A 56,803-nucleotide genomic window follows, 5' to 3' on the forward strand; every position below is an offset into this window, starting at 1 on the left:
GGTGGGCGCCGTAGAACGGCACCGCCCCGTCGTCGGCGGGCTGCTCGACGGCCTGGGCGACGCTGACCAGGCCGGCGCCGGCCGCGGCGCCCGCGGCCAGCGTCGCACCCGAGTAGGCGAACAGCCGTCGTCTGGAGACCTCGGTCACTTGGCGACCACCCCCGCGAGCTTGGACAGCGGCTCGGCCAGGGCGTTCACCTCGTCCGACAGCTCCTTGCGCTGGTCCTTGCCGACGGTGTCGTAGGAGACGTACCCGTCGCCCTTCTCGTACTTGGTCAGCAGCTTCTGCACCTTGGCGAACTCGTCGGTCAGGTCGGAGGCCAGCCCGGCGTCCCGCTCCTGCACGACCGGCTTGAGCAGCTCGAAGGCCTTCTGCGCCCCGTCGACGTTGGCCTTGAAGTCGCTCAGGTCGGTGTGGGAGAAGGTGTCCTCCTCACCCGTGATCTTGCCGGTGGCCACCTCATCGAGCAGCTCCTTGGCGCCGTTGGCCATCGACGTGGCGGTGATCGACGCGGTGCCGACGCGGGTCTTCAGCGTCTCCAGGTCCTTGACGAGCTGGTCGGCGTACGGGCCCTCGCCCTTGAGCGACTTGGTCTTCCAGAGCGCCTTTTCGATCTGGTGCCAGCCGGTCCACTTGTCGCCCTGCTTGAGATCGGCCTCGCGAGTGTCGACCTTCGGGTCGATGTCGCCGAAGGACTCGGCCACCGGCTCGATGCGCTCCCAGCCGACGCGCGAGGGCGCGAACTCCGCCTTGGCGCCGGCGATGTCGCCCTTGGACACCGACGCGGCGAACTTCTTGGCCTTGGCGAGGGTGTCGTCGACCTGCTCTCCGACGTAGGTGCGGTACGAGGCGACGGCGGCGTCCAGGCGCGGGTCGCCCGCCTTGCCCTTGCCGGTGACGGTGAAGGTCTGGGAGGGCCCCTTGCCGGTCATCCCGGCGCTGCACAGGACCTTGTACGTGCCCGCGGTGAGCGTGACGGTGATCTCCGCGCCGGTGCCCGGGCCGATGTTCTCCCGCTCGGAGACGATCTTGCCGTCGGGCGCGAGGATCTCCAGCTCGTTGACCTGGGAGCCCTTGTTGGTGACCTTGAAGGTGGTGGCCCCGGCCGCGCCGCTCTTGGCGCCGACCTCGCACGAGGAGTCGGTGGCGGTGACCTCGATCGCGCCGCTCTTGCCGCCCGACGCGTCGTCCTTCCCGCACGCCGACAGCAGGGACAGCGAGGCGATGACCGCCCCCGCGGTGGCGATCAGGTGGGCAGGGCGCATGGGGTCTCCAGCGTGAGAAAAGGGGTTAGGTCTGCCTAACTTAGCCTCACCTAACCTCGGTTCGTCAAGCCGTGCGGCTGAAGACCGGGTGCGAGCTTGCTCACCATTTCCCCGGAAACCGGACCCATGAAAGAGGATAAGCACCCCACGACCTCGCGAAACACCCCCGGCCGCCCTCGGAGGAAGGGCGGCCGGGGGTGTCGTTCGGCCGCGCACGGCCGCAGGACGAACCCGCGCGTTACTCCAGGTACTCGCGGAGCATCTGCGCGCGCGTCGGATGACGCAGCTTCGCCAGCGTCTTGGACTCGATCTGCCGGATGCGTTCCCGCGTCACCCCGAACTCCCGGCCGACCTCCTCCAGCGTCCGCGGGTGACCGTCCGTCAGGCCGAAACGCAGCTGGATGATCCGCTGCTCACGGTCCGACAGCGACCCGAGGATGCCGTCGAGCTGGTCCTGGAGCAGGATGAACGCCGCGGCCTCGATGGGCACCACGGCGTCCGCGTCCTCGATGAAGTCGCCGAGATCGGAGTCTTCCTCCCCGATCGGCGACTGCAGGGACACGGGTTCCTGGGCGACGCGCTGAATCTCGATGACCCGTTCGGGGGAAAGGCCCATCTCCGTGCCGATCTCCTCGGGGGTCGGTTCGCGACCGAGGTCCTGGTGGAGCTGGCGCTGCACCCGCACCAGCTTGTTGATGGTCTCCACCATGTGGACCGGAATCCGGATGGTCCGCGCCTGGTCGGCGATCGCCCGCGTGATCGCCTGGCGGATCCACCAGGTCGCGTAGGTCGAGAACTTGTACCCCTTGGTGTAGTCGAATTTCTCGACGGCACGTATCAGGCCGAGATTTCCCTCCTGAATCAGGTCGAGGAACAGCATTCCGCGGCCGACGTAGCGCTTGGCGATGGACACCACCAGACGCAGGTTGGCCTCGATGAGTCGTTGCTTCGCCCGGACTCCGTCGCGGGCGAGCTGTTCGAGGTCGTCGCGTTCACCGGGAAGAAGGATGGCCGCACCGGCCACCTTCTCCTCGGCGAACAGCCCCGCCTCGATCGATTTCGCGAGTTCGACTTCCTCTTCTGCCGTGAGTAGCGGCACGCGGCCGATCTCTCGCAGGTAGATACGGACCAGGTCGCTCGTCGGCGCGCGACGGGAGACATCGTCTCCGTCGACGCGCGCCGAGTCCTCGTGCGCGCTGCTGGACTCGAGGACTTCGACACCCTGCTCTCCCAGAATCCGGACGACTCGGTCCACCGAGTCGGCCGGAAGGTCAGAGCGGTCGAGCGCGGCAGCCACATCGTCGACTGTGATTCCGCGCTCTCTGCCGCGTGCGACGAGGTCCGCCACCTGCTCAACCGACGGCGTCTCGCTTGGCAGCACTGAAGGGCCCACGATGACAGTGTGCGTCAAGGTGCCCGCGTAACGGGGGACCTATTTTTCGGTCACTTCCCTCACAAGGAACCGATTCCGCGCTCGCGCAACTTGTGTCTCTGCTGTTCAAGGGCCATGAGATCGCCGAACAGGCGGCGATGCTCCTCGCCGTGCTCGACCGGATTCAGCCGTCCTAGTTTGGACTGCAACTTGGCGATCTCGCGCGTTACCTGCACTTCCTGCAATCTGGACAGCTGCGATTGGGCATATCGGTCGTCCGGAAGTCCGTTGTAACGCAGCGGTTCCACGGCGAGACTCGTGACCAGGGCTCTGACCTCGTCATTCGGCGCGGCGTCCCGCAGCCGGCCGGCCCATTCCGGTCCGGTCGCGGCGGCGGTGCCCCCGAGTTCGGCGATCAGCCGGCACACCACCGCGTGGCCGGGGACGAGCATCGCGTCCGGCGCGACGGCGTCGAAGCCGGGCCCGAGCAGCGCCGGCCGCTGCACCGCGAGCTTCAGGGTCTCCCGCTCGACCCGGACGATCGGGTCGTTGGGGTCGTACGCCGGGGCGGCCGGCGGCGCGGGAGCCTCCGCGACCTCGGCGACGGCCCGGCGGCCCCGCGAGTCGCCGCGCCGGCGCGAGGCGTGCTCGCGGACCCGGCGCAGCACGAACTGCTCGTCCAGGAAGCCGGTCCACTTGTCCAGGTCGATGGCGTACCGGTCGCGCATGCCGCGGTCACGGATGCCCGCGATGATCGGCGCGGCGGCGTCGATCGCGGCCAGCCGCCCCTCGGTCGTGTCGAGGTCGTACTTCTCGATCGTCGCGCGGATGGCGAACCGGAACAGCGGCACCCGCGAGGCGACCAGGTCGCGCACGGCGGCGTCACCGTGCTTCATCCGCAGGTCGCAGGGGTCGAGCCCGTCCGGCTGCACGGCCACGAACGTCTGGGCGGCGAACTTGTGCTCGGACTCGAACGCCCGCAGCGCGGCCTTCTGCCCGGCCGCGTCGCCGTCGAAGGTGAAGATGACCTCGCCGCTCGCCTCGTCCTGGTCCATGAGGAGCCGGCGCAGGATCTTGATGTGCTCGTCGCCGAACGACGTGCCGGAGGTGGCGATCGCGGTGCCGACCCCGGCCAGGTGGCAGGCCATGACGTCGGTGTAGCCCTCGACGATGACCGCCTGCCGCCGCCGGGCGATCTCCTTTTTGGCCAGGTCGGCGCCGTACAGCACCGATCCCTTCTTGAACAGCGGCGTCTCGGGGGTGTTGAGGTACTTGGGGCCGTCGTCGCGCTCCTCGAGCCGCCGCGCGCCGAACCCGACGACGTCGCCCGTGAGGTCGCGGATCGGCCAGATCAGCCGCCCGCGGAACCGGTCGATCGGCCCGCGCCGCCCCTGGCTCGCCAGCCCGCCGGTGATCAGCTCCTTGTCGCTGAAGCCGCGCCCGCGCAGGTGGCGTACGAGCGCCTCCCATTCGTTCGGGGCGTAACCGACGCCGAACCGCTCGGCCTCCTCACGCCCGAACCCGCGCTCGGCCAGGAACCGCCGCCCGATCTCGGCCGCCGGGGTGAGCAGCCGCTCGGCGTAGAACTCGGCCGCGGCCCGGTGCGCCTCGACCAGCCGGGTCCGCTCCCCTTTCTGCCGCCCGGGGACGTATCCGCCCTCGGTGTAACGAAGCTGAACCCCCGCCTTGGCCGCGAGCCGCTCGATCGCCTCAGCGAACGACAAATGGTCGATCTTTTGAACGAAGGCGATCGCGTCACCACCTTCGCCACAGCCAAAACAATTTCCTGTCAAGATATTGTCTTCAAGGACAAAGGCATGCCCCTCGTCAACAACGGCACAGAAGACCTCTTCGACCCGGCCGGTCTCCTCAACGGACTTGACCACCCAACCCCGCCGCGCGAATTTTTTCGCTGCGGACTGGAACCGGAAGCGGTGCTCATCGATGAGGAAGAAGTCCTCGGTCAGGTCGTCGTTGACGAAGTGGATCCGGAAGATCGAACTGGGCTCCCTACCGGGGAACCCCTCTCTGACCTGCTCGGTGATGCCGTACGTACCGATCCCCAGGCGGGCACAGAGGGTACGGACATACTCTAGGATCTCCCGATCGGCGCAGTGCAACATGGCCGTACCGTCCTTGGCCACGTGCCCATCCGCGGCAACGTAGCCGGCAAGCCACCCATAGAGGTACGACTCTGACTCATCGAGCGAGGGCTTATCTTTAAAGAACGCGGGAAGATCCAAAACGCAAAGTACGCCATCCAGCCTCTGCTTGACTCGGCTATACGGAAACCATTTCAGCAGCTGGGCGTCTTTATTCCCACACAGATATGCCATGCTTCCAGCATCACGACGGGTCCCATCCCCGAACGTAATGCCGTGCGCGATCCCAAAGGGCGATGGATCGAGGCCAGAGGTACGCGCAGTCGGGAAGACGTACGCGAGGCGGTGGTCCGGTCTCAGCTCGCGGGTCGTCAGCTCGCGGTGCCGGTCGCGCTTCTTGCCCGCGCGGACGAACCAGCGGTGCTCGGCGGTGGCGTAGATCTCCTTGCGCTGACCGTTTCGTCCGAGAACGATGCGCATGAGCGGTTGGATGCCGAACGAGTAGAACGGAGCGTCGTGCCACTGGGCGTCGCGCCCGAGGATGCGGTGAGTGCCGCCCGCCAGCTCGCGGATCGGCCGCAGCCCCTGCCACGTCAGCACGCGTGTCTCGCCGGCGAGGCAGTGCCAGAGGCCGTTTGAGACGTTGAAGGACGGGGACTTCTCGTCGTGGAACGGGCAGAGGCCCTTCAGGGCCCCGCCTCCGGCGTTGCGGAGCTGGACGTACTCCCCCACGACGGCGTCGATCGGTGACCGCTCGCGTACGAGTGCGATGTCCTCATCACGGATCCGGCCTGCCACGTCGGCAGTCTAGTCGCGCGGTGCCGCACGTGAGCCCGCGCCCCACTATTCGCGACCACTGGACAAATCACGGACTTACGAGGTGTACTGGCTCAACTTCGGTGGGCCATAACGGATTCCGCCGGCTCTTGTCATCGGGTGCACGGGGACCCCGGCGGCGCAATCCCGCACGCGACGGTCGGCCATTCACGGCCGTCGCGGTGAGCATGAGGTGTCGTTAGCGATGACCGAGGTCGTTCTGGACGCGGTGAACAAGGTCTATCCGGACGGCTTCCACGCGGTCCGCGACCTGACCCTGCGCGTACCCGACGGCGAGCTGTTCGTCCTGCTCGGACCCTCCGGATGCGGGAAGTCGACGATCCTGCGGATGGTCGCCGGACTGGAAGAGATCACCTCGGGCAGTCTGTGGCTCAGCGGAGCGCTCGCCAACCATCTTCCGCCGCGCGAGCGGAACCTGGCGATGGTCTTCCAGAACGGCGCCCTTTACCCCCATCGAAACGTCCGCGGCAATATCTCGTTTCCTTTGGAGGTCGCGGGCGAGAACGACGCCGACTCCCAGGCGCGGATCGTCGAACTGTCGCGCGCGCTCGGCATCGAGGAGACCCTTCACCGGCTCCCCTCGACCCTGTCCGGCGGTCAGCGGCAGCGGGTGGCGATGGGCCGGGCGCTGATCCGCCAGCCCGGGATCTTCCTGATGGACGAGCCGCTGTCCAACCTGGACGCGGGCCTGCGCACCGAGCTCCGCATGGAGATCGGCGCGCTCGTACGCTCCCTCGGCGTGACCACGCTGTACGTCACGCACGACCAGACCGAGGCGCTCACGCTCGCCGACCGCGTCGCGATCCTGCGCCGCGGCGTCCTGGAGGACGTCGGCACGCCCCAGCAGGTGTACGACGACCCGGCGACGATGTTCACCGCGGCGTTCCTCAGCGCCCCGCCGATCAACCTCGTCCGCGCGACGGTGCGCGCCGACCAGAACGACGGCGTCGTCCTGGGCATCGGCGACCAGCGGCTGAGCCTCCCCTGGTCCGACTCGCGGGCCACCGCGCTCGTGTCACAGCACGGATCGTCCGTCACGGTCGGCATCCGCGCCGACGCGATGCGCCCGGACCCGGACGGTCTGATCTCCGGGCGGGTGCGGGCGCTGGAGTTCCACGGCCACGAGTGGCTGGCGCACGTGGAGGCGGGCGTGGTGCTCGTCGACGCGGAGGCGTTCCGCGACGACCAGCCACAACAGACTCAGGAGACGGGACGGGAGAGCGTGCTGCGCCGGCTGCTGCGGACGACAGGACTCACGTCCGAGGAGGCCCCGGTCCACCCGGTCTCCCACGGCGGCACCCACCGCCGGTCCGACCTGGTCTTCCGCCTGGAGAGCCGGTCGGGCATCGCGGCGGGCGACACCGTACGCCTGTCGGTCGACGCCGAGCGGATGCTCCTGTTCGGCGAGGACGGCCGCCGCGTCGACAAGGTCGATCGCTGACGCCCCCGGCACGACCGGCGCGCGGTCAGCTCACCGGGTCCAGGCGCAGTACGGCGGTGCGGCCGACGTGGGGCAGGATCTCCTCGACCGGCGCGTCCGGGGCGAACGGCAGCAGCGGGTCGCGGTACTCCACCTGGGGCAGGTAGGTCGCCAGGACGCGCGCGGCCTCGTGGCCCTCGACCATCACCGGCCTGCGTTCGGTGTCGGCGCCTCCCGGGCCGTCGCGTTCGACGCGGCAGCGGCCCGCGGCGACCAGGTTGCGCACCCAGTCGCGCGCCCGGGTCGCCGAGCACACGTACAGACGGCCGTCGAGGGCGGTCACGTTGACGCCGAACGGTCTGGCCGCGCCACTGCGGCGTCCCACCACATCGATCACCCGCGCCACCGGCCTGCCGTCGGCGTACGGCTCCACCGGCTGTGCGCGGAGGTGTTCGATCATCTTCCGTGCGGCCTCGTCCATGGCGACCCCCCTAACCGGTCCGTCGGACCACTTATCTGCCGCGGAGTACGATACGGTCCGCCGGACCGGTTGGGCAAGAGAGGGAGGGCCGCCGTGACGGAACGCGCCGACGCCGCCCGCAACCGCGCCGCGGTGCTCGACGCCGCCGACGCTTTGTACCGCCGCGACGACGCCGGCCGGGTGACCCTCGCGCGGATCGCCGAGGCCGCCGGCGTCGGCAAGGCCACCGTCCTGCGGCGGTTCGGCAGCGTGGAGGGGGTCGTCGAGGCCGTGCTCGCGCCTCGGGTCGCGGCGCTGCGGGACGCGGTGACGACCGGCGACCCGCCGCTCGGTCCCGGCGGAGCGGCCGGCGAGGCGCTGCACGCGTACGTGGACGCCCTGTTCGACTTCGTCCTCGCCAACCGGACGCTCATCCGCGCGCTGGAGCACAGCCGCCCCGACGCCTACTACGCGAACCCGGCGAGCCGGTTCTGGGTGGAGGAACTGACCCGCCGGATCGGTGCCGCCGAGCCCACCGCCGACGCGGGCTACCTGGCCCATGTCGTGTTCACCGCGCTGCGCGCCGACGTCGTCGACTACCTGCGCGCCGACCAGCGGATGAGCACCGGGCGCCTGCGCGCCGGGCTGCACTCTCTCGTGGGCCGCGCGGCGGGCTGACGGCGATGCCGGTCAGCGGTCTTCAGCGCACGCCCTGGGACTCCTCGAGGTAGGCCATGACGCCCGCCGGCTCCTCGGCGAAGAAGACCAGGCTCGAGAGGGGGCACGGCAGGAAACCCTCGTCCTCCATCCGCCGGAACTGCTCCTTCAGGCCGTCGTAGAAGCCCGCGCTGTTCAGCAGCACCAGCGGCTTGTCGGTCTGCCCGTGTTTCTTCAGCTCCAGGATCTCGGTCGCCTCGTCCAGCGTTCCGGTGCCGCCCACCATGATCACTACCGCGTCCGCCTTCTCCAGCAGCAGCCTCTTGCGCTCGGCCAGGTCCCGCGCGACGACCATGTCGTCCACGCCGGGCCGCACCTTGTCGACCAGGAAGCTCACCGAGACTCCCATGAGCCGTCCGCCGGACCGGTGCACCCCGTCCGCCACGACCTTCATCAGGCCCGTGTCGGAGCCGCCCCAGACCAGGGTGTGCCCGCCCTTTCCGATGAGTTCCGCCAGCTCACGGGCGGGTCGCGTGTAGGTCTCGGAAAGGTCGGCGGCGGAGAGGAAGACGCAGATGTTCATGCGGACACCGTACGGCCCACCGGGCGATCGGCCGAATGATGAGACATGTCCTCTCATGCTGTGGATATTCGCCCGGAGGGACCCGGTCCGCTCAGGGTGTGGATCCGTTCCTGCGGCGCAGCTCGTCGCCGAGGGCGCCGATGCAGTTCGCGAGTTCCTTGTTGGACAGCTGGGCCGGTGGCTTTCCGCAGCCGGACACGGTCGGGGTGGTCTTCCCGCCCGGGTTGGGCGTGCTGGAGACGTTCACCGTACGCGGGCTGGTGCGCCCGGTGATGGACAGGTCGACGTAGAACTCCGTCAGCCCGCGCCGGACCCCGTACACGCGCCACATGTCGCCGCCGAGCGGGGTGAACTCCTCCAGGCGCCCGCCGGTGTTGAGGAACGTGGGGTCGACGCCGCGTACGGCGTCGGTCGCCTTGTTCGTGAGGGCGTTGAGGTTGGCGACGTTGGGGTCGCCGTCGGGCAGGACGTACAGGTCCATGGGGTTGAGGCGGCCGTCGGCCGCGGCGTCGGCCGGGGCGACGGCATAGGCGATGAAGGCCTGGCTCTTGCTGGCGTTCGGCGTCAGCGGGGTGACGTAGTACAGGTGGTTGCCGGGACCGCGGAGCAGGTACTCGGAGGTGTTGCTGCCCTGGACGTCGTCGACGGTGGGTTTGAACCCGAAGGACGCGCGTGACCTCCACTTGCGGCCGGCGGCCCACTCGGTGGCCTCACGCTGCAGCACGGTCAGGCTCTCGGGGTACGCGGGGCCGGGCAGGTCCCCCGCTCGCACCGTACGGCGGTAGGCGGCGTGGACGCCGTGGTCACCGGTGACGATCAGCACGCCGGCGGCGGTCATGACACTGCGGTTCTTGAACGCGACCTGCCGCTTGACCGGGATGACGATGACGGGCTTGCCGTTCTGGCAGTAGCCCCAGACGTCATCGTCGTCCCACAGCAGGTCGGGGTACTTCTCACCGAGCCAGTTGGGCAGGCTGTTGCCGCGGGCGCCGTGGAAGGCGCGGTCGAAGTCGCCCGGGGCGAAGCGGCACGCGACCTTGACGGTGTTGGAGGCGCCGTCCCAGGACGCGATGCCGTAGGTCGGGGTGGCCTTGCCGGAGCCGTCGAGGACCGCGGTCCAGATGCCCGGCCCGCTGTCGCCGCCGGGTTTCGGGGGCGCCCCGTACAGGTAGGTGAGGGTGTCCTCCCAGAAGTCGACCTTCGGGGCGGGCGAGGCGGCGTGGGTCATCATCTGCTGGGCCGAGGCGTAGGAGGACGTGCGGCCCTCCCAGGCGGCGATGCCGGACAGCTTGTCGACCTGGACGCAGCCCCGTACGTCGGCGGCGCCGCGGTAGGAGCATCCGCGCTCGCCCTGCCTGGCGCCGCGCATCAGGTAGCCGAGCGAGGCGGGAGGGTTCGCGCCGTCGGTGATGTGCCAGGTGGTGGCCCGGTTGTAGTAGCGGCCCTCGTCCTTGTCGTTGTCCCAGACCACCCGCAGGAACGGCACGACCAGCACGCCGATCGCCGCGATGACGGCCACGGTGGCGACGGGCACCGAGGCGCGGAACCCGGTGGCGTAACCGTCGTCGCCGGTGACGGCGATGACGGCGGTGCCGATGAGGCCGACGGCGACCCAGAACCAGAACAGCCCGGTGGCGTGGCTCAGCGAGCCGCCGGGCAGCCACATGCGCTGCACGACGGTGAGCCGCCACCACTGCGACCACGTCCCCATTCCGGAGAGCCCGTACCGGAGGAGGATCCAGACCAGGAACGCGCCCACGGGCATCCACGCCCACCAGAGCAGGAGGACGGGGAGCCGCGCCTTCAGGAAGTTCATGCTGCAGCCTTACGGTCGAGGGGTGCGGTCCTGATTTATCACCGATCGCCCGGGAGGGTTCCCGGGGCGCGATCGGAACGGGCCGCGTCGCGGATCGACACCGGGGGCATGTCCTTGGACCGCGCGTTCGCCTCCACGGTTCCAGCGGACGTTGTTGCTCCCGTGAAATTCCGGTTACGTCGCCGGGCGGCCCGTTCTTCTGCCAGGTCGTCCGGGGTTAGCGTCGCCGTGTGCTGATCACGCCACACGAGCGGGAGCGCCTGCTGATCCACGTGGCGGCCGGGCTCGCTCGCGACCGCCGCGGCCGAGGGCTGCGGCTCAACCATCCCGAGGCGACCGCGGTCATCGCCGCGTACGTCCTGGAGGGCGCGCGTGCCGGCCGCGGGGTCGCCGACCTCATGGAGACGGGCCGCACCGTGCTCACGCGCGAGGACGTGATGGACGGCGTCCCGGAGATGCTGGAGTCGGTGCAGGTCGAGGCGACGTTCCCCGACGGCACCAAGCTCGTCACCGTCCACCGGCCCATCCCGTGAGCGAGGGAACCGAGGACACGGTCCCCGTGGTCGCTCCCGCTCGCCGCGCGCCGGGTCGTACGCGGGCCGCGCCATGACCGAGATCTCGCGTGAGCGCTACGCCCGGCTGTACGGGCCGACCGCGGGCGACCGCGTGCGCCTGGCCGACACCGACCTGTTCATCGAGGTCACCGAGGACCGGAGCCGCGGGGCGGGCGCGGGCGACGAGGTGGTGTTCGGCGGCGGCAAGGTCATCCGCGAGTCGATGGGTCAGGGGGTCGCCACCCGCGCGGAGGGCGCGCCCGACCTGGTGATCACCGGCGTCGTGGTGCTGGACCACTGGGGCGTCGTCAAGGCCGACGTGGGGGTGCGCGACGGCCGGATCGCCGCGATCGGCAAGGCCGGCAACCCGGACACGATGGACGGGGTGCACCCGGACCTGGTGATCGGGCCGTCCACCGAGATCCTGGCCGGCAACGGCAAGATCCTCACCGCCGGGGCGGTCGACTCCCACGTTCACCTGATCTGCCCGCAGCTCGTCGCGGAGGCGCTGGGCGCCGGGGTGACGACGCTCGTCGGCGGCGGCACCGGACCCGCCGAGGGCACCAAGGCGACGACCGTGACACCCGGTTCGTGGTACCTGGCCCGGATGCTGGAGGCGATGGACCCGTACCCGGTCAACGTCGCACTGCTCGGCAAGGGCAACACGGTCTCGGAGGAGGCCATGTGGGAGGCGCTGCGCGGCGGCGCGTCCGGGTTCAAGCTGCACGAGGACTGGGGGTCGACCCCGGCCGCGATCGACGCGTGCCTGCGCGTCGCCGACGCCTCCGGCGTGCAGGTGGCGCTGCACACCGACACCCTCAACGAGGCCGGGCACGTCGAGTCGACGCTGAACGCCGTCGGCGGCCGGTCGATCCACGCGTACCACACCGAGGGCGCGGGCGGCGGGCACGCCCCGGACATCATCACGGTCGCGGCGCACCCGAACGTCCTGCCGTCCTCGACCAACCCGACCCGGCCGCACACGGTGAACACGCTCGACGAGCACCTCGACATGCTCATGGTGTGCCACCACCTCGACCCGTCGGTGCCGGAGGACCTGGCGTTCGCCGAGTCGCGGATCCGCCCGACGACCATGGCGGCCGAGGACGTCCTGCACGACCTGGGCGCGATCTCGATGATCGGCTCGGACTCCCAGGCCATGGGCCGCATCGGCGAGACCGTGCTCCGCACCTGGCAGACCGCGCACGTGATGAAGGGGCGCCGCGGCGGGCTCGACGACAACCTGCGCGCCCGGCGCTATGTCGCCAAGTACACGATCTGCCCGGCGATCGCACACGGCCTCGACGCGGAGGTCGGCTCGGTGGAGGTGGGCAAGCTCGCCGACCTGGTGCTGTGGGACCCGGCCTTCTTCGGCGTACGGCCGCACGTGGTGCTGAAGGGCGGCATGATCGCCTGGGGCCGGATGGGGGACGCGAACGCCTCGATCCCGACGCCGCAGCCGGTGTTCCCGCGGCCGATGTGGGGCGCCACGGCGGCGCCCGCGACCTCGGTGCACTTCGTCGCGCCCGCCGCCCTGGACGACGGGCTGGCCGACCGGCTCGCCGTACGCCGGCGACTCGTCGCGGTCGGCGACACCCGGCGGCTGGGCAAGGCGGACATGCCGCTCAACGACGCGCTGCCCGAGATCGAGGTCGATCCGGACACGTTCACCGTGACCGTCGACGGCGACGAGATCGAGCCGGCGCCCGCGGCCGAGCTGCCGATGGCCCAGCGGTACTTCCTGTTCTGATGGACGCCGCGCTGCTCCTCCTGCCTGATCGCGGCGACGCGCAGAACCGCAGCGGCAGGCCGACCGCGCCTGTTCGAATTCCTGAGATCAGGGGGTATCGCCATGGGACTCGACCACAGCTCCGAGTCACGCCGGCCTGCGCCAGGACGACCGGACCGGGCGCTCCGGCTCGGCGTCGGCGGGCCGGTCGGCAGCGGCAAGACGGCGCTGACCGCCGCGCTGTGCCGCCTGCTCCGCGACGAGTTCGACCTGGCCGTGGTCACCAACGACATCTACACGACCGAGGACGCCGACTTCCTGCGCCGGAACGCGGTGCTGGACGACGACCGGATCGAGGCGGTCCGCACCGGTTGCTGCCCGCACACGGCGATCCGCGACGACATCTCGGCCAACCTCGACGCGGTCGAACTGCTGGAAGAACGCCACGGCCCCCTTGACCTGGTCATCATCGAGAGCGGCGGCGACAACCTGACCGCGACGTTCAGCCGCGGGCTGGCCGACCGGCAGATCTTCGTGCTGGACGTGTCCGGCGGCGACAAGGTGCCGCGCAAGGGCGGGCCCGGCGTGACAACGGCCGACCTGCTGGTGGTGAACAAGACCGACCTCGCCCCGCTGGTCGGTGCCGACCTCGGCGTGATGGCCCGCGACGCCGAGCGCGTACGCGGCGGCCTGCCGATCGCGTTCACGTCACTGCGCGAGTCGCCGGACGTTCCGGAGGTCGCCGGCTGGGTGCGGACCGTCGTACGAGAGCGGACCCCGGCGTGACCTTCACCTCGACGGGTCGAGGTGGGAGAACACGCCGAAGTCGGTGGTGTCGCGGAAGTGGAGCCCTGCCGCGCTGCGGCGTCGATCCGGCAGCCTGAACTGCACAGGCTCAACTGGACAGTCCAGACTGAAGGATCTATCGTGGGCGAAATGAGCGAGATCAACGCGGAGGTCGCGGAATCGGCCGTCCGTGCGGCGCACGAGGTTCGGACGGTGTTCAGCCGCCTGCGCCGCCGGCTGAAGGAGTCCTACGACAACGAGGGGCTCACGCCGTCGCAGACCTCGGCGCTCAGCCGGCTGAGCAAGGAGGGGCCCGCGTCGGCGAGCGACCTGGCCGCCGCCGAGCGGGTCCGCCCGCAGTCGATGGCCGCGACGCTCGCGGTGCTGGAGGAGCGCGGCCTGATCCAGCGAAGGCCCGACCCGGGCGACGGGCGTCGTCAGCTCGTCTCGCCGACCGACGGCGGACGCGCGTTCCTGGAGGACAAGCGGCGCGCGGGCGAGGAATGGCTGGCCCGGGCCCTGCAGGACGGCTGCGACGAGCGCGAGCGCGCGACCATCCTGGAGGCGATGGCGCTTCTCGACCGGCTCGTGCGTTGATGAGCACGAGAGTCACGCAGCACTTCCAGACCGGCTCACCGGAGGCGTTCGACCGCCGGCTGCTCACCCCGATGATCTTGGGTTCGATACTGAATCCGATCAACTCCTCGATCATCGCGGTCGCGCTGGTGCCGATCGGCGCCGCGCTCGGCGCACCGCCGTCGCAGACGGCGTGGCTGGTCTCCGCTCTCTACCTGGCCACGTCGATCGGCCAGCCCGTGGTGGGCCGGCTGATCGACCTGTACGGCCCACGCCTCCTCTTCCTCGCCGGCACCTCCCTCACCGGCATCGCCGGGCTGGTCGGCCTGCTGGCGCCCAATCTGGGCGTGCTGGTCGTCGCGCGGGTCCTGCTGGGGTTCGGCACGTGCTCCGGTTATCCGGCCGCGATGGCGCTCATCCGCCGCGAGGCCGAGCGGACCGGCCGGGACAGCCCGGCCGGAGTCCTGACCGCGCTCGCGGTGTCCAGCCAGACCATCGCCGTCATCGGCCCCACCCTGGGCGGCCTGCTGATCGGCCTGGGCGGGTGGCGCACGACCTTCGCCGTCAACATCCCGCTGTCCGTCGCCGGTGTGGCCATGGGTCTGCTGTGGCTGCCCAGGACGCCACGGCCGGAACGCGGGCCGCACGAGCGGTCGGGGCTGGACCTTCCGGGCATGGCGCTGTTCGCCGCGATGCTCGTCTCGCTGCTGCTCTTCCTGATGAACCCGGGGGCCACCTACTGGTACCTGCCGGCGGTGACCGTACTCGCGGCGGCCGCCTTCGCGTTCGTCGAGCTGCGTCGGGCGGAGCCGTTCATCGACCTGCGGGTGCTCGGCGGAAACCTGCCCCTGCTGGCCACCTACGCCCGCGCGCTCCTGGCCTACGTCGTCTCCTACTCCTTCCTGTACGGCTACACGCAGTGGCTGGAGCAGGGACGCGGCCTGTCGTCGTCCCAGGCCGGGCTCATGCAGCTGCCGCTGTTCCTGACCGGGATCCTCGTCTCGACCACCACCGGCCGCCGCCGGGAGATCCGCGGCAAGCTCCTCGTCGGCGCCGCCTGCCAGCTCGCCGCCTGCGCGCTCCTGACCGCGTTCGGGTCCCACAGCGCGATCTGGCTGCTCGTCGCGGTCGCGCTCGTCTTCGGCGTCCCGCAGGGGCTGAACAGCCTCGCCCTGCAGAACTCCGTCTACCACCAGGCGGACCCGGTGCGCATGGCCTCCTCCGCCGGACTGCTGCGCACCTTCATGTACCTCGGCGCGATCGTGTCGTCCGCCGCCACCGGCGCCTTCTTCCCCCGGCGCGCCGACACGACCGGTCTGCACCACCTGGCCTGGTTCATGCTCGCCGTCTCGGCCCTGTTCCTGGCCATCACCGTCGCCGACCGTTCGCTGCGCCGGATCGGCGGTGCGGCGCGGCCACACTGACCCGCCCCGCGCTCCTGCGCGAGGCGTCGATGATCACCATCCACCGGAAAGGCATCCATGAGCGACACATCCCTGCTCGTGATGGACGTTCAGCAAGGCATCATGAACCGCGTCGCGGACCCGGACTACGCGACCCGCGCGGCCCGCGCGGTCGCCGCCGCCCGTGACGCGGGCGTCCCCGTCCTGCACGTGGTCATCGGGTTCCGCGCCGGCCAGCGGAAGGCGCACGACCGCAACAAGGCCTTCGGCGCCCTTCCGCCCGACGTCTTCACCGACGACGACCCGAACAGCGCCATCCACGACGCCGTCGCACCCCGGCCGGACGAGCCCGTGATCACCAAGAAACGCGTCAGCGCGTTCGCGGGCAGCGACCTGGAACTGGTCCTGCGCACCCACGGGATCGAGCACCTCGTCCTGACCGGCGTCGCCACCAGCGGCGTCGTGCTGTCCACCCTGCGCCAGGCCGCGGACCTGGACTACCGCCTCACCGTCCTGTCCGACGCCTGCCACGACCCCGACCCGGAGGTCCACCGCCTGCTGACGGAGAAGGTCTTCCCTCGCCAGGCCGACGTCGTCACCATCGACGAGTGGGCCAAGACCCTCACCTGACCGGCGTCTCCGCCGGGGAGCCGGGTCCGGATAATGAGGTGCGGCGCGCGCGCATCCGGCCTACGGTCCGGCACATGAGCGAGTCCAGCGTCGCCTGGTGTGGGCGCGTCCCGGAGGTCGTACGGAACAAGGCGCTGGCGGCCGGGGCCACGCGGTGGCTTGGCGACCTTCCGTCTCTGGTCGCGGGCCTCTCGCGGGAGTGGTCCATCGGCGTGGGCACGGCCTATCCGGACGCGACCGAGGCGCTCGTGGCCGAGGCCACGCTTCACGACGGCACGCCCGCCGTGCTGAAGCTGTGCGTTCCACGCGTCGCCGAGGCGGCCCGGCACGAGATCACCGTGCTGCGCCTGACCGGCGGGCAAGGCTGCGTCCGCCTGCTGCGCGCGGATCCCGAGCGGGGCGCGCTGCTGCTCGAACGCCTCGGCCGCCCGCTGGTCCGGCTCGCACTCCCCCTCCGCCGCCGGCAGGAGATCCTGTCGGCGGCCGCCGCCCGGGTCTGGCGCCCGGCGCCCGACTGCGGCCTGCCCACCGGCGCCACCAAGGGCCGATGGCTGATCGACTACGTCGAGCGGACGTGGGAGGCCCTCGACCGCCCGTGCGCCGAACGCACCGTCGCCCACGCCCTCGCCTGCGCACGCCGCCGCATCGAGGCCCACGACGACGAACGCGCGGTGCTCGTCCACGGCGACGTACACCAGTGGAACGCCCTCGAAGCGGACGGCGGCTTCAAACTGGTCGACCCGGACGGCCTCCTGGCCGAGCCGGAGTACGACCTGGGCATCCTGATGCGCGAGGACCCGGTCGAACTCCTCACCGGCGACCCCCGCGAACGCGCCCGATGGCTCGCCCGCCGCCACGATCTGAACGCGGAGGCCATCTGGGAGTGGGGCACCATCGAACGCGTCGCGACGGGCCTGCTGGCCACCGCGATCGACCTCCAGCCCGCGGCCCGCCAGATGCTCACCACCGCCGACCACCTGGCCGAGTGACCTCAGGAGAACCGCATCTCATCGTGACCTCAGGAGAACCGCATCTCATCGAACTGCGGAAGCCATTCATCAAGCCCGCGGAAGGCACGGACGGCCTGCTCCACGGCGGCCGGCGAGTATGATTTCTGCCTTCTCAGCGAAGCCGCCTCATCGGAGGTCAAACGCTTACCGATCGTCCCGTCGATCTCCTGTACGTAGAAATCGCCGCCGAACTCCAACTGCGTCTTGTACACCGGGATCGGGATTTCAACCGACGGCTTCGCGTTACCGATCATCGCCCAGCTGCCGTCCCTGATGCGCAGATCCATGGTCTCGACGAGGAAGACCGGCGGCGACTCCACCAGAGCTTTCAGATCGACGGCGTCAACCGACTCCGCGTCGGACATGTAGATCGCGACCAGTATGTTCGTGCCCAGCTTCATCACGGCGCGCCCGCACACCACGATTCCCGGTCCCGCGGGAATCAAGAAGATGTCGTTCTTGCGATACCTCACCGGAACTCCCACACAGATCGCACGGCCTTCGATCCTATCCTCGACATGCGGCCACCGCATGGCCCTCGAACACGGGACATGCGGTGGCCGGGTTCAGCGCCGCCCAACCGGCCCTAGCACACGGTTCCCCCGGCGGCCTTGTAACGCTTGTCGCTCATCTGCACCCGCTTGTTGGTAAGGACGCTCCCGGGAACGGAGGCCTTTCCACCGCCGGCGCGTATCCAGCTTTCCTCCAGAACATCCAAATCCGTTCCAGGGTTCGCACGGCCGAGAACATCGAAATCAAAGGTCGTGTGCGGGAAATCCCTGGCGTGCTCCGTCTGCCTCTCCAGATAACGCGTCCAGCTCTTCGCCTGCCCGACGTACTCCTCGCCGGTGCTGAGGTCGGTGCGGAGGTAGACGACACCCGCAGGAGGGGGAACGGGTGCCGTGTTATGGACGAGAACCGGAGTGTTCCCGGCCTCCACGTAGTAGTCGTGGCTCGTCTCGACGCTGAGGTTGTTGACGCTCTGGAAGAAGCGCGTGAACTGGCGGACCGCCGAGATCTGGACATAGGTGCCGGATGAGGTCCTCAGCCACATCCCGGGACGCAACTGCCCGGCGTCCAGCCAGCGGTGCTGGTCGGCCACCCAGAAGGGGTGGTGGTCGGTGGCGACCAGGTGGCCACCCTGGCCGACCGACACCGCACGGTCCCGCCCCTGCGCCTTGGCGCCGATCGAGCTCCTCGTGGTGGTCCCGACGGTGATGTCGACGAGGTGTTTCGTACCCGTGGTGGTGATCAGGCCGGTCACCGTGCGAGACGTCGTCTTGCCGGTCGCCGGGTCGGTGGACTGGACGTGGTCACCGACCTTCACGTCCTTGATCGGCTTGGTCGTCCCGTCACCCATCAGCACACGGGTGTCGGGAGTGAAGCTGTTGGGGATCGGACAGGTCGCCTTCTGGGCGGCCTTCTCCGCCTGCTCCGCTCCCTCGGCCTCGGCCTTCTCCGCGGCGGCCGCCTCCGCGCGGGCCTCGCGCTCCGCGGCGGCTCTTTCCGCGGCCAGTTTTCGTGCCGCCGCGGCTCGTTGCGCGTCCTCGGCCGCCGTCGTTCCCTTGGCGGCCGTGCGGCCGCCCTTGACCGCGTCGCCACCGGCCTCGACGGCCTTCGCGCCGGCCTTGACGTCTTCGGCCGCGTGCACGCCGTTCTTGACCGCGCGTGCCGCCTCGACGCCCTCCTCCGCGTACTTCGCGCCCTTGATCGCGTAGCGGGCGCCCAGCGCGGCGTCGCCGATCACGGGGATCGCGCCGGCGAATGACAGGCCCGCGTCCAGGTAGTCGCCCTCGGCCGCGTACCAGGCCCCGTTGGCGACGTCGGCGACCGCGCCGACGACGGGGATCATCCCGGCCACGTCCAGGGCCGCGTGCCCGAGGTCGGACAGCCATCCGTGCCCGTCGATCTCGATGTTGGAGAACGGGTTGCCGCCGCCGAACGCGTACCGGTTGCCGGTGAACGGGTTCGACACGAGCGCCAGGTCGTCGAGCGCGCCGTTGTAAAGGTCGCGGGTGAGGAAGCGGTTCAGGCCCGGGTCGTAGGTCCGGAAGCCCATGTCGTACGTGCCGGTCGAGCCGTCGACGCGGTCGGCGTTGTAGCGGTAGGCGTTGTACGGCTCGGTCGAGGAGCCCGAGCCGGGCTTGTCCGCTCCGGTGTCCTGGCTCGAGTCGTCGGCGCCGTAAGCGGTGTAGCCGTAGGTCGACTTGGTGTCGCCGTTCGCGTCCGTGACCGCCTGGACGTCCGAGTGGGAGTTGTAGGTGTAGTACGTCGGCTCCTGCGACCCGTCGGACTTGTGGACGATCTGGGAGAGCCGTTCACCCCACGGGGAGTAGTCGTAGGACTTGGTGACCTTGCCGTCGACCTTCTCGTCGACGACGGCGTTCGAGGTCGCCAGGTAGTCGAAGACCGTGGTCTTGGCGTTGCCGGTGCCGGCGTTCTCGGTCTTGGAGACGGTCCGGTCGAACGGGTCGTAGGCGATGTCGGTGGTGACGAACCCGTTGCCGGACTTCTTGCGCTCCGAGGCGATGTGGTCGAAGCCGTCATAGGTGTAGCGCTGGACCGTGTTGCCCGCGGTCGTGATCGAGTCCAGGCGTCCGAACGGGTCGTAGTCGTAGGAGGAGGAGATCCCGCCGACGGTGGTGGACTGCAACCGGTCCCGGTCGTACTTCGACGTGGTGGTGGATCCGCCGGACTTCTGCGAGATCACGTTGCCGTTGTCGTCGTAGGTGTAGGACTCCGACGTCCCGCCGCCGGTCTTGGTCACCTCGGCGACCTGGTCGCGCGGGGTGTAGCTCGTGTCCGTGGTGCGGTTCAGGTACGACGAGTGGTCGTCGGCGTTCTGCGTCCTGGAGACGTCTTTGGTCTGGTTGCCGTTCGGGTCGTAGGTGTAGGTGTGCTCGGCGACCGTGGTCGTGCCGTCGGGCTTGGTCTCCTCCTGGTGCTGGAGCGCCCCGTCCAGGAAGTAGGAGGAGGTGACCTTGTTCCCGTTCGCCTTGGTCTCGGTGTCGACCTGGCCGCCGGGCGTCCAGGTGAACGTGGTGACCTTCGGGGAGGCGTCGTCGGCGCTCTGCTTGGCCGTCACCTTGGCGAGCAGGTCCCGCGTGTCGTACTCGAACGTGGAGACCCGGTCGCCCCGGGTGGTGCTGACCGTGTTGCCGTCGGCGTCGTAGGTGAAGGCGGTGGTGCCCACGACCGAGCCGGACTTCTTCTCCTTCAGCGTGATCAGCCGGCCCACACCGTCGTATGTGGCGGCGTAGTCGTCGACGCGGGCGCCCGGGCTGTCGTCCGTCAGGTCGGTGAGCGTCCCGTTGGCGTCGTAGGTGTAGGTGAAGGCGGTCTTCTCGTTGTCGGTGTCGCCGGAGTTGTCGCGTACGAGCTTGACCGCGTCGGCGACCACCGTGCCGCCGCCGCCCGCGGCGAGGCCGACCTTCTGCCCGTCGCCGTCCCGGGAGAAGGAGTAGGACCCCAGCGACACCCAGGTGCCGGTGTTCTTGGTCTGGTCGACGGTCTTCTTCGACGTGGCGCCGTCGTGGGTGATGGTGTACGAGGCGTCCGTCGCCGCCCCGGCGACCTCCGGGTAGGAGACGAACACCTCGTAGGTGCCGTCCTCGGGGATCGTCGGGTTCCAGGTGAAGGAGTCGGCGCTGCCGTCCGCGGCGTGGGTCTGGTAGTCGTAGCCCTGGTAGCCGGTGCCGTCGTCGGAGGCCGGCCAGTTGCCGACCGCGGCGACGTTCTGAGTGTCGGAGTCGTCGACCAGCGCGACCGCCTTGCCGACCGGCACACCGTCGTCGTTACGCGCCTTGATCTTGCCGTCGGGGTAGTAGTCCCAGCCCATGGTCCGGGACGAGGAACCACCGGCGGAGGTGATGGTCCGGGAGGTCTGCAGGCCGAGCTCGTTGTAGTCGTAGCTGGTCTGGATCGACCACGGATCCGTGCTGGTCTTCGTCCAGCCGTTGTCGTAGTAGGTGTAGCCGGTGACGTTGCGGAGCGTCTGCCCGCTGGACGGCGGCGCGCTGACCTCGGCCAGGTTGCCGACCTTGTCGTAGCCGTAATACGTCTCGGCGGGCTTGTCGTACTGCGTGTCCTTCGGGTCGTACGCGGACTTCTGCGTCTTGACCCGGTTCAGCGCGTCGTAGACGGTCTGCGTGGTGAACGCGTCGTCCCGGCCGGAGGCCACTCCGCGCGGCGAGATCTCCGACGTCTGGTTGCCGACCTGGTCATAGGTGTACTTGGTGACGTCGTAGGTGATCGAGTCGCCGGACTTCGCGTGCGGGACCTTGACCTGGGTGACCGCTCCGCGCTCGTCCAGCGTGTAGAGCGTCTTGTTGCCGTCCTCGTCGGTGGAGGAGACCCGCAGGCCGTCGTGGTCGTAGCCGGTCGTCTTGGTGTGACCCGTGGCGTCGGTCACCGAGATCGGCTGGTGGTTCAGGTCGTAGGTGTACTTGGCGGTGAAGTCGTTCGGGTCGGGAGTCGCGTTCTTACGCGGGTCGACCGTCTTGGTGGTGTTCCCGACGTCGTCGTAGTCGGTGGTGGTGCGGTGACCGGCGGCGTCGGTGCTGGCGACCACCCGGTCGAGGGCGTCGTAGGTGAAGGTCGTGGTGTAGTCGTCCGGGTCGCTCGTCAGCGTGCCGTCCGGTTCGGTCGACCGCAGGACGTTGCCGACGGCGTCGTAGGTGAACGTGCCGGTGCGGTTGGGCCCGTTCAGGCTGTCCTTGGGCGCGGTGACGGCGACGACGTTGTCGTCGGCGTCGTAGTGCGTCGTGGTGACCGCGCCGTTCGGGGCGGTGGACTGCAGCACGTTGTCATTGGCGTCGTAGCGCGGGCCGGGCGTGACGATGTACTGGTTCTTCGCCGCGTCCTTGGGCACCCTGCTGCTGAGCGGACGCTTGAACAGGTCGTAGCTGTACGTGCCGGTGTGGTTGTTCGCGTCGGTGACGAGCACCACGTTGCCGGTGACGTCGTACTGGTTGACCGTGCGGCAGCCGAACGGATCGGTGGTCGTGCGCGGGTAGCCGCTGGGGTCGTAGTCGCCGTACTTGGTGGAGTGCCCGTTGGCGTCCGTGACCGTGACGAGCTGGCCGTACCCGTCGTAGGTGTAGCGCGTGGTGTAGTCGCCCTCGGTCGGGTCGTCGGAGCCCTTGGGGTCGGTGACGGAGATCAGGTTGCCGTGGTCGTCGTAGCCGAAGACCCACTTGCGGCCCTCGGAGCTGGTCTTGCCGACCAGGTCGGCGATGTGCCCGTCCAGCCCGGTGTTGTAGGCCAGGACCGTACCGGGGTAGTCGTGCCGGTTGGCCTCGGCGTCGCGGATCTCCAGGGGGTACCCGGTCTTGGGGTCGTACCGCCAGGTGGTGGTCGCGCCGTTGTCCTCCACCATCTTCACGACGTTGTTGTCGGCGTCCCAGGACAGCTGCGTGTTCTCCGACTTCGCGTCGGTCATCCGGGTCGGGCGGCCGTAGGCGTCGATGACGTAGCGGGTCGCGTGCCCGTTCGCGTCGGTGACCGTCGACGTGGTCTGGTCGCCGTTGCCGTGGTCCGGCGCGCCGTAGGAGAAGCCGGTCGGCTTGCCACGCCGGTCGGTCAGCTGCGTCAGGCGCTCGCCGTCGCCGTACGTCAGGGTGGAGGAGTGGCCGACCGGGTCGGTGACCTTGGTCAGCCTGCCCTGGTCATAGACGAAGGCGAAGTTCTTCGGCTGGTCGCCGCCGGCGCCGTCGGTGATCTGCCGCAGCAGCCCGTCGTCGCCGTACGTGAAGGTGATCTTGCGACCGGCGATGTCGGTCATCGAGAGGAGCCGGCCGACGACGTCGGCGTCGGCGAGGTGGTCGAGGGTCTTCTCGGCTTTGCCGTGGAAGACCGTGACCCGGTCGCCGGGCTGGGCGTAGTCGAAGGTGAGCGTACGGCGGCCGGTGGCGTCCACGATGTCGGTCAGCGCCTCGACCGAGTGCCCGCCGATCACCGCCGGCTGGTACTCGAACGTCATCCGGTTGCCGTTCTTGTCGACGGTCGCGGTCTGGTAGCCGTTGCCGTCGAAGAGCGCCTGCGTGCGGTCCGGGCTCGTCATCGACCAGCCACCGTCGACCTTCCGCAGGTACAGGTGCACGCCGGCGGGCGAGTAGTACGACCACGTGCTCGTGTCACCGCTGTCGTGCCTGTCGAGGGTGAACGTGTGGTCGGTGCCGTCGCCGTCGGTGTAGGTCACCCGCTGCGGCCAGCCGGGCGCCGCCAGACCGTCGAACCGCAACGGCGTGCCCAGCCGCGAAAGCGTCGAGGTCGCGACCGACCAGCCATAGCCGGCGTAGGAATTGGACGTGTCCCGGCTGTTGTAGGTCAGCCGGACGAATGTGGCCAGGCCCCGGCTCGGGTTCGCGAAGGCGTTGTAGCCGAATACCGCGTTGCCCGAGGATTGGTTGACGACCAGGCTCGATCCGGCGCCCGCCGGTATTCCGGAGTACTGGTAGAAGCTTTCCAGGCCGAGCTGGCCCGACGTCGGCTCATCGACCGTGATCTGCTGGTCCAGCGTCGCGACGTTCGCCGTTCGCGACAGCCAGCTCCGGTCCGGGGAATCGTAGAGATCCCACTTCAGCGTCAATGCGCGACGTGAATCGGCCGACGGTTTCGACGGCGCGGTGACCTTGGCCTCGACCGTCGCCGACGCGTGCGGGGCGATATCACCGGGAAGTGCGGTGCGCTGCTGGTTCGACGAATCGGAGATGTCCGTGCCGTCCGGCAGTGTCCAGTGGTACGACAACGCCTGGTCCGCCGCGGTCCACGCCGTGTCCGTGACGTTGGTGAGGGTGACCTTCACCGTGTACGTCTCGCCCGGAACCATGCGTTGCGGCGTGTCCGGCGCCGCGTACGCGCCCGTGGTCGCGTCCGCCTTCGCGGAGACCTTCGCGGCGGCGCCCGGCCTGGTCAGCGCCGCGACGAACCTCCGGGGCGCGGGCGCCTGGCCCTTGCTCGCCGCCGGCACGGCCGGGTCGGCCTGCGCGGTGCACTTCGGATCCTGCGGAAGCGCCTGGCGGACCGGCGTGGGCCGCGCGCCCGGTGCCGCCAGCGCCGACGCCGGCAGGCACACCGCCAGGATGAAGGCGGCGGGAAATCGAATCCATGTCAGAAGACCACGGCGCGACAGCACGGCAAAATCCCCTCTGAGCATGCCGGAATAGCGTGGCCATGGGCCGGCGCTGCTAATTCCGCACGTTGACCAAAGCCCCCGTTGCCTACGACCACGCCGAGCGGCAAGCCCCCGCAGCGTCGGTCAGGTGGCAGACGCACTGGGCACGGTAACCGCGAGCAAAGTAATAAGAAAAGTCTCTGCGTATGGCCTTATCCGGACAGTACACAAATGATCACGCGGACGACACGCGAGTATTAGCCCCACTAGCTGGGAGGACGAGACCTCGCAAGCCCGAGGAGGCCGCCCGTTCGCCCGGTGAGGCGCGTTCGTAATGGCGTGACCTCATGCGGTCACCGGGCTGGATGCAAGCGATCGAACATTATGGTGTGGGCCGAGTGAGTACCGCGGTGACCGTTTACCGAACCGGGGGCAGCAGACGCGGTACCACGCTTCTGACACGGACACGGCCGAAAATGCGGTCGGCGAATAGGTGCAGGCCTGGGGAGAGAAGATGAAGCCTGGACGGGGAGCCGGAGCACTCTTTGCGGGAGTGATCGCCGCGGCGACGCTCGGGGCGCTCGCGCCGGCGGCGTACGCGAGCAGCGGGAGCAGTTCGCTGCCACTGCCGGGGTACGGGGCGATGGCCGTGGACGACGCCCATGGGCATGTGTTCGTCAGCAGTGGCCCGACCGGCAACGGAATCGTGGTCACGGACTTCTACGGCCGCGTCAAGAAGACCATCGACAACGAACCGGGCGCCGACGGGCTCGCGCTGAGCGCGGACGGCACCAAGCTGTACGTCGCGCTCTCCCAGGGCGACGGGATCTCGGTGGTCGACACCTCGACGCTCGAGCAGACCGCGCGCTACTCGACCGGCGCCCAGAGCTGCCCGACCTACCTCGCCCGCACCGGCGCGCTCCTCTGGTACGGGTACGGCTGCGAGAACGACTGGCAAGGAAAGATCGGAAAGCTCGACACCAGCGCGACCGACCCCGCGCCGGAGGGCGACCAGCAGGGCGACGCGATCTTCGACCGGGCGCCGCTCGTGGCCTCCGCCCCCGGCGACGCCGGCCCGGTCGTCGCCGGCCAGCTCACCCTCAGCCTCTCCAACCTGCACGTCTATGACGTGAAGGACGGAAAGCTCAACGCGGGCCCGTCGGGTGAGGTCGTCGGCAGCAACCTCAACGACGTCAGCCTCACCTCCGACGGCGTCACCATGTTCACCGCCTCCGGCTCACGCGACCACGTCGAGGCCTTCGCCACCAAGGACCTGTCGCGCGACGGCGCGTACGCCACCGCGGTCCACCCGAACGCCGTCACGGTCTCCCCCGACAAGGCCTACCTCGCCGCCGCGCCCGGCACGAACAGCGACAACGCGACGGGCGTGCTGGTGTATCCGGTCGGCGGAAGCCAGCCCGTGCGCATCATCACCGGCTGGAGCACGGACAACGTCGTCGCCACCCGCGGGATCACCTGGTCCAAGGACCTGGCCAAGCTGTTCGTGATCACCCAGCCGAGCAACGGCACCACACCGACTCTGCACGTGGTCTCGCACCCCACCGAACCCGAGTCCGGCGGCGGTCACGGCGGCAAGATCTGCATCCTCTTCATCTGCATCCCGATCCTGTGAAGGCCTCCGCCGCGCGCGTGCCCGGCACGCGCGCGGCGGGAGCGTCCACGACGGCTCAGCGGTGGGTGAACACCGGCACCCACGAGCCGAGCTTGTCGGACCGGTGGTATCCGGTGAGGGGTGTGATCTTGCCGTGGAGGGTCACCAGGAGGAGCCGGTTGTGGAACTCCCCCTTTCCGGTGCACTTCTTCACGGCGCAGCCGATCGCGAACAGCCGTCCGTCATCGGCCCAGGCCTTCGCCTGCTCGATCGGCAGGATCGCCGCGGTCTTGCCGGTCGTCAGGTTCTTGATGGTGACGGCCGGGCCCGGCCTCGGCCCGAACTTCGGCTGGAGCCTGCCGTTCGGGGAGAGCCCGGCCTCCTCCATCGCGTCGGCCTCGTGCGCCGGGGCGGGCTGCGGCCGTCCGTTCAGGTCGTAGAAGACCTTCGCGGGGTCGGTCTCGGTCGGGGCCCAGAGCAGCGCGCCGCTCCGGCTCCAGCCGAGGTCCTGGCGGGGGCCGATGGTGCCCGGGTGCGGGGGCAGCGCGTGGAACGTGCCGCGCCCCGTCGCGCTGTCGACCACGGCGAAGCCGGTCCGTGAGCCCGCGGGGCCGTCCGGTCCGCCGACGGGAGGGCTGAACACGTCGGGGTCCTTGGCGTACGCGGTCAGCACCAGCCGTCGCCCGTCCGGGGCCCACGCCACACCGCCGACCTTCTGCCCGATCGAGATCCAGCGGATGACCTTCTGCGTGGCCAGGTCGAGGATGCCGATCCGGGGTGCCGGCAACGGGCCCTCGATCACCGCCGCCTGGTGCATGCCGGGCGCGACGTCGAGGTAGGCCCACGGCGTCTTCTCATACGTTCCGGAACCCGGGTCGTACAGGTACCACGTGCGCCGGATGCCGCCCGACGGCCCCTTGTGCGCGGTGTAGTACGCGGCGACGGCCGTGTGCCCGGCCGCGACGAGGTGGCGCGGGAACGTACTGCCGAGATCGGTCCGCAGGGACGTGTCCGAGGACAGGGTCACCGGGGCGATCGTTTGCACCGGCCGCTTCGGCGCCGATCCCTGCGTGGTCACCGCCACGGCTCCCGCCCCCACGAGGACCGCCGCCGCGCCGGCCGCGAGCGAGTACCCGAGGGACCGCCGCACCCGCCGCCGCGGCGCGGATGCGGCGCCGAGGACACGGTCGGTGAGGTCGGCCGGCACCTGGGCCCGGGCGGACAGGTGCGCGCAGGCGTTCTTGATCTGTGTCTCGGTGTTCACCGTACGACCTCCTCGATGTGGCCTGAGTCGTTGAGTTCGGGGGCGAGTTCGCGCAGCCGGGCGAGCGAGCGGTGGGTGGTGCTGCGCACCGTGCCGACACTGCAGCCGAGCAGGCGCGCGACCTCCTTTTCGGGCAGGTCCTCGAAGAACCGCAGGACGAGCACGGCCCGCTGCCGGGGCGTGATCCGGGTCAGGGCCTCGCTGACGACGACCCGTAGATCCAGCGCGGGCGTGTCGTCGGGCCGTGACTCGTCCGGGGGCACGGAGACGTGGGTCTCGCGCCGCCTCCACCGGCTCTGCCAGAAGTCCGCCTGCTGCCGGTACATCACCTGGCGTACGTACGCCTCCGGGCTCCGCACGGCGGCCCATCGCGTCACCGTCTTGCTGAGCGCGGTCTGGAGCAGGTCCTCGGCCGCGTGCTGGTCACCTCCGGTCAGGAGGTACGCGAGGCGCATCAGCGCGGCCGATCTCTCCTCCATGAACTCACGGAACTGCCGCTCCGTCGCGGGGTCCATCGCCACCTCCGAATCGCTGTCACCCCTGAGACCCTCGGAGGTGGCCGCCGCTATGCCTCGGTGGAGCCACTTGTTCCGGTATATCCGCCCGGACAGCGAACAGCGCCCGACCGCGGGTGCGGGTCGGGCGCTGTTCTCGCCGGTCCGGCGAGGGTCAGTCGCGGTTCGGGGGCTCGGAGTGCGTCGGGGCGGCGATGCGGTTCCAGGCGTTGATCATCGCAACCTGGCCCACCAGTTGCGCGACCTCCTCCGGCTTGAACGCCGCAGTGACCGCGTTCCAGACCTCGTCCGACACTCCACTGGGCAGCTCCGTCGCCGCCTCGGCGTACGCCAGGGCCGCGCGTTCGGCCTCGGAGTACAGCCTCGACTCCCGCCACGCGCTCAGCTGGAACACCCGGTTGTGGGTCTCGCCGAGTTCCAACGCCTCGTGGATGTGCATGTCGATGCAGAACAGGCAGCCGTTCATCTGCGAGGCGCGGATCTTGACGAGCTCCCGCACCTTGGGGTCCAGCGGCCCCTTGCGGATGGCGGTCTCGGTGTGGATGAAGGCACGGTAGAGCTCCGGCGCGACCTCGGCGAGGTTGATGCGTGACATCGGGTTCGTCTTCCCTTCTCGTTCGTTCATCAAGAAGACAGGACAGCCGCCCCCGATGTGACGTCACGCCGGAGAAATCCTCCTCGCCTGGACCGGCGAAGGTCAGCTCGCCAGGTCCGAGAGCGGCACGCCGGGGTCGGCGAGGCGGTCCTTGTCCACCGGCTTGCCGGAGCGGATGAGCGCCTGGATGTCGTCGGTGACGTCCCAGACGTTGACGTTCATCCCGCCGACGACGCGTCCGCCGGACAGCCAGAACGCGATGAACTCCAGGTCGTCGGAGTCGCCGGAGACGTACGCGGCCGGGTCCTTGCCGCGGTACACCACCTCGTCGTAGTCGCCGGCCCAGTCGCCCGAGGCCTCCATGCCGAGGTCGAACTGGTCGGTGTAGAAGTAGGGCACCTGGTCGAAGGAGACGTCCTGGCCGAGCATGGAGCGGGCCGCCGCGGGGCCGCCGTTCAGGGCGTTCGCCCAGTGCTCGACGCGGATGCGGCGGCCGAGCAGCGGGTGCTGGGCGTTCGCGACGTCGCCGGCGGCGAAGACGTCCGGGTCGGAGGTGCGCAGCGCCGCGTCGACCAGCACGCCGTTGTCCACCTCCAGTCCCGCCTCCTCGGCGAGCGCGGTGTTCGGCACCGCGCCGATGCCGACGATCACGACGTCGGCGGGCAGCTCGGTGCCGCTGCCCGTGACGACCGAGGTCTCGGTGATCTCCGCGACGCCGTCGCCGAGGGTGAACTCCACCCCCTGCCGCCGGTGCACGGCGGCGAACACCTCACCGAGCTCGGGTCCGAGCACGCGGTGCAGCGGCGTGGCCTCCGGCTCGACCACGTGGACGTCGTTGCCGTAACCACGAGCGGCGGCCGCCGCCTCCAGGCCGATCCAGCCCGCGCCGACCACGACGACCCGCCGGTCCCCGGAGATGAGTATGGAGCGCAGCCGCTCGGAGTCGTCGGCGGTGCGGATGTAGTGCACGTGGTCCTGCCGGGCGCCGGGCACGTCGAGGCGGCGCGGTGAGGCGCCCGTGGTGAGCAGCAGCCGGGTGTAGCCGATGCGCTCCCCGTCGGCGAGCCGCACCTCGTGGTTCGCGCGGTCGACGGCGGCCACCGCCGTGCCGAGCCGCAGGTCGACGCGGTTGTCGCCGTACCAGGACTCCTCGTGCACGTACGCCTGGTCGAGCGGGTCGTTGCCGGCGAGGAAACCCTTCGTGAGCGGAGGCCGTTCGTACGGCCGGCGCTGTTCGTCGCCGATCAGCACGACGCGCCCGGCGAATCCCTCCTCGCGCAGCTTTTCCGCCGCCTTCGCCCCGGCCAGACTCGCTCCGGCGATGACAAAGGTCTCCTCGGGCATGGGCACCTCCACGTCAGGTCACGGTGGCTCCCAGTATCTCGTGCGGAGGATGCCGGAATCAGGAGGTTCGGCCGAGGAGTTCCCGATGCCAGGCCGACGCCGCGGTGTCGGTGAGGGAGGCGACCTGGTCGACGACCGCGCGCAGCCGGCCGGCGTCGTCCGCGGCGGCCGCGTGGAAGTCGCGGAACACCGGGGCCAGCCGGCGCGGCGCGTCCGCCGACAGCGCCTCGACCAGTTCGGCGATCACCTCGCGCTGGCCTTCCTGGACCTTCGCGTGGCTCTCGCGGCGCATCACGTAGTGCGCCGCGACGCCCTTCAGCAGCGCGCACTCCAGGCGTTGCTCGCGCGGCACGATCAGGTCGGCCGCGTACCGGGTCAGCGGCCCCTCTCCGTACGCGGCGTGCGTGGCCTCCTCCGCCGCGCGGCAGAAGCGGCCGATCAGCTCGCTCGTGAGGTTCTTCAGCGCGGCGAGTGTGCGCAGCGTGCCGTCGAAGCGGGGCGGCCAGTACGGCTCGGCCAGCAGCGCGGTGAAGCGCTCCTCCAGCTCGTCCGGTGACGCGTCGCAGTACAGCGAGGCGGTCAGCGCGCACACCGCGCGGCGTTCGGCCGGGTCGGCGAGCGCGTCGAGGCGCACGTGGCCCGCGTGCAGGCCGTCCTCCAGGTCGTGCACGGAGTAGGCCACGTCGTCGGACCAGTCCATGACCTGGGCCTCGAAGCAGAGCCGCTCCCCCGGCGCGCCCGCGCGCACCCAGGCGAAGATCGGCCGGTCATCCTCGTACACCCCGTACTTGCGGTCGCCCTCCCGGCGTGGCCACGGGTACTTCATCGCGGCGTCGAGGGCGGCGCGCGTCAGGTTGAGGCCGGCGCTGCTGCCGTCGGCGGCGAACGACTTGGCCTCCAGGCGGGTGAGCAGCCGCAGGCTCTGCGCGTTGCCCTCGAACCCGCCGCACGCCGCGGCGACCTGGTCCAGCACCGCCTCGCCGTTGTGCCCGAACGGCGGGTGCCCCAGGTCGTGCGACAGGCAGGCCACCTCGGTCAGGTCCGGGTCACAGCCGAACGCCTTGCCCAGCTCGCGCCCGATCTGCGCGCATTCGAGCGAATGGGTGAGTCGGGTGCGCGGGCTGTAGTGGTCGGAGCGGTCACTCGCGGCGAGCTCGACCACCTGCGTCTTGGCCGCGAGCCGGCGCAGCGCGGCGCTGTGCAGCACGCGGGCGCGGTCGCGTTCGAACGGCGTGCGCTCGCGCCGCTTCGGCGGCTCGTCCGCCCAGCGCTCCCGATCGCGTCCGGTATAGGTCATGAGTCCTCCTTCGTCGGAGGGCGTGACCACAGGGGCGCGTCTTCGATTCCCTCGCTCCGCTCGGTCATGGGTCCTCCTTCGCCGGAGGGCGTGACCACAGGGGCGCGTCTTCGGTTCCCTCGCTCCGCTCGGTCATGGGGTTCCGAGCGTACGTGCACGGGCAACGGAACCACCTGAAGCCGGCCTTGTGAGCGGAGCACAAAGTCACCGACCGTGGTCTTGTGGACCGTGCACGTAGTACCCGCGGCGACGCGCTGCCTACATTGGGCGCGTGATCCTGAACTCGCTGGCCGACCGGGCCATTCGCCGCGAAGCGCCCAGCCGGGCGGAGGCCCTCGCCGTACTGTCCGACGAGCACGACCTGCTGGACGTGGTGGCGGCGGCCGGGCGGGTGCGGCGTCACTACTTCGGCCACCGGGTCAAACTCAACACGATCATCAACATGAAGAGCGGTCTGTGCCCGGAGGACTGCTCGTACTGCTCGCAGCGGCTCGGCTCGTCCTCCGACATCCTGAAGTACTCCTGGATCGGCGCGGAGGAGGTGGCCGAGGCCGCCGACCGCGCGGTCGAGGCGGGGGCGAAGCGGGTGTGCCTGGTGGCCAGCGGGCGCGGTCCCGGCGACCGGGACATCGCCCGGGTGGTGGAGCGCGTCGAGGCCATCAAGGACCGGCGGCCGCAGGTCGAGATCTGCGTGTGTCTCGGGCTGCTCCGCGACGGCCAGGCCGCGCGGCTGCGTGAGGCCGGCGCGTACGCCTACAGCCACAACCTCAACACCAGCGAGGAGAACTACGGGCGGATCTGCACGACGCACACGTTCGCGGACCGGATCGAGACCGTACGCCAGGCCATGGCCGAGGGGCTGTCCCCGTGTTCGGGGGCGATCTTCGGGATGGGCGAGTCGGACGAGGACATCGTCGACCTGGCCGTACGCCTGCGCGAGCTGGACCCCGACTCGGTGCCGGTCAACTTCCTGATCCCGTTCGAGGGGACGCCGATGGGCGGGCGCTGGGAGCTCACTCCCACACGGTGCCTGCGGATCCTGGCCCTGTTCCGTTTCTTCTTCCCCGACGTGGAGGTGCGGCTGGCCGGCGGCCGGGAGATCCACCTGCGCGGCCTGCAGTCCCTCGCGCTGCACCTGGCGAACGCCATCTTCCTCGGCGACTACCTGACCAGCGAGGGCCAGCCGGGAGAGGACGACCGGCAGATGATCGCGGACGCCGGGTTCACCGTCGAGGGCCTGGACGAGCAGACCCTGCCCGCCGCGCGGCACGACCTGGTCGCGCTGCGCCGGCGCGGCGCCGGCACCGACCTGCCCTCCAACGCCTGACCGGTGGCCGCGCCGACCGTCACCCGCGCGACCGAGGCGGAGACACCGCTGGTCAACGCCCTGCTGAGCGAGGCCGCCGGCTGGCTGGCCGACCGGGGCGTCGATCAGTGGCCCCACCCGTTCCCCGAGAACATCGTCCGCGCGTCCGTGCTGCGGCGGGACACCTATCTGGCCTGGCGGGACGGCGACCCGGTCGGCACCCTCGCGGTGTACTGGGCGGACGCCCGGTTCTGGGGCGATCGACCGCCGGACGCCGGATACGTTCACCGGCTGGCGGTCGCCCGTGCGGCGCGCGGCGACGGCCTGGGGGCCCGGCTGCTCGACTGGGCCGGTGAGCTGGTCGCGGCCCGTGGGCGCCGATGGCTGCGGTTGGACTGCGGCGCGGACAACACCGCGCTGCGGGCCTTCTACGAACACCTCGGCTTCGAGCACGTCGACGACGTCGAGGTCACCGTGCCCGGCGCGGGCACGGCACCCGGGCCCTGGACCGCCAGCCTCTATCAGCGCCGCGCCGAGGCATCGGAGCGCCGGACCCTTTAAAGTCCTGCTATCCCCCGTCGGCGACTTCCCCCTGAGGCCAGCAAATGATCACGACTTTCCGCGCGGCGGTGGCCGTCGTGCTTCTCGCGGGGTTCTATGTCCTCGTCGCCGCGATCACGGCCGGCATCGCGGTCCTCGACTACTACGCCGTCCGGTACGGCCACGCGGGCGGCTTCAAGGTCGCGGCCGTCGCCACGCTCGGCGGTCTGGCGATGCTGCGCGGCGTCTTCGTCGTCGGCCGCCGGCAGGACGCCGACCAGCCCGGCGTCGCGGTGAGCCCGCAGGACGAGCCCGAGCTGTGGCGCACGGTCACCGAGCTCGCCGGGCGGGTCCGCACGCGGGTGCCGGACGAGATCCGTCTCGTTCCGGACGTCAACGCCGCCGTCAGTGAGGACGCCCGCCTGCTCGGGCTGATCCGCGGGCGGCGCCACATGTACGTCGGCGTCCCGCTGATGCTGACGCTCGGCGCCGACGAGCTGCGCGCGGTCCTCTGTCACGAGCTCGGCCACTACAGCGGCTCGCACACGCGCCTCGGCGGCATCACCTACCGGGGCCGTACGGCGCTGATCCGTACGATCCAGCGGCTGGGGGACCACGCGATCATCCGGACGTTCTTCACGGCGTACGCGACGGTCTACCTGCGGGTCTCCCAGGCGGTCTCCCGCCGGCAGGAGCTGGAGGCGGACGCCTCGGCCGTCACGGTCGCGGGCCGGCGGGCGATGGGCGACGCGTTGCGGAAGGTACGCGCCGCGGCGGCGGCCTGGGAGTTCTACGTCGGCAACCACCTGCGGATGATCGGTCCGGCGCAGGCGCGCCCGGCCGACCTGTTCGCGGGCTTCTACTCGCTCTTCCACGAGCCGAGCATGGGCGGTGAGCTGGCCAAGGTGGTGAACGCCCCGGAGGAGCGCTCGCCGTACGACTCGCATCCGAGCCTGGCCGAGCGTCTCGCCGCGATCGGCCGGCTGCCCGAGCCGTCCGTACGCCCCGACCCCCGGCCGGCGCTCGCGCTCCTCGCCGACCCGCAGCGGGCCGCGATGGCCACGCAGGCGTCGATGCTGACTCCGGAGGCGCTGCGGCTGCCGGTCCTCGAATGGCCGCAGATCATCGAGCGGGGGCTGTGGAGCGCCTCCAACGCCGAGTCGCTGAAGGACGTGTTCGAGGCGGTCGGCGCGATGACGAACACCCCGCGGCCGACCGTGGACACGGTCCTGCGGGTGCTGGCGGGCGGCGGCGCCGGCGACCTGGGCGCACGCCTGCGGAGGGCGGGCTGGCGGGGGGACGACACGGCCGAGCTGGTCTCGCGCGTGGTGGCCCGGGCCTTCGAGGGCCTGCTGATCCAGGCGGGCCGCGCCCGATATGTCTTCTCCTGGTCGGACCTGGCGAAGCTCCGCGACCCGAACGGCGAGGAGATCGACCTTTCCGGGATCGTACGGAACGCGGTCGACGACCCCCGGCAGGTGAATGCCCTATTTGAGTGCTTGACCCGTTTTGGCGTCACCGCCGACGCGCACCCTTAATGCGAAACGCACGTCTTCGGGCGGATCACCCCAGTCTCCGCCGGTCTGCTGGTTGGATGTTCGCGAAAAACGGATGTCCACACGGGGAGCTTTGGGTGAAACGCGGGGCAACGCTGGTGTCGCTGGTGCTGACGGCCGCGCTGACGGCGTGTGGGTCGGGGTCCTCGGGCGGGCACGCGAGCGACAGCGGCGGCGGACCGCCGAAGGGCGGCTGGCCGCAGCCCGTGAACGGGCAGCTCACCCCGCAGATGTGCGGGCTTCTCACCGATGACGACTACGCGAAGTACGGCCATGAACGGCTGCCGGTCATCTCCCAGAAACGCGTCGACAACGCGCCCAACGCCATCGACTGCCTCTACACGACCTCCGATGAGCTGACCCTCGGCCTCCAGCCGACCGCGGAGGCCGCCAAGGTGCAGTACGCCGCGGGCCTGAAGGACCACAAGGAGCGGCTCGCCGAGGACCACCGCCCGACGGTCCTGGCCACGAACGTCGTCCAGGGCGCCGACGAGAGCTGGTTCGACTACTGGACGCTCGGCACGGCCAACTCACAGTTCAAGGAGTACGAGATCAGCGTGCGGCGGGGGTCGCTGGTCGTCGGCATCGTCCTCAGCGGGCTCAAGGGCAAGAAGGAGAAGGACCCGCGTACCGTGCTGACCGGCCTCGCCGGGCTGGTTCTCCAGCGCATCCCGAACGTCGGCCGGACCGACACGGGAAAGACGCACAAGGCCGAGTTCGCGGTGGCCGGCGCGGGCCGGGCCCGGCAGATCGCCTTCAACGACCCCACGTCCGGCGAGGTGACGACGCTCAAGAACGTCAAGCTGCCCTGGCACGTCGAGAAGCCGCTCATCTACACCGGCCAGACCCAGGTCATGCTCAACCTGAGCGCCACGAGCAGCTCGCCGCTGGCCGCGATCGGGTGCAACATCTCGGTCGACGGCAAGACCGTGGTCCAGCAACAGCCGAGGGTCGGTGGCTTCGCGAACTGCATGCGGCCGTTCACGCCGCCCAAGTGAGCGCGAAGAAAAACCGTCACCGGCGTACACCGATCGACCGCCTCTCGCGTCCTTTGTAGGCCTTTGCCGAAACATGGGAGGAACCTGGTGATGAGGCGTGGTCTTCCGTTGGCGCTCGCGCTGACGTTCGTCCTGACGGGATGCCGTCTGACAGGCGCCGCCGACCAGACCGCCGAGCCGCCGCCGGGCGGCTGGCCGCAGCCGTCCGGCGGCGACCGGGTCACCAAGGAGATGTGCGGGCTGCTGACCAAGGCGGACTACGCCGAACTCGGCCACGACCGGCGCGCGGGCGTGTCGGGCACGGTGAACGACCGCACGAACACGCTCGACTGCACGTACCAGTCGATCGACGCGATGACGATCGCCCTGAAGCCCACCGCCGAGGCCGCCCGGTACTACTTCGCCGCCGACCTGGAGGACCACAAGCGGCAACTGGCCTCCGGCCACCGTTCGTCGGTGCTCGCCAAGAACGTCGTGGCCCTCGCCGACGAGAGCTGGTTCGACAACTGGGCGGTGGGCACCGCCGAGCAGAACGCCCATGAGATCCGCGTACGCCGCGGCGGGCTGGTGCTGAGCATCACCCTCAGCGGCGTCCGGGGCAAGAAGGAGGGCGACCCGCGCAGCGTCCTGACGGCCCTGGCCGACCTCGTCCTGCACCGCCTCCCCCTCGCCGGCACGAAGGACACCGGCACGAACCACAAGGTGGAGTACGAGGTGATCGGCCTGGGCCGGGCGACCTCGATCTGGTGGGAGGACTTCACCGACATCAACGGCGGCGGCTCGGTGGAGAACACCCGCATCCCGTGGGTACGGAAGGTGTCGATGGCGACGGGCTCGGGAACCCAGCCTCACCTGGCGAGCCTGCGGGTGCAGACGGCCTCGGCCAAGACCAAGGTGGGCTGCCTCATCCTGGTCGACGGCGTCCCGGTCGACGCGCAGCGCCCCACGGCGGGCGGCCTGGTGGAGTGCAAGGGCGGGATCCCCGGGGACGACTCCGACTCGAGCGCCCAGCCCGCCGCGTACGAGCCGGCCGGCTGAGCGTCCCGCCATTCCGGGAGGGGTCCCGGGAGGGGCGCCTCGAGCGGGGACGCGTCGTCGACATCACCGTCGCCTGATCGGGACCGGTCCCGGCGAGTCGATGGGAGCATGCGGCGTCATGGACAGAAGCGTGACGCGGCCGGTACCGGCCGTCATCCTCCTCGCCCTGACCGCCGCCGGCTGCGGGAGCGGATCCGGAGGCGACCAGAAGCCGCGGGAGACACCCGTCCGCCCCACCGTCGCCGCGAGCCGGACCCCGGCGCGGACCCCGGCGCGGACCCCCGGTTTCCCGCAGGCCGCCGACGGCAAGAACGTCCGCGCCTGTCACGACGGAAGCTGCGAGATCCTGGTCACCAAGCGGACGAAGATCCCGCTCGATCCCCGTTTCGGCTTCAAGACCTTCTCCTTCGACCCCTCCGACTCCACGTGGCGCTACACCTATCCGATCGGCGGCAGCGGGCGCCTGAAATGGCTGGAACCTCCCTACAGCGGATCGTGGGTCGGTCCCACCGGCAAGCAACAGCTGGTCATGACCGTGGTGGCCTCCGACGGGTCCAAAGCGGTCATCTCCCTGCGCCCGGGGAAGTGACCCCAAGCCGATAATCGACAGATGTCAGTCTTCCTGGAGACCGGCCGGCTCACACTGCGCCGTTTCACCGAGGCCGACGAGGACGACCTGGTCGAGCTCGACGGCGATCCGGAGGTCATGCGTTTCCTCACCGGCGGCAGGCCGACGTCCCGCGAGGAGGTCCGCGGCCGGATCCTGCCGACGATCCTCAACTACTACGAGCGGTTCGAAGACCTCGGAGCCTGGGCGGCGGAGGAGAGGTCCACCGGAGGATTCCTGGGCTGGTTCCACTTCCGGCCGTACCGGAACGGCCCCCGTGACGGCGACATCGAACTCGGCTACCGGCTGCGCAGGCCGGCGTGGGGCAAGGGCTACGCGACCGAGGGGTCGCGGGCGCTGATCCACAAGGGTTTCACCGAACTCGGCGTCGACCGCGTGGTCGCGGAGACGATGACGGTCAACGCCGGCTCCCGGCGCGTGCTGGAGAAGGCCGGCCTGAAACTCGTACGCATGAGAACGGTGCGCACCACCGAAGGCACCGAGCACGGCGTGGCCGAGTACGCACTGACCAGAGCCGACTGGGAGGGAAACTAAAGATTGAATCTGATTCGTCGGGCTTATCATCCTTTCGATTGGCCGGTCGTTACTCGGTTGTGGACTTAGTAATACAGTTCACATATCGATGGACGGGTATCCCTATCGCACCGCTGTCGGGCGGCATTTCGGAAAGGCCAGCTCTCCGATTTAGACCTAGATGCGTAAATTGACCCGATACAAGACCGTACGTACGAACACCGATCAGCTCCTTGAGGTCGCCTGCACGTTGAACAACTTCCCGACCAGCTGCGGCGGGACAGTGACCAACCTGGGGACGATACCCATGTCGGTGCGCGCACCGGTCGCCACCGGACCGAACAGAACGGTTCCGCTCGGTCGGAACCGGCTTACCCGGTGAAGCCCGTGAAAATGTCGGTGAACTCGTAGGTGCTCTGGCTGATGCCGCTGCACGTCGGGGACACGCTGCCGTTCGGGCAGCCACCGTTGTCCCGGCCGACCGACCAGAAACCGATGTAGCCCACGTGGTTCGACTGGGCGTAGCTCAGCACCTGGCGGGCGATGGCCTGGGTGGTCGTCGGGCCCGTGTCGTTCTTGCCGATCATCGGGGTCAGGCCCAGCATGCCCTTCAGGTCGGCGTCGCTCTTTCCCGGCCAGATCTGCTTCATCTGGGCCAGCGTCGCGTTCGCGGCCGAGATGATCGCGCTGCCCCAGTCGCCCGTGTAGCCGAAGTCCATCAGCATCGGGTTGACCGTGACGTTCAGCCCGCGGGACGCGGCGTCCTGCAGGATCTGCACCGAGAAGGGGTCCACGCCGTAGTCCTGGCCCTGGACCCGCAGCGTGTAGGTGATGGCGGTGCCGCGCTCGCTCTGCAGCTGCTTGAGCGCCGTGTTCACGGTCGCCACCGGGATCGCGGCCTCCACGTCGACGTCCAGGCGGTTGCTGCCCACGGCGTCCAGCGCCTTCTTGTACGCGTCCTCCAGCGCGGCGCTGGAGGAGCAGGTGTTCTCCAGGTACGGCCCGGCGACGCCGCCGGTGGCCACGGTCACGTCGCCGCCGACGCCCTTGAGGTCGTTGACCTCACCGATGACACGCGAGTCGTTCAGCGCGACCGTGCCGCCCCAGGACGGGTCGCAGCCGGCGCTGTCGGCCAGGGCGAAGGCGAGCGTGAAGTGTTTCTGGCCGGTCGCGTTCGCCACGTCCCGCAGCGCGGGCGTGGCCATCGTGATGTCCACGTACGGGGAGAACCGCCCGGAGCCCGCGGCGGCGTGCGCCGGCGCGGCGGGCGACAGCAGGAGGGCGAGGGGCAGCAGGAGTGCTCCGAGGATGACTCTCTTCATGGGGCGGGGAACCTTTCGATGCGGGGGATGACCGGTTCCCGGCCGCGGCCTGGCGGGACGCCGCGACCGGGAACCGGGGCTCAGCCGGTGAACCGGGCGACGATCCGGGCGAAGTCGTACGGCTGCTGGTCCACGCCGCTGCACGCGCCGTCGACCCAGCCGACGTTTCCGGTGCACGCGCGGTCCCGGTTGAGGGACCAGAACGACAGCCGGGCGAGGTGGTGGGCGCTCGCGTAGCCGAGCAGTGTGGTGAAGGTGCCGGTGGTGAACAGCTCGCTGGGCTGGTCGGTGTGGCCGTTCATGAGCGTCAGGCCGGTTCGGGCGTAGATCTCGTCGGAGGACAGGTCGGGCCGCAGCGCGGCGAGCTGGGTGTGCGCGGCCTCCATCACCTTCTCCACGTCGGCCGCCATGGTCGCCGCGGGGCCGCCGTAGTCGAACGCCATGACCGCGTACGTGTCGATGTCCGCGCCGTTGTCCTTCGCCCGCTGGATCTCGGCCCGGTCAAGGTCGCTCAGCCCGACCGTGGTCACGGGCATGGTCAGGGAGACGTCGAGGGTGCGCCCCGCGGCGGCGGCGTGCTGCTTCAGCATCCGTACGGCCTGGAACCGGCGTGTCTCTCCGGCGACGTCGCCGAGGTCGTCGCCCTCGATGTCCAGGTCGATGTGCGTGAGCCCGTATGCGTCGATGACCTGCTGGTACGCCTGCGCGAGCGAGGAGGCGTCCGGGCAGGCGGCGCCGAGCTCGACGCCGTTGTAGCCGCCGAAGGACACCGCGACGTCGCCGCCGGCCGCGCGTACCGCGTCGACGTCGGCCTTCACGGTGGTGTCGTTCAACGCGGATCGCGTGCCGTCCCAGGTCGGCGTGCAGCCGCCACCGGACGGGGCGAGCACGAAGGCCAGGATGAGCTGCCGGACGTTGCCGGTGATCTCGGAGATCGGCTGCGGGTCGTTGTCGAGCGGCATGAAGTACGGCGCGGCGCGCAGCGGAGCCGCCGCCGCGCGGGGAGCGGACGAGGCGGACGCGGGGCGGGCGGTGAGGAGCAGCAGGCAGGCGGCCAGGGCCGCCCATGCGCGGTGGCGGACACGCACGAGTCCTCCTAGCGGGCGCCCGCACGAGGGCGGGCAGGGGTCGCGGGTGGCAGTCGCTGTCGCGGCGTCCGGGCGCGCCCCCGTACCCGCACCGTGCCGACGCGGCATTGACAAGAGTGCACTAGATCCGGTCAGGATCCGTCAATATCTAAAAGGAAAGTTTCCTAAAAATCGTGCCCATCGGCACTCCGGGCGCGCGGCGGTGGACGGTCCTCGGGGAGGGAGGTTCGGGAACGAACGGACCCGGGATGGAGGCCCCGTTCGGCGGCGACGTGTGGTTTGATCGGCTGGAGGTCGGTGGATGGCCCTGTTCCCCGGACGGGAGGCCGCGGGCGATGCTTCGTTTCCTGATCCGCCGGGTCCTGTCCGGTGTGCTCGTCATGTGGCTCGTCACCACCGTCGTGTTCCTGCTGTTCTTCGCCACCTCCCGCGACCCGGCCGCGCGGTTCGCCGGCAAGTCCGCCACCCCGGAGACGCTCGCGCTGCTCCGCCACCGGATGGGCCTGGACGAACCCCTGCCGCTGCAGTACTGGCACTTCGTGACGCGGTTGCTGTCGGGCGACCTCGGCTACTCGTACGCCACCCGCAGCCCGGTCGACGGGCTGATCGAGAACGCGCTGCCGGTCACCGTGTCGCTGGTCTGCGGCGCCGCCGTACTGTGGCTCCTCACCGGGGTGGTCACCGGGGTCATCAGCGCGACCCGGGCGCGCTCCGTCGTGGACCGGGGCATCACGACGGTCGTGATCCTGGGTATGTCCGTGCCGGTCTTCGTCACCGCGGCGACCCTGCTCTACCTGCTGGCCTTCAAGCTGCCGGTCTTCCCCCTCGGCGGGTACGTCCCGCTCCACGAGGACCCGGCGGAGTGGTTCTACCACCTGATGCTTCCGTGGATCACGGGCGCGCTGCTGCAGTCGGCCGTCTACACCCGGCTGACCCGTGGCTCGCTGCTCGACGTGCTCGATGAGGACTACGTCCGTACGGCACGCGCGAAAGGCCTGTCCGAACGCCGGGTGGTCTACCGCCACGGCCTGCGATCGGCGCTGACGCCGATCGTCACGCAGTTCGGCATGGACCTCGGGGCGGTGCTGGGCGGCGCCCTGGTCACCGAGACCGTCTTCGGCCTGCAGGGCATGGGCGAGCTCACCGTACGGTCGATGACCTCCGGCGACCTGCCGGTCATCATGGCCGTCGTGCTGCTCGCCGCCCTGGGCACCGTGGTCGCCAACATCCTCGTCGACGCCGCCTACGCCATCCTCGACCCCCGCGTACGCCTCACCTGACGTGCGACCTCCGGGGAACGATCAGTCCTAACAGGTCAGCGGCGCTTTGACGGTGCGGATTGGTACTCTCCTGCCATGGCCGCACAGGACCTCGCCAAGCTCGCGCACCTGCGTCGCGCACGGGATCTGATCGACCGGGAGTACGCACGTCCGCTCGACGTGGCGACCATGGCCCGGCAGGCGCTCATGTCACCGGCGCACTTCGCGCGGCAGTTCCGGGCGGCCTACGGCGAGACCCCGTACAGCTACCTCATGACCCGCCGGATCGAGCGGGCGATGGCGCTGCTGCGCGCGGGGATGAGCGTGACCGACGCGTGCATGACGGTCGGCTGCACCTCGCTGGGCTCGTTCAGCTCCCGGTTCACCGAGATCGTGGGAGAGACGCCGAGCGCCTACCGGCTCCGCGAGCACGGCGCCATGGCGGCCATGCCCGCCTGCGTGGCGAAGGTCGCCACCCGGCCCACCCGGGGCGCGACGGGCAAAGACCGCGAAGCGGCCGCCTAGCGCACTCACTCCAGGAGACCGCGACGCTCGCTGTCGCCGTCAGGCGTTCTCACGTGGCGCCAGGGGCGCCAACCGGGCCACCGGCGGTAGCGGCGAGTGCTCCGGGGAAACCTGGAACGCCTGGATCATGAGCGCGGCGAAGCGCCGGGAGGCCGCGACCCGGGCGGCCGTCGAGGGGGCGTGGATGCCGCGGTTGGCCATGAGCATGAGGAACAGGTCGTCCAGCACCCAGTCGGGGCGTAGGCGGCCGGTCTCCTTGGCCCGGCCGGCCAGTTCGGCGATCGACTTCAGCACCCGTTCGCGGTCCGCGGCGAAGTCCATCGCGTTGGGGAGGGCCGACATGAAGGCGGCGGTGAAGCCCCGGTTGCGCGCGTGCAGTTCGCAGATCCTCTCCAGCAGCAGGCAGAAGCCGCGCCACGGATCCGGCTCGGCGAGGCCCTCCTCGACGATGGCGTGACACGCCCGCATCTCGTCCGTGAACGCCTCGGTGAGCAGCAGTTGCTTGGTCGGAAACCGGCGGTAGAGGGTGGCGGGGCCGACCCCGGCGCGCCGGGCGATCTCCCGCATGGGCACGTTCAGACCTTCCGCGGCGAACAGCGCGCGAGCCGCATCGAGGATGCGCTCACGGTTGTCCAGGGCGTCGGAGCGCAGCATGTGAGGCAAACGGTCGGTCACCGCTCTCACTTTAGCCAAACGGACGGGGGCGTCCGTTAACGTCCGGACCGATGGAAACGCGGCGTTGTCCCAGAACACCGCGTGAACCCGGTACATGGAGGCGAGCATTGAAGGCGGTAGCGATCCAGTCGTTCGGAAGTCCCTCGGGCCTGGCGGTCATCGACCTCCCGGTCCCGGCCCCCGCCGACGGACAGGTGCTGATCGCCACTGAGGCGATCGGTGTCGGCGGCGTCGACGTCCTGATCCGCAGCGGTGCTCTCGCCGACTACGGCTTCGCGGAGGGCCACATCCCCGGCAGCGAGGTGGCGGGCACCGTGACGGCGGTCGGCGACGGCGTCGACACGTCATGGATCGGCCGGCGCGTGTGGGCGTTCACCGGCGTGGGCGGCGGCTACGTCGAACAGGCGGTCGCCCCGGTCGATGAGGTCCTCCCCCTGCCCGCGGGCCTGTCGGCCGTCGACGCGGTGACGCTCGGGAGCTCGGGGGTGGTGGCCCACTTCGCCCTCGCCCATGCCCACTTCGCCCCCGGCGAGTCGGTGCTGGTCCGCGGCGCGGCCGGCAGCATCGGGGTCACGACGGTCCAGCTCGCCGCTCGTGGTGGGGCCGGCGCGGTGGCGGTCACGACGTCGTCGGCCGAGCGCGGCGATCGCCTGCGCAAGCTCGGCGCGACCCACGTGCTGGACCGCTCCGGCGAGGGAGACGCGGACGCTCCCCCGGGCTACGACGTCATCGTCGACATCGTCGCCGGAGCGGACCTGCCCTCGTTCTTCGCCAGGCTCAACCCGAACGGGCGCATGGTGGCCGTCGGCATGGTCGGCGGCCCGCCGCCGGCGGACTTCGGCATGACGATGATGGCGGCGTTCCGCAAGTCGATGTCGTTCGCCACCTTCAGCGCCGACACCGTGCCGGTGTCCGATCGGCGTGCCGTGAGGGCCGGGCAGTTCGCCGCCGCGGGCCGTGGCGAGCTGGAGATGGTCGTGCACGAGCTGCTGCCGCTGGACCAGGCCGTGTCGGCCCACCGGAAGATGGACGCCGGCGAGGTGTTCGGCCGCATCGTGCTGACGCCATGACCCCCGCTCGCTCCGCCTAGGGTTCGTCGCGCCAGCGGCCGATCAGCTGGAAGTACAGGTAGCCGCCGGTCTCGCGCATGATGTACTGGACCTGCGTGTCGCGCGAGTAGACCATCGGGCCGCTGCGCGTCGGCGACGTCACCGCCTTGATGCCGTTGGCACGTGCCATGGTGCGGGAGCGCAGCTCGTGCGGCGGGTCGGTGACGATCACCGCGGTGTGCCAGTGGAGCTTACGGAACTCCTCCCCCGCCGCGACCATGCTCTGCAGCGTGTCCTTGCCCGTCGGCACGGCGACCAGCCGGCTCGCCGGTACGCCGTGCTCGTTGAGCCAGGTCTTCCCGGTGCCCGCCTCGGTGTAGTGGTCACCCGGCTGGTTGCCGCCGACCGTCAGGATGTGCGGCGCGACACCGTCCTTGTAGAGGGTGAGGGCGTGCCGCAGCCGCCATTCGAGCACGTCGCCGGGGGTCCCGTTGTTCTGGGTGGCGCCCAGCACGATGATCGCGTCCGAGTGCGTACGGACGTCCTCCCGCGCGACGTACCAGACGTAGAAGCCGGCGGCCAGCGGCGTGCCGACCACGATCGCGACGATCAGGAAGAAGGTCCGCACCACCCAGCGCCACGGCCCGCGCCGCCGACGCCGCTCACCCCCACCGCCCTCGTCGTACGGGCGGCCGGGCTCCTCGTACGGGACCACGGGTTCGTCCGCCTCCGGCACGGCGCGGGGCCGCCGGGGCAGATCCTCGCGTGTCGGGTCGGCCTGCCGCCGGGGCAGGTCGACCCGCGTGCGCGGTGACCCGCCGGTCTCCCGGCGGATCTCAAGGGTCGGTTCGGTGCCGTCCGGCCGTCCGGTGATCGCTCCTCCATCCATCACGACCGGTCAGACGAGTGTGACGGGCCGATGGTTCGGTGACGCTCGCTACCCCTTCGACTGTATCGCCGCGCGGCCCGCCTCCAGGCGTGCCACGGGGATGCGGAACGGCGAGCAGGAGACGTAGTCCAGACCGACCTCGTGGAAGAAGTGGACCGAGTCCGGGTCACCGCCGTGTTCGCCGCAGATGCCCAGCTTGAGGCCCGGTCGCGTCGCCCGGCCCTCCTCCGCGGCGATGCGCACCAGCCGCCCGACGCCGTCGACGTCGAGCGTCTCGAACGGGGAGACGCCGAAGATGCCGAGTTCGAGGTAGCGGCCGAAGAAAGCCGACTCCACGTCGTCGCGTGAGAAGCCCCACGTGGTCTGGGTGAGGTCGTTGGTGCCGAAGGAGAAGAACTCGGCGGCCTCGGCGATCTGCCCGGCCGTCATCGCGGCGCGGGGCAGCTCGATCATCGTGCCGATCAGCGCCTCGACGCCGACGTCGGCGAGCACCTTCTCGGCCTCCTCGCGGATGTACTCCAGCTCCTGCACGGCGCCGACGAGCGGGATCATGATCTCCGCGTGCGGCTCCTTGCCGGCCTCCTTCAGCTCGGCCGCCGCCTCGGCGATCGCGCGTACCTGCATGCCGAACAGGCCGGGGATCACCACGCCGAGCCGTACGCCGCGCAGGCCGAGCATGGGGTTCTGCTCGTGCAGCCGGCGCACCGCCTCCAGCAGCCGCTCGTCGTCGGAGGAGGCGTCTCCGGTGGCGACCCGTACGGTCAGGTCGGTCAGGTCGGGCAGGAACTCGTGCAGCGGCGGGTCGATCAGCCGGATCGTCACCGGCAGCCCGTCCATCGCCGCGAAGATCTCCTTGAAGTCCTGTTTCTGCAGCGGCTCCAGGGCCCGCAGGGCGGCGCTCCGGTCCTCCTTGGTCTCGGCGAGGATGAGGTCCTCGACGTACTGGCGGCGCTCGCCGAGGAACATGTGCTCGGTCCGGCACAGCCCGATCCCCTGCGCGCCGAACCTGCGGGCGCGGGCGGCGTCCTCGCCGTTGTCGGCGTTGGCGCGTACGGCCAGGCGGCGCCGGGAGTCGGCGTGGCGCATGAGCCGGTCCACCGACGCGACCAGCTCGTCGCCGTCGGAGGCCGCGAGCGTGCCCTCGAAGTACTGGACCACCGGCGAGTCCACGACCGCGACCTCGCCGAGGTAGACGGCGCCGGTGGTGCCGTCGATGGAGATCACGTCGCCCTCTTTGATCGTCACGCCGCCGGGCGCGGTCGCCTGGCGGGACTTGACGTCGATCTCCAGTTCCTCCGCGCCGCACACGCAGGTCTTGCCCATGCCGCGGGCGACCACCGCCGCGTGCGAGGTCTTGCCGCCGCGGGAGGTGAGGATGCCGCGGGCGGCGATCATGCCGTTGAGGTCGTCCGGGCTGGTCTCGCGGCGCAGGAGGATGACGTCCTCGCCGTCGTCGGCCAGCTCGACGGCGCGGCCGGAGGTGAACACGGCCTTGCCGACGGCGGCGCCGGGCGAGGCGCCCATGCCCTCGGTGATCTTCTTGACGTCGTCGGCGATCTCGCCGAACCGGGGGAACATCAGCTGCGCGAGCTGGTCGCCGGTCACGCGGCGTACGGCCTCGTCCTCGTCGATGAGCTCCTGGTCGACGAGCTGGGTGGCGATGCGGAACGCCGCGGCCGCGGTCCGCTTGCCCACGCGGGTCTGGAGCATCCAGAGCTTGCCGCCCTCGATGGTGAACTCGATGTCGCACAGGTCGCGGTAGTGGTTCTCGAGCGTCTCCATGATCTGCAGAAGCTCGGCGTAGGACTTCTTGTCGATCTGTTCGAGCTCGGCCAGCGGCACGGTGCTGCGGATGCCGGCGACGACGTCCTCGCCCTGGGCGTTCTGGAGGTAGTCGCCGTAGATGCCCTGCTGGCCGGAGGCCGGGTCGCGGGTGAAGGCCACGCCGGTGCCGGAGTCCATGCCCAGGTTGCCGAAGACCATCGCGACGATGTTGACCGCGGTGCCGAGGTCGGCCGGGATGCGCTCCTGCCGGCGGTAGAGGATGGCGCGCGGGGCGTTCCAGGAGCCGAAGACCGCCTTGATCGCCAGGTCCATCTGCTCGCGCGGATCGGTGGGGAACTCCCGCCCGGCGTGCTCCCGGACGATCGTCTTGTACGTCGCGACCAGGCCCTTGAAGTCATCCGTGTCCAGGTCGAGGTCGGATTCGACGCCCTTGGCCGCCTTCGCCTCGTCGATGGCCGTCTCGAACAGGTCGCCGTCGATGTCCAGCACGGTCTTGCCGAACATCTGGATCAGCCGGCGGTAGGAGTCCCAGGCGAACCGCTCGTTGCCGGAGCGTTCGGCGAGGCCGTGCACCGAGTCGTCGTTCAGCCCCACGTTGAGGACCGTCTCCATCATGCCGGGCATCGAGAACTTCGCCCCGGAGCGGACGCTGACCAGCAGCGGGTCGTCCGGCTGGCCGAGGCGCTTGCCCATCTCCCGCTCCAGCGCCTCCAGGTGGCGGCCCACCTCCGCGTCGAGCCCCTCGGGCATGGCCTCGTGGTCCAGGTAGTAGCGGCAGGCCTCCGACGTGATCGTGAATCCGGGCGGCACGGGCAGGCCCAGGTTGGTCATCTCGGCGAGGTTGGCGCCTTTGCCACCAAGCAGGTCTTTGAGATCCTTGTTGCCCTCGGTGAAGTCGTACACATACTTCGGCATTGGGACGCTTCCTCACTCCCGGCGCGACGAATGCGGTGACTCTACCCACCTCTCCGTGATTCGCCCGTCACTGTCGGCTTTCATGGTTATTTCCGCAGGTCGGAGTAGGCAAAGTGGTCTATTCCAATACCGACATTCCCGGCGATATACCCAAATAACCCCCGAGGATGATCTACTTTCGGGCGGCTGCGAGTATGGACATACCCGCGTCGTCTCTGGGGATGATGCCGCCATGAGGCCCGTGACGGACGGGGGCACGGGCGAGCCCTTCGCCCCCATCGCGGAATACGGCTTCTTGTCCGACGCCGAGACCACCGCGCTGCTCGCACCGAGCGGCAACGTGGAGTGGATGTGCCTGCCGAAGTTCGACTCCCCGAGTGTGTTCGGCTCACTGCTCGACCGGGACGCCGGCTACTTCCGCGTGGGCCCGGCCGGGGTGGACGTGCCCGCGGCCCGCCGCTACATCCCCGGCACGCTGGTGCTGGAGACCACCTGGTGGACGCCCGGCGGCTGGCTGGTCGTCCTCGACACCCTGCTGATGGGTCCCTGGCACCACGAGACCGAGCGTTCGCACACGCACCGGCGCGCGCCCACCGACTACGACGCCGACCACGTGCTCCTGCGCATGATCCGCTGCGTGAACGGCCAGGTCCAGCTGCGCCTGGACTGCCTGCCGGTGTTCGACTACGGCCGGGTGCCGGCCGCCTGGGAGTACGCCGGGCCGGGTTACCACGAGGCGGTCGCCTCCGCCGACGGCGTCGAGTTGCGGCTGGCCACCGACATGAACGTCGGGTTCGAAAGCTCCCTCGCCACCGCCCGTACGCTCCTCAAACAGGGCGACACCCGTTTCGTCACGCTCTCCTGGAGCGAACACCCGCCGCCGAAGACCTACGACGAGGCGCAGAGCCGGCTGATCTGGACCGTGCACCACTGGCAGCACTGGCTGGACCGCGGCAGGTTCCCCGACCACCCCTGGCGCGGCCACCTGCAGCGCAGCGCGCTCACCCTCAAGGGCCTGACGTACGCGCCGACCGGCGCGGTCGTCGCCGCGCCGACCACGTCACTGCCCGAGAAGCCGGGCGCCGACCGCAACTGGGACTACCGCTTCACCTGGATCCGCGACGCGACGATGGCCCTGTGGGCCTTCTACACGCTCGGCTTCGACTGGGAGGCCAACGACTTCTTCTACTTCATCGCCGACGTCGCCGAGGCCGCCGGCGGACACGTGCAGATCATGTACGGGGTCGACGGCCGCGCGAACCTGGAGGAGACCGTTCTCGACCACCTCACCGGGTACGACGGCGCCCGTCCCGTACGCGTCGGGAACGGCGCCTACCTGCAAGGACAGCACGACGTGTGGGGCGGCATCATCGGCTCGATCTTCCTGTACGTCCGCAAGCGCGACCGGCTCGACGACCGGCTCTGGTCGATCATCGTCAAGCAGGTCGAGGTCTCCCTGGCGCACTGGCGCGAGCCGGACCACGGCATGTGGGAGGTGCGCGGCGAGCGCAGGCACTTCACCTCCTCCAAGCTCTTCTGCTGGGTGGCCGCCCACCGCGGCGCGCAGCTCGCACTGATCCGCGGCGACACCGACCGGGCGATGGAGTGGCAGGAGGCCGCCGACGAGATCCACACCGACATCCTGGCGAACGCCGTCGACGAGCGCGGGGTGTTCGTCCAGCACTACGACACGACCGCACTCGACGCGTCGGCGCTGCTGATCCCGCTGGTCGGCTTCCTGCCCCCGGACGACCCGCGGGTCCACGCGACCGTCTTCGCGATCGCCGACGAGCTGACCGAGGACGACCTGGTCTACCGCTACTGGCCCCACGAGACCGACGACGGCTTCGGCGGCTGCCGCGAGGGCACCTTCACGATGTGCTCGTTCTGGCTCGTATCGGCGTTCGTACTGATCGGCGAACTGGACCGCGCCATCGCCCTGTGCGAGAAGATCCTGTCCTACGCCAGCCCGCTCCAGCTGTACGCCGAGGAGATCGACGTGCACAGCGGCCGCCACCTGGGCAACTTCCCGCAGGCCTTCACCCACCTGGCCCTGATCAACGCCGTGATGATGGTCATCCGCGCCGAACGCCGCGAACCCCGCGCGCCCTTCGTCTGACCGCCCTCACGTTCGAGGTGGGGCGGTGGCGTACTCCTCGTCGGTGACGGGGGTCAGCCAGTGCACGACGTCGCGGTCGGCGTCGCTCTCGTTGATGGCCAGGTGGACCATCAGCCGGTTCGGGGCGGCGCCGTGCCAGTGCATGGCGCGCCGCTCGTCCATGGCCTTGTAGCCCTCGGCGACCTGCTCCAGGGGCAGGGTGAGGTCGAAGACCCTGCCCGGGTCGATCCGTCCCGACAGGACGCGGTCGATCAGGTCGGGCAGGTAGCGGCGTACGGGGGCGGGGCCGCCGCGGAGGCCGACGTGGGAGTGGAAGAGTTCCTGGCCGTCGACCTGCACCTCGTGGGGAACGCCGACGAAGCCGACGTCGCCGCCCGGCCGTGCCGAGCCCAGGGCCTGCAGCATCGCCTGGGCGGTGCCCACGCATTCCAGCACCGCGTCGGCGCCGATCCCGCCGGTGAGGTCCTTGACGCGGGCGACGCCCTCGTCGCCGCGCTCGGTGACGATGTCGGTGGCGCCGAACTCCCGGGCGAGCCGCCGGCGGCTCTCGTGGCGGCTCATCGCGATGATCCGCTCCGCGCCCATCTCCTTCGCGGCGATCACCGCGCACAGGCCCACCGCCCCGTCGCCGACCACCACGGCGCTGGAGCCCGGCTTCACCTCCGCGGCCTCGGCCGCCCACCAGCCGGTGCCCATGACGTCGGAGACGGCCAGCAGGCCGGGCCAGAACTCTTCGCCCGGCACTCCCTCGGTGGCGACCAGGGTCCCGTGGGCGTTGGGGATGCGCACGTACTCCGCCTGGCAGGTGCTCATGAACTCCCGGTCGAGGCAGTTGGACTGGATGCCGTTGCGGCAGTTCGCGCAGGTGTTGTCCGAGGTGGCGAACGAGCCGACGACGAACTGGCCCGGCTCCACCGAGGTGACCGCGCCGCCGGTCTCCTCCACGATGCCGACGTACTCGTGGCCCATCGGATGTGGCTCGCCGGTCGGTTCCAGGCCGCGGTAGGGCCACAGGTCGGATCCGCACACACAGGTGACGGCCGTCCGGATGATCGCGTCGGTCGGCTTGAGGATCTTCGGGTCGTCGAGGGTCTCGAAGCGCACATCGCCGGGAGCGTGGATCACTGCTCCGCGCATGGGGGCTCCTTCTCCGGTAAGGAAAGGGCACGCCGCTGGTGCCCGTATGCGGTCGTGTACCGGGGGTACGAGGGCGGCGGCACCGTCCTCGTACGTGCGTCCCGGACGGGCGCTTTCCCGGACGCGGCGCCGTCGCGCCGCAGGTGGGAAGTGCCACGTCCTCCAGGTAACCGGCTCTGCTCGCGGTCAGCGAGTCACCAGCGAGAGGTGTACTCCCGGTACACCCCTCCCACGGCGCGCAGGTCGTACGGTCGAGGTGTGGACAACCGTGACGAGGTCCGCGAGTTCCTCACCTCGCGGCGAGCGAAGATCACTCCGGAGCGGGCTGGCGAACCTCGCCCGCTTCAACTTCCTCGACCCCGCCTCGCGGCGCTTCTACCCCGACTGGGACCTCTTCGCCGACATGGCGGTGGCCATCCTGCGCACCGAAGCCGGCCGCAACCCCCACGACAAGGGCCTGCACGACCTCGTCGGCGAGCTGTCCACCCGCAGCGAGGAGTTCCGCGGCCGCTGGGGCGCCCACAACGTCCGCCACCACGGCACCGGCACCAAGCGGTTCCATCACCCGGTCGTCGGCGAGCTCACTCTGGCCTACGAGGGCCTGGAGATGGCCGCCGAACCCGGCCTCACCCTCACCATCTATACCGCCGAGCCCGGATCGCCCTCCGAGGAGGGTCTGCGCCTGCTCGCCTCCTGGGCCGCCACCGAACAGGCCGGCTCACCCACACGCCGATCCACCGGCTGAACCCCTCGGAGCCCGAGAGACGGGCCGCAGTGCGGCTCTACCAGGCGTACGCCTCAGCGAGCGGCAGTGCCTCTATATTAGAGGCATGAATGATTCTTCGGTCTTGTCCGCCTGGCGGTCGGGTGACGGCGACTCGCTCTACGACGTCCTGGCCGAGGACGTGACGTTCTCGAGTCCGGTCGCCGACTACCACGGCCGTCCGAACGCGTCGCACCTCCTCGGGTTGATCGCCGAATTGCTCGAAGAGGTCGACCAGACCGGAGCGTACGGCGATGAGCGCGACGGCGTGTACGCCTTCACCGCCCGCGTCGAGGATCGGCGAGTGCAGGGCATCGTGCGTGAGGAGCGGGCCGAAACGGGGGAACTGACGCACGTGACCCTGTTCCTGCGGCCGTACGCGGCGCTGAGGACGGCGATCGGCAGAATGCGGGAGGCGTTGGAACGCTCGCCGCTGCCGGCCCGGGCGTGAACGCGGCGGTACGCGAGCGATGGCGACCGCACCACGGCCCGGACGGCCCGTTCGCGGGTCGGCGACCGGGCGGCCGATCATGGCCTTGTTCGACCTGGTGGGGCGACGGTGGACGCTGCGTGTCATCTGGGAACTCGAGCAGGCCGCCCGGCCGCTGACCTTCCGCGGGCTGCGCGCCGCCTGCGACGATCTCTCGTCGAGCGTGCTCACCCGGCGATTGGCTGAACTCACCGAAGCCCGGATCGTCGAGCGGGTCAGCGACGGCTATGTGTTGACCGCGACCGGCCACGACCTCGTCCGCAGCCTGGAACCGGTGCTGGCCTGGGCACGAGACTGGAGCCGCGATCTCACCGACACCGACCGGTGAGCCTCGATCCGCGTCCCGGGACGGGCTCACGCGGTGAGCGAGGTCGGGGTGGATGGGCCGCCGGCTCGTCCTCTCCCCCTGAGCGGGCACGGCGACGGCCCGGTCCGGAGCGGTTCCGGACCGGGCCGTACGTGAACCCGGGTCAGCCCACCGTCTCCGCCACCGGGGCGTCCCAGTCGATCGTGTGGCGCTGTTCCCAGCCCATGGACTTCTCGATGTTCATGGCCTTGAACGCGAGCGGCATCAGCACCGACATGGCCCGGCGCGCCACCGGGCCCGGGGTCTTGGTGCTGTTGACCTTCCGGCCGCGCGCCGCGATCTTCTCGACCCGCGTACGGCGGAGGCGCTCGTACGCGGCGAACGCCGAGGAGGGGTCGGGCAGGTCGCGCAGGCAGCGGGCCAGTTCGATCGCGCTCTCGATGGCCAGCGAGGCACCCTGTCCGGTGCTGTTGGACGGCGCGTGCACGGCGTCGCCGACCAGCACCATGCGGCCGCGGTGCCAGTGCGGCACGGGTGGCATGATGTGGAGCGCCCCGACGACCTGCAGGGTCTCCGGGACCGTGCGTTCGGCCAGCCGGCCGCCCGGGACGTCGCCCGCGTACGTCTCCCGCAGCGTGCGCAGCCACTTCTCCGCCGGGATCGCCCGCGCCTCGCTCAGCGTCATGTACGTGCGCGAGGGCAGGTTGGCGCCCCACGCGATCCCGCCGCCGGGCTGCGGCCAGTACAGGTAGTACGCCCGGCTGCCGTACGCGAAGGTCATCGTGCCGGGCTCGAGGTCGAGGTCGACGTCGGCGTGCCCGCCGAAGCCGAGCAGGCCGGTGTAGTCGGGGCCGGGCGCGTCCGGGTCGATCAGCGTCCGTACGGTGGAGCGGACGCCGTCGGCCCCGATCAGGACGTCGGCGCCGGCGCTGGAGCCGTCGGCGAACCGCGCGGTGACGCCACCCGGCCCGTCGTCGGCACCCACCAGGCGCTTGCCGTACGCGAACCGCACCCCGGCCGCGAGCGCCCGCTGCCGCAGCACCCGGTGCAGGTCGCCGCGCTCGACCACCTGCAGGGGCGCCACGTCCCGCAGGCCGGGCAGCGCGCGGGGCTCTCCCCTGCCGAACGTCATCGCCGTCCGCCGTATCGGGACGGCGATGGCGCGGACGGCGTCGTCGGCGTCGATGACGCCGAGCGCCGCGAGGCCGTTCGGGGCGAGGGCGAGCGCGCCGCCGATGCCGTCCGAATCCGCCGGGTACGCCTCGTGGACGGTCGCCTCGATCCCCGCCTTGGCCAGTGCGGTGGCCACGACCGGACCGGCGATCCCGCCGCCGATGACGACCGCGGTACGTACGTTGGACATGGTTCTCTCCTGTGGGGTGCGCCGGCGCGGGGCGCCGACGTGCTGATTCGTGGGTGAGCGCGAACCGCCCCCGCGTGAGAACCCGGATATCCTTCGGTTGCCGCCTCGTGGCCGGGTTCGTGTACGCGGGCATCGGTTCGAGGAAGGTCCCGGTGGCGGTGTTGCCGCACCGCCACCGGGGCAGATCGTGGAACCGGCTTCGACCCTCAGTCCGGTGACAGCCCCCTCTCGGCGATCTCCGCCATCTCGTCGGGCATCTCGCCGGTCTGGTGCCACGCTTGCCATACGTCGAGGCCCGGGAACGCACCGGACGTCAGCTCGTCGAGCAGCGAGCGGCTCCAGGCCGCCTCCGCCTCGAGCATCGCCAGGCCGTACTCGTTCTCGATGAGGAACAGCCGGGGAATGCCCTCGTCGCCGGTCCGCGCGAGCGCCGCCCGCTGGTCGCCGATCGACTCCTCCAGGCGGCCGAGCCGCTCCTGGAGCAGGGCGATCGCCTCCCGCGGGGGCAGCACGGCGAGCACCGAGAGACCCGCCGCGAACCTCGGGTGCTCGGTCCGCGGCACCGAGATCAGCTCCCGGGTCCAGTCGACCAGCTCACGCTTGCCCGCCTCGGTGATCGCGTAGATCGTGCGCTCCGGGCGGGCGCCCGCCCGGTCGGTCCCGACGACCTCGAGGAAGCCGTGCTTGGTCATGTTCTGGACCACGGTGTAGAGCGAGCCCCACTTGACGTCCATGTCCTGGTCCTTGCCACGGGCACGCATCACCGAGGCCATCTCGTACCGGTGCATGGGCCGGGTGTAGACCGTGGCCAGCACCGCGAGGGCCAACAGATTGCCGACCTTGCGCTTCTCGACCATGACGCCCGCCTTCCGCTTTACTCGTCTACGAATATACGTGTACGAGTAATGACCTCGCAAGGCCGGATCCGCGGGAGATCAGTCGAGAACCGCCAGCAGCCCCTTGGCGAATTCCTTCGGTGACTCGACCGCTCCGAGGTGTCCGCCCGGGAACTCGACGACCTGGGATCCGAGCAGCTCCGCGAGCCGCGCGACCGGCCCGTACAGCGGCACCTGATCGCGCGAGTCGCGCCCGGCCGCCGGCACCAGCTTGCGGGCGACGGGGCGGAGCGCGGCCAGGTCGGGAACGGTCGAGGAGAACGGGACCAACATGTGTCCCAGGAACACCGGCAGGTTGGCGTGCATCCGGGGGGCCATCTCCTGGATCTCGGGCGGTGGTTCGGCCGCCTCCGCCGAGGGCCGGCCCCCCAGCCCTTCGCCGAGCCGGGCCATCGCCGGTCCCGCCCCTTCGGCGCGGAAGATCTCACGCACTTCGGCGAACAGTGCCCGATGCGGAGCCGGGTCGTCGAGGAGTTCGAGCAGCGGCGGCTCGTGCGCGACGACGCGACGCAGCCGCCCGGGGTGCCGGGCGAGCAGGTCGACCGCCACGATGGCGCCGGAGCTGCAGCCGAGCACGGAGGCCTCCTCGTGCGGGCTGAGCAGGTCGAGCAGCCGGCGGGCGTCGTCGCTCCACACGGCCACCTCCTGGTCGGCGAGGGGGCCGTCGAGGGGGCTGCGGGACAGGCCGCGCGGGTCGTAGGAGACCACGGTGTACCGGGTGGCCAGGTCCGCGGCCATGCCCGCGTACAGCCCGGCGTCGGCGGCGCCGCCGGGGATCAGCAGCAGGACCGGTCCGCTGCCGTGCTTCTCGTAGTGGAGGGTGGCACCGGGCACCGTGAGCGTGCCGGTCAGGGGCGTGTTCATCGCGTGCTTTCTTCTCGTCGGGACGGCCAGTTCTCCAGGAGCACGTGGAGCGCGTCGAGTGAGCGCGACCAGGACTCCTGGACGTCGCGAGGGTGGTTGAAGCCCTCGCCGAGCTCCAGGTGGATGTAGCCGTGAAAGGTGGCGCGCAGCAGGCGACCGGCGTCGGTCACGTCGGGCTCGGCCAGGCCGTACGCGTGGAGCATGCCGTGGGTCAGCTCGATGCTGCGGCGCAGCCCCACCGACCCTGCGGCCTCCTCCGGCGTGATCCGCATCTGGGTCGCCGCGTAGCGGCCGGGGTGGTCGAGCGCGTACCGCCGGTACGCGTCGGCGAAGGCGACGAGCGCCTCCTTGCCCGCCCGCCCCGCCACCGCGATGGCGATGCGCTCGGTCATCTCCTCACCGGCGAGCAGCGCGACCCGTACGCGCAGGTCCCGCAGGTTCTTCACATGGGAGTACAGGCTGGCGTCCTTCACGCCGAAACGGCGCGCGAGCGCCGAGACGGTGACGTGCTCGAACCCGACCTCGTCCGCCATCTCCGCCGCCGCCTCCGTGAGCCTGACCGCACTGAGCCCGGCACGAACCATGCGCCACCTCCCACTCCCTAGGACCTCTAGTCAGAATCCTAGGGAAGCAAGGTTCGGCTGCGCAAACGAGTTCCAGCGAGCGGCGGACCCGACACGGGACCTGGCCGGCGGGCGTGCACGCGCCTGTGAGGGGAACCCTGAGCAGGAAATAGTGGGATGAGGGTGCCCCTCACACGGCCTTTTGGGCTCTCACGCTCACTGGGCCGCGGGTTCGGCCTGCTTTCAGGGCGTCGCGGACGCGGGTGATGAACTCTTCTGGGCGGTGTCTGATCAGATTGGGTGACGCGTGGACGACGAGAATGCCTCGTCTGGTCATCAGCGCGTGGCGTTCCATGGTGCGCTCCCAGCTCGCCGGGTCGAGATGCCACTCACGGGAATCGATCTCCAACGCGACTCCGGCGTCGGCCCACCACGCATCGGGCCGGCCGAGCCATTCCCCCGCCTCGGTGTAAAGATCGGCGTTCCACTGCGCCTCCGGGAGCCGCGCCTTCCGCAGTACAGAGCGCCCCTGCCCCTCGGCCACCGATCGGACACCGGCGACCACTTCGCCGACCACCTCGCGCAGTAGAGCCGAGTTCTTCATCGGGCCGTCGGCGACCTCGGCAACGATCAGTCGCAAGCTGCACTTCCGCTGCTGCACGGCGGCGGCGACGATGGCACGTACCGCGTCGATCCGGTCGAGACCCCGGCAGGCGTCGGCCACGGCCCGGTGGACGGGCGCACAGGGCAGGCCCTCCCCAGTGAGCGATGGCATCCGGCGACTCCGCGTGATCCTGACGTAGCCGACGCTGGACCGCCGCCGCTCGTGAGGAACGAGCACATCGATGTGCTCGAGGTCGTATCTCCCGGCGACGCCGTGGCGCCAGAGCGCTGCAGAGCCGGTGAGCACCGACCCCGGGCCTGCGTACAAGAGCGCTGCGATAATCCGCTGGATCAGTGTCGGCTGCCCGTCGTGTGTCACGTACACCCCTGGGAGTAACCGCTGCCAGCGACCCGCCCGACGCGTACGGTGCTCCCACGCCGCCCGCGACATCCCACCCGAAAGCGCCTGGCTGCGAGAGACCACCCCGTGCTGGAACTCGATGATGCTCCGAACCTGCGGAGGTATCCCTGAACGTCGACCCGGCATCCACCAAACCTCCACCGAACCCAAGCCCGGCCAACACCCCGAAGCACCACCTGTGGAAAACCCCCGAAGGCCGGCGAGAACGGAACCGTTGGCCGCGCGAACCGGCCCGCGCGGGTTGTGAGG

At 70.3% G+C, this 56,803-nt stretch carries 49 protein-coding genes (1 of these 49 running past the window's edge); 24 read left to right on the forward strand and 25 right to left on the reverse strand.

The features are described from left to right. From efeB to dnaG, 4 genes are all read right to left on the reverse strand, one after another. Positions 1-148, reverse strand: partial view of an iron uptake transporter deferrochelatase/peroxidase subunit gene (gene efeB / locus ABEA10_RS13115; RefSeq protein WP_329257448.1) — the 5' portion only. The gene continues 1,073 nt to the left of window position 1, outside the view; 148 of the gene's 1,221 nt are visible here — the first part of the coding sequence; its start codon is at positions 146-148; its stop codon lies off the left edge, out of view. Next, positions 145-1,266 (reverse strand): iron uptake system protein EfeO, encoded by a 1,122-nt coding sequence (efeO, locus tag ABEA10_RS13120; protein ID WP_345462400.1) that lies wholly within the window; start codon positions 1,264-1,266, stop codon positions 145-147. Before efeO ends, efeB begins: the two co-directional genes overlap by 4 nt. Before the next feature lie 238 nt (positions 1,267-1,504). Next, entirely contained in the window at positions 1,505-2,647 is a 1,143-nt protein-coding gene (gene rpoD / locus ABEA10_RS13125; protein WP_329262384.1) for an RNA polymerase sigma factor RpoD, read from the reverse strand. 71 nt (positions 2,648-2,718) lie between these two features. Further along, positions 2,719-5,538: a DNA primase gene (gene dnaG, locus ABEA10_RS13130; protein WP_345462403.1), complete on the reverse strand. Its 2,820-nt coding sequence runs from the start codon at positions 5,536-5,538 to the stop codon at positions 2,719-2,721. Between the two features lie 223 nt (positions 5,539-5,761). On the opposite strand from dnaG, the gene ABEA10_RS13135 reads away from it, so the two are divergent. Next, positions 5,762-7,018 carry an ABC transporter ATP-binding protein gene (locus ABEA10_RS13135; protein ID WP_345462406.1) on the forward strand — a complete coding sequence of 419 codons (1,257 nt, stop codon included), beginning with the start codon at positions 5,762-5,764 and terminating at the stop codon, positions 7,016-7,018. 25 nt (positions 7,019-7,043) lie between these two features. Here ABEA10_RS13135 and ABEA10_RS13140 read toward each other — a convergent pair whose 3' ends face one another. Further along, complete coding sequence (locus ABEA10_RS13140) at positions 7,044-7,478, reverse strand: PNPOx family protein (RefSeq protein ID WP_345462410.1); 435 nt, start codon at positions 7,476-7,478, stop codon at positions 7,044-7,046. Positions 7,479-7,571: 93 nt separating this feature from the next. Here ABEA10_RS13140 and ABEA10_RS13145 point away from each other — a divergent pair, with 93 nt between their 5' ends. After that, entirely contained in the window at positions 7,572-8,135 is a 564-nt protein-coding gene (locus tag ABEA10_RS13145) for a TetR/AcrR family transcriptional regulator (protein ID WP_329257434.1), read from the forward strand. Positions 8,136-8,157: 22 nt separating this feature from the next. Here ABEA10_RS13145 and ABEA10_RS13150 read toward each other — a convergent pair whose 3' ends face one another. Together ABEA10_RS13150 and ABEA10_RS13155 are read right to left on the reverse strand one after the other, a co-directional pair. Continuing rightward, the gene (locus tag ABEA10_RS13150) at positions 8,158-8,697 is read right to left on the reverse strand and encodes an LOG family protein (RefSeq protein WP_329257431.1); all 540 of its coding nucleotides are present in this window, start codon (positions 8,695-8,697) and stop codon (positions 8,158-8,160) included. Positions 8,698-8,788: 91 nt separating this feature from the next. After that, entirely contained in the window at positions 8,789-10,513 is a 1,725-nt protein-coding gene (locus ABEA10_RS13155) for a hypothetical protein (RefSeq protein WP_345462417.1), read from the reverse strand. Between the two features lie 230 nt (positions 10,514-10,743). Between ABEA10_RS13155 and ABEA10_RS13160 the strand changes: the two genes are divergently transcribed. The 7 genes from ABEA10_RS13160 (at position 10,744) to ABEA10_RS13190 (ending at position 17,180) form a co-directional block, all read left to right on the forward strand. Further along, positions 10,744-11,046: an urease subunit gamma gene (locus tag ABEA10_RS13160; RefSeq protein WP_329257425.1), complete on the forward strand. Its 303-nt coding sequence runs from the start codon at positions 10,744-10,746 to the stop codon at positions 11,044-11,046. A 73-nt stretch (positions 11,047-11,119) separates the two neighbouring features. Then, a complete protein-coding gene (locus ABEA10_RS13165; protein ID WP_345462422.1) occupies positions 11,120-12,817 on the forward strand; it encodes an urease subunit alpha in 1,698 nt (565 codons plus the stop codon). Positions 12,818-12,919: 102 nt separating this feature from the next. Next, entirely contained in the window at positions 12,920-13,582 is a 663-nt protein-coding gene (gene ureG, locus ABEA10_RS13170; RefSeq protein WP_345462425.1) for an urease accessory protein UreG, read from the forward strand. Positions 13,583-13,732: 150 nt separating this feature from the next. Next, the gene (locus ABEA10_RS13175) at positions 13,733-14,179 is read left to right on the forward strand and encodes a MarR family winged helix-turn-helix transcriptional regulator (protein ID WP_345462428.1); all 447 of its coding nucleotides are present in this window, start codon (positions 13,733-13,735) and stop codon (positions 14,177-14,179) included. After that, on the forward strand, positions 14,179-15,582 hold the full coding sequence (locus tag ABEA10_RS13180; RefSeq protein WP_345462431.1) for an MFS transporter: 1,404 nt from the start codon (positions 14,179-14,181) through the stop codon (positions 15,580-15,582). Before ABEA10_RS13175 ends, ABEA10_RS13180 begins: the two co-directional genes overlap by 1 nt. Positions 15,583-15,639: 57 nt before the next feature. After that, positions 15,640-16,191, forward strand: coding sequence for a cysteine hydrolase family protein (locus ABEA10_RS13185; protein WP_345462434.1), 552 nt, complete (start codon positions 15,640-15,642; stop codon positions 16,189-16,191). Positions 16,192-16,265: 74 nt separating this feature from the next. Next, positions 16,266-17,180 (forward strand): aminoglycoside phosphotransferase family protein, encoded by a 915-nt coding sequence (locus ABEA10_RS13190; RefSeq protein WP_345462437.1) that lies wholly within the window; start codon positions 16,266-16,268, stop codon positions 17,178-17,180. Positions 17,181-17,209: 29 nt separating this feature from the next. Here ABEA10_RS13190 and ABEA10_RS13195 read toward each other — a convergent pair whose 3' ends face one another. Continuing rightward, positions 17,210-17,674 carry an Imm26 family immunity protein gene (locus ABEA10_RS13195; RefSeq protein ID WP_345462440.1) on the reverse strand — a complete coding sequence of 155 codons (465 nt, stop codon included), beginning with the start codon at positions 17,672-17,674 and terminating at the stop codon, positions 17,210-17,212. Between the two features lie 113 nt (positions 17,675-17,787). Next, positions 17,788-24,357, reverse strand: a complete 6,570-nt coding sequence (locus ABEA10_RS13200) for a golvesin C-terminal-like domain-containing protein (RefSeq protein ID WP_345462443.1) — start codon at positions 24,355-24,357, stop codon at positions 17,788-17,790. A gap of 472 nt (positions 24,358-24,829) precedes the next feature. Between ABEA10_RS13200 and ABEA10_RS13205 the strand changes: the two genes are divergently transcribed. Then, entirely contained in the window at positions 24,830-25,948 is a 1,119-nt protein-coding gene (locus tag ABEA10_RS13205) for a hypothetical protein (RefSeq protein WP_345462446.1), read from the forward strand. A 55-nt stretch (positions 25,949-26,003) separates the two neighbouring features. Here ABEA10_RS13205 and ABEA10_RS13210 read toward each other — a convergent pair whose 3' ends face one another. From ABEA10_RS13210 to ABEA10_RS13230, 5 genes are all read right to left on the reverse strand, one after another. Then, positions 26,004-27,191 carry a hypothetical protein gene (locus tag ABEA10_RS13210; protein ID WP_345462449.1) on the reverse strand — a complete coding sequence of 396 codons (1,188 nt, stop codon included), beginning with the start codon at positions 27,189-27,191 and terminating at the stop codon, positions 26,004-26,006. Continuing rightward, positions 27,188-27,706 (reverse strand): SigE family RNA polymerase sigma factor, encoded by a 519-nt coding sequence (locus ABEA10_RS13215; protein WP_345462452.1) that lies wholly within the window; start codon positions 27,704-27,706, stop codon positions 27,188-27,190. Before ABEA10_RS13215 ends, ABEA10_RS13210 begins: the two co-directional genes overlap by 4 nt. Before the next feature lie 154 nt (positions 27,707-27,860). Beyond that, complete coding sequence (locus ABEA10_RS13220) at positions 27,861-28,331, reverse strand: carboxymuconolactone decarboxylase family protein (RefSeq protein ID WP_345462455.1); 471 nt, start codon at positions 28,329-28,331, stop codon at positions 27,861-27,863. A gap of 72 nt (positions 28,332-28,403) precedes the next feature. After that, positions 28,404-29,645 (reverse strand): NAD(P)/FAD-dependent oxidoreductase, encoded by a 1,242-nt coding sequence (locus tag ABEA10_RS13225; RefSeq protein ID WP_345462458.1) that lies wholly within the window; start codon positions 29,643-29,645, stop codon positions 28,404-28,406. Positions 29,646-29,703: 58 nt separating this feature from the next. Further along, entirely contained in the window at positions 29,704-30,942 is a 1,239-nt protein-coding gene (locus tag ABEA10_RS13230; RefSeq protein WP_345462461.1) for a deoxyguanosinetriphosphate triphosphohydrolase, read from the reverse strand. A gap of 271 nt (positions 30,943-31,213) precedes the next feature. Between ABEA10_RS13230 and bioB the strand changes: the two genes are divergently transcribed. The 7 genes from bioB to ABEA10_RS13265 all read left to right on the forward strand — a co-directional run bounded on the left by bioB (position 31,214) and on the right by ABEA10_RS13265 (position 37,542). Further along, positions 31,214-32,269, forward strand: a complete 1,056-nt coding sequence (gene bioB / locus ABEA10_RS13235) for a biotin synthase BioB (protein ID WP_345462464.1) — start codon at positions 31,214-31,216, stop codon at positions 32,267-32,269. A 3-nt stretch (positions 32,270-32,272) separates the two neighbouring features. Continuing rightward, positions 32,273-32,809: a GNAT family N-acetyltransferase gene (locus tag ABEA10_RS13240; RefSeq protein ID WP_345462467.1), complete on the forward strand. Its 537-nt coding sequence runs from the start codon at positions 32,273-32,275 to the stop codon at positions 32,807-32,809. Positions 32,810-32,853: 44 nt separating this feature from the next. Continuing rightward, on the forward strand, positions 32,854-34,326 hold the full coding sequence (locus tag ABEA10_RS13245) for a M48 family metallopeptidase (RefSeq protein WP_345462470.1): 1,473 nt from the start codon (positions 32,854-32,856) through the stop codon (positions 34,324-34,326). A gap of 95 nt (positions 34,327-34,421) precedes the next feature. Continuing rightward, on the forward strand, positions 34,422-35,342 hold the full coding sequence (locus ABEA10_RS13250) for an MmpS family transport accessory protein (protein ID WP_345462473.1): 921 nt from the start codon (positions 34,422-34,424) through the stop codon (positions 35,340-35,342). Between the two features lie 90 nt (positions 35,343-35,432). Beyond that, positions 35,433-36,380 carry a hypothetical protein gene (locus ABEA10_RS13255; protein ID WP_345462476.1) on the forward strand — a complete coding sequence of 316 codons (948 nt, stop codon included), beginning with the start codon at positions 35,433-35,435 and terminating at the stop codon, positions 36,378-36,380. 118 nt (positions 36,381-36,498) lie between these two features. After that, positions 36,499-36,969, forward strand: coding sequence for a hypothetical protein (locus ABEA10_RS13260; protein WP_345462479.1), 471 nt, complete (start codon positions 36,499-36,501; stop codon positions 36,967-36,969). A 21-nt stretch (positions 36,970-36,990) separates the two neighbouring features. Next, positions 36,991-37,542: a GNAT family N-acetyltransferase gene (locus ABEA10_RS13265; protein ID WP_345462482.1), complete on the forward strand. Its 552-nt coding sequence runs from the start codon at positions 36,991-36,993 to the stop codon at positions 37,540-37,542. Between the two features lie 350 nt (positions 37,543-37,892). On the opposite strand, the gene ABEA10_RS13270 is transcribed toward ABEA10_RS13265, so the two are convergent. Together ABEA10_RS13270 and ABEA10_RS13275 are read right to left on the reverse strand one after the other, a co-directional pair. Continuing rightward, complete coding sequence (locus ABEA10_RS13270; protein ID WP_345462485.1) at positions 37,893-38,843, reverse strand: chitinase; 951 nt, start codon at positions 38,841-38,843, stop codon at positions 37,893-37,895. A gap of 80 nt (positions 38,844-38,923) precedes the next feature. Further along, positions 38,924-39,931 (reverse strand): chitinase, encoded by a 1,008-nt coding sequence (locus ABEA10_RS13275; protein WP_345462488.1) that lies wholly within the window; start codon positions 39,929-39,931, stop codon positions 38,924-38,926. 335 nt (positions 39,932-40,266) lie between these two features. Between ABEA10_RS13275 and ABEA10_RS13280 the strand changes: the two genes are divergently transcribed. Both ABEA10_RS13280 and ABEA10_RS13285 read left to right on the forward strand, forming a co-directional pair. Continuing rightward, the gene (locus ABEA10_RS13280; RefSeq protein ID WP_345462491.1) at positions 40,267-41,211 is read left to right on the forward strand and encodes an ABC transporter permease; all 945 of its coding nucleotides are present in this window, start codon (positions 40,267-40,269) and stop codon (positions 41,209-41,211) included. Between the two features lie 75 nt (positions 41,212-41,286). Beyond that, on the forward strand, positions 41,287-41,715 hold the full coding sequence (locus ABEA10_RS13285; protein ID WP_345462494.1) for a helix-turn-helix transcriptional regulator: 429 nt from the start codon (positions 41,287-41,289) through the stop codon (positions 41,713-41,715). A gap of 39 nt (positions 41,716-41,754) precedes the next feature. On the opposite strand, the gene ABEA10_RS13290 is transcribed toward ABEA10_RS13285, so the two are convergent. After that, complete coding sequence (locus ABEA10_RS13290; RefSeq protein WP_345462497.1) at positions 41,755-42,390, reverse strand: TetR/AcrR family transcriptional regulator; 636 nt, start codon at positions 42,388-42,390, stop codon at positions 41,755-41,757. A gap of 107 nt (positions 42,391-42,497) precedes the next feature. On the opposite strand from ABEA10_RS13290, the gene ABEA10_RS13295 reads away from it, so the two are divergent. Further along, a complete protein-coding gene (locus ABEA10_RS13295) occupies positions 42,498-43,460 on the forward strand; it encodes a zinc-dependent alcohol dehydrogenase family protein (protein ID WP_345462500.1) in 963 nt (320 codons plus the stop codon). Positions 43,461-43,476: 16 nt separating this feature from the next. Here ABEA10_RS13295 and ABEA10_RS13300 read toward each other — a convergent pair whose 3' ends face one another. Both ABEA10_RS13300 and ppdK read right to left on the reverse strand, forming a co-directional pair. Next, positions 43,477-44,328 (reverse strand): YdcF family protein, encoded by an 852-nt coding sequence (locus ABEA10_RS13300; RefSeq protein WP_345463073.1) that lies wholly within the window; start codon positions 44,326-44,328, stop codon positions 43,477-43,479. Positions 44,329-44,376: 48 nt separating this feature from the next. Then, entirely contained in the window at positions 44,377-47,028 is a 2,652-nt protein-coding gene (gene ppdK, locus ABEA10_RS13305) for a pyruvate, phosphate dikinase (protein WP_345462503.1), read from the reverse strand. A gap of 232 nt (positions 47,029-47,260) precedes the next feature. Between ppdK and ABEA10_RS13310 the strand changes: the two genes are divergently transcribed. After that, entirely contained in the window at positions 47,261-49,147 is a 1,887-nt protein-coding gene (locus ABEA10_RS13310; RefSeq protein WP_345462506.1) for a glycoside hydrolase family 15 protein, read from the forward strand. A 6-nt stretch (positions 49,148-49,153) separates the two neighbouring features. Here ABEA10_RS13310 and ABEA10_RS13315 read toward each other — a convergent pair whose 3' ends face one another. After that, entirely contained in the window at positions 49,154-50,284 is a 1,131-nt protein-coding gene (locus tag ABEA10_RS13315) for a zinc-binding dehydrogenase (protein WP_345462509.1), read from the reverse strand. A 46-nt stretch (positions 50,285-50,330) separates the two neighbouring features. On the opposite strand from ABEA10_RS13315, the gene ABEA10_RS13320 reads away from it, so the two are divergent. From ABEA10_RS13320 to ABEA10_RS13330, 3 genes are all read left to right on the forward strand, one after another. Next, the gene (locus ABEA10_RS13320) at positions 50,331-51,029 is read left to right on the forward strand and encodes an MmyB family transcriptional regulator (protein ID WP_345462512.1); all 699 of its coding nucleotides are present in this window, start codon (positions 50,331-50,333) and stop codon (positions 51,027-51,029) included. Positions 51,030-51,114: 85 nt separating this feature from the next. After that, a complete protein-coding gene (locus ABEA10_RS13325; RefSeq protein WP_345462515.1) occupies positions 51,115-51,498 on the forward strand; it encodes a hypothetical protein in 384 nt (127 codons plus the stop codon). A gap of 79 nt (positions 51,499-51,577) precedes the next feature. Further along, on the forward strand, positions 51,578-51,865 hold the full coding sequence (locus tag ABEA10_RS13330) for a winged helix-turn-helix transcriptional regulator (RefSeq protein WP_345462518.1): 288 nt from the start codon (positions 51,578-51,580) through the stop codon (positions 51,863-51,865). 142 nt (positions 51,866-52,007) lie between these two features. Here the strand turns inward: ABEA10_RS13330 and ABEA10_RS13335 are convergent, their stop codons facing one another. From ABEA10_RS13335 to ABEA10_RS13355, 5 genes are all read right to left on the reverse strand, one after another. Further along, positions 52,008-53,207 carry an FAD-dependent oxidoreductase gene (locus tag ABEA10_RS13335; RefSeq protein WP_345462521.1) on the reverse strand — a complete coding sequence of 400 codons (1,200 nt, stop codon included), beginning with the start codon at positions 53,205-53,207 and terminating at the stop codon, positions 52,008-52,010. Positions 53,208-53,413: 206 nt separating this feature from the next. Then, positions 53,414-54,064, reverse strand: a complete 651-nt coding sequence (locus tag ABEA10_RS13340) for a PadR family transcriptional regulator (protein ID WP_345462523.1) — start codon at positions 54,062-54,064, stop codon at positions 53,414-53,416. Between the two features lie 78 nt (positions 54,065-54,142). Beyond that, on the reverse strand, positions 54,143-54,967 hold the full coding sequence (locus ABEA10_RS13345; RefSeq protein WP_345462526.1) for an alpha/beta fold hydrolase: 825 nt from the start codon (positions 54,965-54,967) through the stop codon (positions 54,143-54,145). Then, a complete protein-coding gene (locus ABEA10_RS13350) occupies positions 54,964-55,551 on the reverse strand; it encodes a TetR/AcrR family transcriptional regulator (protein WP_345462529.1) in 588 nt (195 codons plus the stop codon). Before ABEA10_RS13350 ends, ABEA10_RS13345 begins: the two co-directional genes overlap by 4 nt. Positions 55,552-55,720: 169 nt before the next feature. Next, positions 55,721-56,512 (reverse strand): hypothetical protein, encoded by a 792-nt coding sequence (locus ABEA10_RS13355; RefSeq protein ID WP_345462532.1) that lies wholly within the window; start codon positions 56,510-56,512, stop codon positions 55,721-55,723. Positions 56,513-56,803: the final 291 nt, after the last annotated feature.

The sequence above is a fragment of the Actinoallomurus oryzae genome (assembly GCF_039541955.1).
Lineage (GTDB): Bacteria > Actinomycetota > Actinomycetes > Streptosporangiales > Streptosporangiaceae > Actinoallomurus > Actinoallomurus oryzae.

Excerpts from the sequence above, each read along its gene's own strand:
- efeO (WP_345462400.1), bottom strand. The coding sequence starts at position 1,266 with ATGCGCCCTGCCCACCTGATCGCCACCGCGGGGGCGGTCATCGCCTCG.
- ABEA10_RS13135 (WP_345462406.1), top strand. The coding sequence starts at position 5,762 with ATGACCGAGGTCGTTCTGGACGCGGTGAACAAGGTCTATCCGGACGGC.
- ABEA10_RS13140 (WP_345462410.1), bottom strand. The coding sequence starts at position 7,478 with ATGGACGAGGCCGCACGGAAGATGATCGAACACCTCCGCGCACAGCCG.
- ABEA10_RS13150 (WP_329257431.1), bottom strand. The coding sequence starts at position 8,697 with ATGAACATCTGCGTCTTCCTCTCCGCCGCCGACCTTTCCGAGACCTAC.
- ABEA10_RS13155 (WP_345462417.1), bottom strand. The coding sequence starts at position 10,513 with ATGAACTTCCTGAAGGCGCGGCTCCCCGTCCTCCTGCTCTGGTGGGCG.
- ABEA10_RS13165 (WP_345462422.1), top strand. The coding sequence starts at position 11,120 with ATGACCGAGATCTCGCGTGAGCGCTACGCCCGGCTGTACGGGCCGACC.
- ureG (WP_345462425.1), top strand. The coding sequence starts at position 12,920 with ATGGGACTCGACCACAGCTCCGAGTCACGCCGGCCTGCGCCAGGACGA.
- ABEA10_RS13175 (WP_345462428.1), top strand. The coding sequence starts at position 13,733 with ATGAGCGAGATCAACGCGGAGGTCGCGGAATCGGCCGTCCGTGCGGCG.
- ABEA10_RS13180 (WP_345462431.1), top strand. The coding sequence starts at position 14,179 with ATGAGCACGAGAGTCACGCAGCACTTCCAGACCGGCTCACCGGAGGCG.
- ABEA10_RS13185 (WP_345462434.1), top strand. The coding sequence starts at position 15,640 with ATGAGCGACACATCCCTGCTCGTGATGGACGTTCAGCAAGGCATCATG.
- ABEA10_RS13190 (WP_345462437.1), top strand. The coding sequence starts at position 16,266 with ATGAGCGAGTCCAGCGTCGCCTGGTGTGGGCGCGTCCCGGAGGTCGTA.
- ABEA10_RS13200 (WP_345462443.1), bottom strand. The coding sequence starts at position 24,357 with ATGCTCAGAGGGGATTTTGCCGTGCTGTCGCGCCGTGGTCTTCTGACA.
- ABEA10_RS13205 (WP_345462446.1), top strand. The coding sequence starts at position 24,830 with ATGAAGCCTGGACGGGGAGCCGGAGCACTCTTTGCGGGAGTGATCGCC.
- ABEA10_RS13215 (WP_345462452.1), bottom strand. The coding sequence starts at position 27,706 with ATGGACCCCGCGACGGAGCGGCAGTTCCGTGAGTTCATGGAGGAGAGA.
- ABEA10_RS13220 (WP_345462455.1), bottom strand. The coding sequence starts at position 28,331 with ATGAACGAACGAGAAGGGAAGACGAACCCGATGTCACGCATCAACCTC.
- ABEA10_RS13225 (WP_345462458.1), bottom strand. The coding sequence starts at position 29,645 with ATGCCCGAGGAGACCTTTGTCATCGCCGGAGCGAGTCTGGCCGGGGCG.
- ABEA10_RS13230 (WP_345462461.1), bottom strand. The coding sequence starts at position 30,942 with ATGACCTATACCGGACGCGATCGGGAGCGCTGGGCGGACGAGCCGCCG.
- ABEA10_RS13245 (WP_345462470.1), top strand. The coding sequence starts at position 32,854 with ATGATCACGACTTTCCGCGCGGCGGTGGCCGTCGTGCTTCTCGCGGGG.
- ABEA10_RS13255 (WP_345462476.1), top strand. The coding sequence starts at position 35,433 with ATGAGGCGTGGTCTTCCGTTGGCGCTCGCGCTGACGTTCGTCCTGACG.
- ABEA10_RS13260 (WP_345462479.1), top strand. The coding sequence starts at position 36,499 with ATGGACAGAAGCGTGACGCGGCCGGTACCGGCCGTCATCCTCCTCGCC.
- ABEA10_RS13265 (WP_345462482.1), top strand. The coding sequence starts at position 36,991 with ATGTCAGTCTTCCTGGAGACCGGCCGGCTCACACTGCGCCGTTTCACC.
- ABEA10_RS13270 (WP_345462485.1), bottom strand. The coding sequence starts at position 38,843 with ATGAAGAGAGTCATCCTCGGAGCACTCCTGCTGCCCCTCGCCCTCCTG.
- ABEA10_RS13280 (WP_345462491.1), top strand. The coding sequence starts at position 40,267 with ATGCTTCGTTTCCTGATCCGCCGGGTCCTGTCCGGTGTGCTCGTCATG.
- ABEA10_RS13285 (WP_345462494.1), top strand. The coding sequence starts at position 41,287 with ATGGCCGCACAGGACCTCGCCAAGCTCGCGCACCTGCGTCGCGCACGG.
- ABEA10_RS13300 (WP_345463073.1), bottom strand. The coding sequence starts at position 44,328 with ATGGATGGAGGAGCGATCACCGGACGGCCGGACGGCACCGAACCGACC.
- ppdK (WP_345462503.1), bottom strand. The coding sequence starts at position 47,028 with ATGCCGAAGTATGTGTACGACTTCACCGAGGGCAACAAGGATCTCAAA.
- ABEA10_RS13310 (WP_345462506.1), top strand. The coding sequence starts at position 47,261 with ATGAGGCCCGTGACGGACGGGGGCACGGGCGAGCCCTTCGCCCCCATC.
- ABEA10_RS13315 (WP_345462509.1), bottom strand. The coding sequence starts at position 50,284 with ATGCGCGGAGCAGTGATCCACGCTCCCGGCGATGTGCGCTTCGAGACC.
- ABEA10_RS13320 (WP_345462512.1), top strand. The coding sequence starts at position 50,331 with ATGCGGTCGTGTACCGGGGGTACGAGGGCGGCGGCACCGTCCTCGTAC.
- ABEA10_RS13325 (WP_345462515.1), top strand. The coding sequence starts at position 51,115 with ATGAATGATTCTTCGGTCTTGTCCGCCTGGCGGTCGGGTGACGGCGAC.
- ABEA10_RS13330 (WP_345462518.1), top strand. The coding sequence starts at position 51,578 with ATGGCCTTGTTCGACCTGGTGGGGCGACGGTGGACGCTGCGTGTCATC.
- ABEA10_RS13335 (WP_345462521.1), bottom strand. The coding sequence starts at position 53,207 with ATGTCCAACGTACGTACCGCGGTCGTCATCGGCGGCGGGATCGCCGGT.
- ABEA10_RS13340 (WP_345462523.1), bottom strand. The coding sequence starts at position 54,064 with ATGGTCGAGAAGCGCAAGGTCGGCAATCTGTTGGCCCTCGCGGTGCTG.
- ABEA10_RS13345 (WP_345462526.1), bottom strand. The coding sequence starts at position 54,967 with ATGAACACGCCCCTGACCGGCACGCTCACGGTGCCCGGTGCCACCCTC.
- ABEA10_RS13350 (WP_345462529.1), bottom strand. The coding sequence starts at position 55,551 with ATGGTTCGTGCCGGGCTCAGTGCGGTCAGGCTCACGGAGGCGGCGGCG.